The organism is Staphylococcus sp. HMSC072E01, assembly GCF_001814125.1.
In the GTDB taxonomy this organism is placed as follows: Bacteria; Bacillota; Bacilli; order Staphylococcales; family Staphylococcaceae; genus Staphylococcus; species Staphylococcus hominis.
The window spans coordinates 1-57671 of the sequence record NZ_KV814962.1 but is presented as its reverse complement, the minus strand read 5'-3'; the positions used below and the strand labels follow the sequence as shown (position 1 = coordinate 57671).

Here is a 57671-nt window from a genome sequence, read left to right as displayed (position 1 = left end):
GTACTTCTAAAGGTCCAAAGTCAGTAACATGCATTAGATGTAGTTTAGGAAACCCTACTCTTAAAAAGCCATACGCTACAAATAGTGAAAACACTAAAAGTGTAATCACATTATAGTAGTTTAATCGGTTCGTCATTACACCACGAATACTACAGCCAGCATAATGTTCAAATACACTATAAGCTTTACGATAGGAATTTGTAATAGACGCTGTTTTGATTAAGCGATGCGTTAACACTTTCCAATTTACTTTTGTTGCTAAAATAATTCCTAAAATAATAACAATGATACTAAAAATAAGCGGTAAATTAATGCCATGCCACTGGGATACATGTGGTGCCATCTTATCGACTTGGATACCTAAGTTTGTGACATTTCTTAATGCAGGTAAAACAATCGGATGCGTAAAGGTATTTGGGATAAAGAAGATAACAGGTAGCATCACAGCAAAGATCATTGCTGGTAAACTGAACAACCATGGCTCATGAATATGCTTTTTAGGAACTTCTTTTTCATTAAATTCTCCCCAATATGTTTCTTTTAGCATGTAAACTGCATAGACAAACGTGAATATACTTGCAATCACGCCTAATGCCACAATTATGATAGTTAAAGTTAAACTAAATTGCTCTAATTCAATAGATTTAACTAAAGAATCAAAAAACATTTCTTTACTTAAAAAACCATTTAAAAATGGTACTCCTGCCATTGATAATGCAGCAAGCGTCATACTCACATGCATTTTAGGAAAGAATTTTCTCATGCCATTTAATTTTCTAATATCTCTTGTGCCCGCTTCATGATCAATAATACCTACACCCATAAATAACGTACATTTAAATAATGCATGATTCATGACATGGAACAAGCCTGCAAATAAAATTAATGTGTAAATTTTAGCCATTGGTCCGCTTGGATGCTGTGCAATACCTCCACCTAAACCGACCATTGTCATAATCATCCCAAGTTGACTAACTGTAGAATAGGCAAGAATTCCTTTCAAATCGTATTGTCTTAAAGCTGTAAGAGATCCAAACATCATTGTGATTAATCCTACAAAAGTAACAATATAAATATAACTATTACTTAAGCCTAATACAGGTGTGAATCTAAAAAGTAAAAATATACCTGCTTTAACCATTGTTGCTGAATGTAGATAGGCACTTACAGGGGTTGGGGCAGCCATAGCTTTAGGTAACCAAATATGAAATGGAAATTGAGCTGATTTTGTAAAAGCTCCAATAAGCATCATAATGATCATTGGAATAAATAAAGGATGCTCGCTAATATGATGACCTTGCGATAAAATTTCAGTAATTGTATTCGTACCTGTCATTATGTACAACATAATAAAACCTGTTAATAATGCTAAGCCACCAAATACCGTAATCATAAACGACTGTATTGCACCTAGCTGACTATTTGCATTACTATACCAATACGAAATAAGTAAGAAAGATGAAACACTTGTGAGTTCCCAGAAGATATACATAAGGATGGTATTATTAGATATTACTATACCTAACATACTAAACATAAATAAAAGTAAGTATATGAAGAATCTAGGTAAGTTATCACCATTAGGTGTTAAATATTGAGTAGCGTAAAAGAAAACAGCTATCCCTATAATAGAAATAATTAAAGCAAACATTAATCCAAGTCCATCTAGTCTTAAATCTAAATTCAAATCAATGGCTGGCATCCAAGCTATTTTAAAAGAAATCACTTTCTGATGAAGTACATTAGGAATTTGAGATAAGAAGTAAACAGAAGCAATCACTGGAGCAAATAGGGAAATATATCCTGCATAGCGTCTTAGAGGTCTAATAAATAAAGTGATTAGAACCATACCCATGATTAGTAAAAGTGCCCCTAGTAAATAAATTAAACTCATCAAAGCCCTCCTTTTTATAAATTTAAAGCAATAATTGTATGATGATCTTCTTTAGGTGACAAACCAATAAATTTCAAAGTTTCATGCGTAGTCTGGTGTCCTAAATATTTTTGAATAATCGCAATAGAAATACCCGATTTATAAGCATGATATGCAAAAGTTTTACGTAGAGTAGTTAAACCAATATGTAAAAGGCCTAATTCTTTAGCTGCGTGGTGAATAATTCGATAAGCTTGCTGACGTGAAAGTTCTTTATGTGTACGAAGAGACTGAAATAAAAGATGATGATCTTTCAACTGATTTTCATAGATATATGTATCAAATTCATTTCTTAAATCAGAAGGTATCATAATTTTGATAAATGGAGCGCTTTGTTGAATCCAAGCTGTCTTTATTTCTTTATTTTCCTTATTCTTTATATCTTCAACTTTAAGATGTAATAAGTCAGTAAGTCGCATACCTGTATGTATCGCCAGTTTAAATAAAAGATAATCTCTGTCTGATTTCATTTGTAACACGTGATACATCTTCTTAATATCATTCTTTTTCTTAATAGGTTCTACATAATTCATTTATCCACCTCAAAAAAGTTTCTTATTTAATGATATATCATATTTTAGTAACATTGAAATATTTCGCTCAACTTTTTTTGATTTTAAGTTACTTTTTTTAAAAATATTTTCGATATATAAAGTGTAAGGAAGTGAAAGTAAGATGAACGAAATTACTCAGTTATCTGTTATTTGTACTCACGTTACACATGATACAAATGGAAAAGCTAAAGAAATTAAACGTCGATTTAATAACATTAATACACGTGCTTCTGAAGCAGACATCAAATCATTTGTAACAACAATTTCAAATTTGATTGAAGAATCTTTCGATAAAGTTGAAGTTGTAAAAACCCAAGGATTAGTTTAATGAATGATTTTATTAAAAAGGAGGTATGAACAATGTCAAAAACTTTAGAACTCATATTTAAGACAAATCTAAACAAAACAGCTAAGTTACAATTACCACAAATTTCAGCAACAATAACAGAGGCAAATGTACAATCAGCAATGGAAAATATCGTTAAATTAGATGTTTTAAGATTTACCAGTGGCGCTCCAAGCAAAGTCGCTTCAGCTCAGATTGTAGATAAAACAACAACAGTTTTATTTGAATTAAATTAATTGACATAGTAGACGTATGTCACAATATCAAATTTTACTTTACGTCTTCTAAACAGTAGATTGAGAATGGATAAAGCGTTCTAAAAGAGTTTTATCCGTTCTCTTTTTTTAGTATAGAATTTTTTTATAAATTTACGTATAATAATCGTATTTGATAGTAAAAATAATGGAGGAATTACGTTTGCTTTTTTTATTTATACTTGGAATTATTGCTGGTATGATGGTTCCTATTCAAACATCGATTAATTCTAGATTAGGTCGATTTACAGAGTCATCTTTTTATGCCTCTACGATTTCTTTTTTTGTAGGAACTCTATTTTTATTAATACTTAATATCATTTTTAATATCCAAATGTTCTCAAGCTCATTTTATGCTGGTCACTCTATTGATTATCATTGGTGGGTTGGTGGCTTGCTTGGTGTATGTTTCTTAACAGGTAACTTATTACTTCTTCCAAGATTAGGTGCAGCACTTACGGTTGTGATGACAGTTGCTGGTCAAATTATAATGGGTGTTATGATTGATACATTGGGGTTACTTGGGGCCAATCAAACATCTTTTACTTTTTTAAAAGGTGTGGGGATTATCGTTTTATTGTTCGGAATTCTTCTTATGAACCATCTACCTAAAAATAAACTTAAAGATAAAAGAAATATCTCACTTTATATTTGGTTGTTAATTGGCTTTATTTTCGGATTTGCGCCTCCGCTACAAACTACAATCAATAGCGGGCTTTCAAAGCAAATGGATTCTTCTTTATTCGCTGCACTAGTTTCTTTTACTATTGGAACTATTGCGTTATTTATTCTAACAATAATATTTAATAGAAGTCTAAAAATTAAACTATCACAACAGCATCTCGGTCGTATTAAACCACTCTATTTTATTGGTGGGATTTTAGGCGTCGTATTCGTTACATCTAATATTATATTAATGCCCTATTTAGGTGCTGCTCTTACAACTATTGTCGCAATGCTTGGCCAAATGATAATGGGCGTCATTATTGATCACTTTGGCATTGGTGTACCTAAAAATGAAATGACTTTCCGTAAATTTACAGGATTAATCGCTATAGCAATTGGTATTGTTTTATTACGTTTATTTTAATGGCTACTAAAATTAAACTTTTATCTAAATCTTCGTCTTCTTAATGCAATAATTGAGAAGACTTTTTTGATGTCATCATTTCGTTATGTTGTATTTAGCTCTAAACTTGTATAATAAATGCATATTAATGTTTAGAGGTGATTATATTTGAAAAAGTTTTTATCCCCCTTATCAATAATGTTAACCTTCCTCCTTCTCCTTATTATTTCGTTTGGATTTTATATTTATTCTAAAATTCCTAAAACGACTCATTTGAGCAAAATAGAAACGATGACTGTAAAACCTCATTACTCTCTTTCTTTTCAAGGCGTTCAGCAAGCTAAACAAAGTTATACACTTTATTATGAGCCCTCATTAGGCATTAGTTCAGATATTCTAGTAAAAAATAATGAGGTTATATCTAAAGATACACCCATATTTAAATATTATAATCCGCACATCGAAAAACATATTCTTGCAAAAAAGAAACTTTTATCTTCAATACAACACTCAAATAAAATATCCTCCGATAACTTCAACCAACAAGTTCAATTATCTAATGATATACTCAATTTACAACAACAACTTCAAACACGCATTTATGCTCCTATTAAAGGTCGAGTCACTGTACTTCAGCCTTTCCCTTCAAAATCTCATACTGAAATTATGCAAATTAATAGTGATGAACGAATCATTCGTGCTAAAATCAAGGAATCTCAACTTAAACAACTTAAAAATAATCAACTTGTTCAAGTTTCTATTAAAAACACTAGGCAATTTGAAGGGAAAATTTTATCTATTTCTTCTATTCCTTATAAAACTGAGACCTCTTCCTCTTTTTATTATGTAGATATTTCTACAGATCCTTCCTACCCTATTGGATACCATTTTGATCTTCACTTAGGAACAACAGAATATGAATTACCCGATAAAGTCATTTACAATAAAAATTATGTTCTAGTTATACATAATAAAAAAATTATAAAAAGAAACATTAAATATATTAAAAGTAAAAAAAGTGGGTATATTATGGTATCCAATGGATTAAATATTGGAGATAAAATTATTACGCATCCTTCTACATCTTTATTAGAAAGCACCGAATAATCTTTTGTTTTAGCATATTAAACTTTAATTTTATAATATGGAGCATCATAATAATTGTTCTTAATTAAATCTTTTATAAAATTTGCTTATTTTTATAAACAAAGTATTAATTAATCAAAACATTGTTTTATTAAGTACATTTTCGTTTACTTTCTAATTTTATTTAGTTATAATTAACTAAATAACATAGAATTAAATTAATTTATTTAATCTAAATTATTAATAGCTTTTTTAAACTAATAGATGACGTTATATATAGATAAATTTAACGGATGCATAAAAAATAGAGAGAATATTAGTTGGGGAGGTCTTAAAATGGCTATTTCAAAAATCAATGACTGCTTTGAATTATTAGCAATGATTACTTATGCAGATAAATTGAAAAGCATTATTAAAAAAGAATTTTCGATCAGCTTTGAAGAATTTGCTGTTTTAACTTATATTAGTCAAAGTAAAGAAGAAGAATATTATTTAAAAGATATTATTAATCACTTAAACTACAAGCAACCTCAAGTAGTAAAAGCAGTGAAAAATTTATCTCAAGAAGATTACTTCGATAAAAAACGTAATGAGCATGATGAAAGAACAGTATTGATTCTTGTAAATGCAACGCAACGTACAAAAATTGATGAGCTACTTAATAGAATTAACAAACGAATCGAAGAAGCTAATAAAGAAACAGAATTATAATAGTAAACTATAAAGAGACTAGAACTTAAAAAACCTAGAATAATAGCCCGTAGATAACATTTGTCTACGGGCCTCTTTTATAGCCATAATTCATATTATATGATGTTGTTTTCTGTAGAATAACTTCATTCTAATATTTATAAACACTGTTTAATCATTCTTTATATCTAGAACACCGCTCTTTAGATTGTTCTGTTTTCTTAGATGTTCGATTATAGATAATTTTGACTCTATGCTTACAATTTTATATCAATAGATTTGTAGTATTAGATACATCATTTTTTTCTACAAAATTTAAATATAATGTTAAAAATTTCTCTTCTTCTTCTATATGAGGTGCATGCCCTGATTCATTAAATAAAACATAATTTATATTTTTAAATTGATTTTCAAACTGTTGATTCTCTTTATTGATAATAATTGGGTCATAACGTCCATCTACTATCATAGTTGGAACATTGATCTCATGTGTGACTGTATTTGATTGATTCTCTGTATCTAATAAGGCTCTTGATGCTACTGCACTATCTTCATCATCTTGTTTACTATATAAACGTTGACGTTGAAACCACTTCATTGCAACATCATTTTTCTTATAAATATATGGAAATAATATAAGTAACGCTTCAGATTTATTAAACCCCGCTACTTTATCTTGGTGCTCAATCATTAACTTTGTAAAACCATGAACAATATCTTCAGATTTAGAAGATATAATTGTTAAAGATCGCACTTTATCTTTATATTTTTCGGTAAAAGCTTGTGCAATCATTCCACCCATATCATGTCCTAATAAATGTGCGCTTTTAATACCTAATTGCTGCATTAACATAGTTAAATCTTTAATGTGATCATTTAAGTTATAACTCATAGGATGTGTAGATTTTCCATGGCCTCTCACATCGTAAACAATGACTCTATAGTGTTTTTTCAACTCTTTTTTTAATGAGTAAAACCCAGCTAAATTACCATCTAAACCATGAATTAAAATAACGGGAATGCCTGTACCTGCATCTTGATAGGCTATCTTTATTTGATTAGACGTTTCAATTTTTTTCATATCGGCACCTCCCTTAGTATTTACTATACCCACTAAAACATATTTAACGCTATAAACATGTATACAATTAATTATTTTTTTATTTAAAAATTTTTATATAATTTAAATAAAAAACTCAACCCTATTCATCATGGTTGAGTTAAAATCAGATATTTTATTAAATACTTCTTCTAGATGATAATCGTATAGTATATGTAACAATTAATACGACGATAATAATCCAAATGATAAGTGAAACAGTTTGAGCGACATTTGAATTTACAATAACAGCATCAATCGTCTTTTGAGAGAATAATAAACCTACTGCTGTATATTCTAATCTTTTAAAAATAACCCCGCATAAACTCATTATAAGTCCCATAAAGAAAATAAATTGATGACTATACATAGTAATAGGAACAATACCTATAGTGAGATTAAATGCACGCATAATAATAAGAATTAAGGCAATAATTGCAATCATATAGCCTATGATTATCTCTGTGCGATTACTATATAAATATTTTTTCCGAGCAATTTGTATATGAATAAAAATAGTAATCGGGAAAATAACAATACAATAAAACAAAGATAATATGGTTGCAGCTTGGAATGGAACGTATTGCTTATCATATAAATATGAAATTAAAATAAAATTGATAATAAAAAATATAATAGGATTCAATTGTAAACCAAATAAATTCCGTTGAATAATTAAGATAATTTGAGCCGTTGCTTTTCCCCTAAAATCAAGATAATCTTGCTTTTTTGCTTCAGATTTTTTAAAGTCGTTACGTATATTTTCTTTAATGTCATCGATAAGTTTAGGGGGCATACCTTTATGAGTAAAATAATCATTCACATTTTCAAGTAATAATTTATCGTTTGATCGCATATGTTGCTCCTTTATCGAATGCAAGTTTTAAAATACATTCAATTCATTCATTTCAACATTTTATCATAGATTTCAATTGATTTCTTTTCGTAAAAAAGAAGTAGGACAACGAATTCCAGATGGAATTCGTTATCCTACTTCTATATATTTCATTATCTTTTAAATGAAATCAATGATACGTCATTTTAACTAACTACTTCATTACATTATTTGTTAATGTCAATACGATATAATTTTAATACTTTGTCTTTAGGTGAGCTTGAACCAAATTGATAGCTTGTTTTACCGTTTTGAATATAAGCAAAATTGCCGCTTACACTATTATATTGAACGCGTTTAATGGCTTTTTTACCTACACTTTGTGCTACTTTTTGATAAGTTGGACCATTGGCTTGATTATAAGTCATTGATACTCTAGTTACATAACCAGTATTTTTTTTACCGATTGCAGTAACAACTAATACACCTTTGTTTGTATGGAATTCATAGTATTTTTCTTGATTATTTGGATTATATGAATAAATAGGTGTGCCATAGTGATTAATAACATTTTTAATTGATTCACCTATAGTCACATTTTCTAATGTTTTTTGACCTTGAGTTAATTGTTGTACAGTCTGAATCGAATTACCACTAGCTGCTTCAGCATGATTATAGCCTACTCCTGTCATTACTAGTCCAGAAACTAATAGGGCTGTTGCTAACTTTTTCATAAGCATTCGCTCCTTTTTCTTTTATGCTTAATTACAGTATACCCTATTTATGATCAAAATAACAGAAATATTACAAAAACATTACAAAATATTTCATTTTTATAATACATTAATATTGGTAAACAATACTATTTAGTGTTGAGGCATATGTTTTTTTATAAAAGGTGTCACATCATGGATAAACTTCTCTTGTTCTTCTTCAAAAGGATACACGCTTGACTTCGAATACACTTCGAAATATACATTTCCTATTAAATCTGCTACTTCTTTAGATTCAAGAGATGTTATTCTTTCTCCATAAGCACTTGCAACTATAAATGTGGGTTTAGTGATGTACTCAAATACTTCTGCAATTCCTCTTTGTTTAAATACTTCATCTACTGCTTCTGTCTCTTCTTTAGTAGAAATTGAATTAGTATCTTCGACATTTTTTAAGAACTTATTCACTTTACGATGTTTATAATAGCGATGTTTATCTAAAAACTTCTCTTGTTTATCTTCATTCCAGTTACGGATTTTATGTGCGTATTTTCTAAACAATCGTTCTTCTGGTAACTCTCCTTCAATAGATGTCGGATTGATCATTGTTAACGAAGATACATACTCTGGATATTGCTTTGATAAATGCGCAATAATTGTAGCACCCATTTCATGGCCAATAAAAGCCGCTTGATCTATGTAGAGATAATCTAATAATAAAATAATATCATCTGCAAATTCATTGAATTTAATATGTCGTGGTTTATCTGAATATCCATGACCACGTAAATCCAATAATACGACTTGAAATGTTTTTGAAAGTGCATGAGCTAAATTTTGAAAAATTGAAGCATTTTCAAACGCAGTATGTACAAGCACTACTGGGTATCCTTGTCCCATAGTATTGTAATTTAATGTAAATCCACCTTTTCTTGTAAATAATTCCATTTAATTATCTCCTTTTTTTTGTTTATTTACGGATAAAATCGTTAAGAGCTCTTCTATTGTTGTAATGATATAATCTACTTCTTCTTCTAAAGGTTCTAATTCAGCATTTTCTTGTTTATACCAAACACTTACCATTCCCATAGCACGTGCAGGAGCAACATCATTTAAGGCATCATCTCCAACATACATAATTTCTTCTGGTAAGACGCCAAGTTGATCAATCATATCTTCAAAAATACGTGGGTGAGGTTTGCGGTAACCTACTGTTTCAGAAGTTGATAAATAATTAATCACATGTTCTATTCCTAATGAATAAATCCGAAATTGTTTGATCTTTGATTTCCCGTTTGCAATTACACCTAGTAAATAATCATGCTCTGACAACTTTTCCAGTGTGTATAATGTATCGTAGTATGGAAATACATATCGATAGAAATGCATTTCGAAATCATGAAATAAATCTTTCCATTTCAATCTATCGATGTGAAATTGTTTTATTATTTCTTTATATACATAAGGTTTATCGTTATCTTCATCATCATCTAATTCTATAAATTTATGTTTAAAGTCAGCAAGTTGTACATGTACAAAATAATCATGAAAACGTTCATATTGTTCTTCTATAAATTTATCTCGAGACTTAGTTCTATCCAATAATGTGCCTTCTAAATCGAACACAACTGCTTTGATTTGGCTTAAGTCCATTTTTATTTACCTCTTATCAATATAATTATTCTTATTTTAATAATTTTTGTTCACTTCACTAACGTGTTGTATTAGATTGAGTGACTAAAATATAAAATAATATGGGTATCCCAACAAGTGATAAAATAATACTTGCTGGAATTTGCACTGGATTGATAACCATCTTCCCTATAACATCAGCGAATAGCATCGTTAATGCACCTATCAATATGTTTAATGTCATTTGTATAGCAAGACTATATTGAAAATAATATCGTCTAATTAATTGAGGTACAATGATGCCAATAAAACCTATCACACCTATAAACGCTACTGCTATAGCTGTCATAATAGATGTTAACAAAAGTACAATAAATGTTATCCATTGCACATTTAACCCTAGAGACTTACTTTTAGCTTCTCCTAATTGCAAGAGCTTAATGGGTGTAACTAAACTATATATCACAATAATGATTGGCAAAGAAACCATTGTAATATAAACGAGCTCATTCATTTCGGCATTCGCAAATCCTCCGAAATAATAGGCTAACATACGATTCGTACGTTCAGGTTTAATGAGTGTAAGTATATATATTAATGCATTAAAAAAAGCGCCTACCATAAGTCCAGATATGATGAGTACTCTAATTGGAAAATTTCTAGACAATACGATTGTCATTATAACAACAAGTAAAAGTGTCGTGATACTAAAAATGATAGAAAAAATTGGAATAAATAGAAAAGATACGCCTAAAAATATAGCTAAACTTGATCCAAAAGTCGCTCCACTCGCTAAACCAAGTGTAAAGCTATCTGCTAAAGGATTATTTAATACCGTTTGAAATAATTGACCCGTCAACGTTAATATAGCTCCTACCATAAGCGCCTCAAATGTTCTAGGAACTCTAACTTTTAAAAAAATCATTTGATTAAATGCTTGATGTAATGACCCTAAATCCCAAAAAAGACTTATAGCCATTATGATACATAAGAAAAGTGTCCAAACTGAAAATGTTAAATATAGATGTCGTTTCATTTCCACTCACATTTCAATTATTATTTATTTCCTATATTACAATGAATATATCCTTACGACTAATTAAAATAAGATTACAAAATAATTCTTTCTCTGTTTTGCTCAATTTACAAGAATCTATGTTGTATAAAAAGCCTACAACATTGTCAATATCGTTGTAGGCTTTTGAAAAGTCTCTCATCTTAACGTTTTAACGTTTATAAATTGCATCACGTAATTCTTTCATACCCTCATCTATACGAGGTCCTGGTCGTGAAATTTCGTCACCATTGACTGTTTCCACACGTTCATTTTTTACTGCGTTGACTTCAGAGAAACCATCACGTTCTTTAATCACTTCATAATATTCTTCTTTTGAAATACCTTCAGTTGAAATTAAAATATCAGGATTTTTTCTAATAATACTTTCTTTATCTACTGCTTTCCATCCACTAACATTTGAAAATACATTTTTTGTATCTAGTTTTTCTATCATATCATTGAAAAAGGTTTCTTTTCCTGCTGTATATATTTCAGGTTTTGAAGACACTTCTATAAAAACACTCTGTTTTTTATGATGTGCTGGAATTGATTCAATTACTTTTTGAACATTAACTTTTGTTTCTTTGACTAACTGTTTCGCCTCTTTTTCACGATGAGTCACTTTACCTACTTGCTCAAATGAATCGTAGACTTGATTTAAAGACTGAGCGTCTTTAACATATACTACCTTCACACCATTATCAGCTAAACTATCAAGTGTTTTTTTAGCAGATGATTTTTGAGATTCATGAGCTAAAATCAAATCAGGTTTAGCTTTTAAAAGTGCTTCTTTATTTAAGTTCATTGCATCAAATTGTTGCTTGCCTTTTTTCACGTTTTTTGGATAATCATCAACTGTTGATACACCTATAATATTTTTTCCAAGACCAAGTCTATATAATATTTCAGTATTACTTGGAATCAAAGATATAATACGATGATATGTATGAGTATTATCATTGTGATCCGTTGTTTCTTGCTCAGTTGAGTGCGTAGAATGATGTCCTTTTTCACTCGATTGGTTTTGTCCACACGCTGCTAAAACTAATACTAATGTAAATAAAATAATCCACAGCTTCTTATTGTTCATTTATAAACCATACCTTCCTTTCACAATTTTGTTTATTTCATATATTTATCATACCAAATTATTTATATCATTAATTTAATTCTATAAATTTTTATTGTGTAATTTTATATTATTGGTTAAACTTAATGATTTAATTCAATTTCAAAATAAAAAAAGAAGGAAACAGATTTCAAAATACATTCTGTATCCTTCCTTTTTTCATATTATACAGCAGCTATTTTAGGATTTGGACCATACTTATTTGTCCCCTCATCACTATCTTTTATTGTAAATGCAAAAGTGATCACAAGAATAATAAGTAAGACTAAAGACATCGCTGCCAACATAATTCCTGATTCAAGCGCAATCATTCCGTTGAAAAAACCATCAATTGAAATACCGTATGTTCTATCTACAATACTTGAAATTTTTCTAATTAATGTAAATATTAAAATAATAAGAGGCAGAACCAATGTGTGCCCTGTATCATGTAAACGACGCACCGTCATCGTAAACGTTCCTATAAAAATAATGATATCAATGATTTCATACACAATATCAAAAAATGTATGCCCTCCATTTAACCCCAAAGTAATGATATTAAAAAGTAAACTAATGATCACTAAAATAATACAATTAGCTAAAATAGCAAACCAATAATGACGTCTTCTAGTTCGACTTTTTACATTAAAATAATTTTGCCAAAATAATTTGAATGCTTCTATCATGTTTAAGCTCCTTTTATTCATCAGATATATTATACATATATCATCACATATTATAGAACTTTAAAACATCTTTTATTAAATATCATTTCGAATCGCATCAGCAATATATTGATTTAAATTATCGTGTCGTTTGTTATTAATTGTTTTAGCAAATCGCTCATCATTCTCATAAATCGAGGCAATATATTCTAAAAATTGTTCATCTATGTTAGGTACTTGTGTTCGAAGAATATCTTTTAGTTCAAAAATTGCTTGTTTAACCTGTATATGATTTATTTTATAGTTTGCAATGAATAATTCATTCATTTTATCAAAGAATGAATGTAACCTCTCCATTGTTCTCTTATTATTTTGTTGTTTTTCTGTAGAATTCAATTGTTTTTGATTCTCTTTAAAAGCTTGATAATAAGGAGGATGACTATATTTCATTTCAGCTTCTTTCTCATATTGATGTTGTATATTATCATTATTCCATTTACTCATATTAATCTCCTCTTTTCTATGATTAACGAGATGATGATTAAGAAAATGAATCATTTTGTTTAATTGATCTCTTTGTGCAACAATACACTGATAATTATTTTCTAATATTATATTTTTCTCTTCTATACTGTTACTAAAATAAAGTTGAATATCTGCTAATGATAAATTCAGTTCTCTTAGAAATTGAATAGTCTGTAATTTAGAGATATCCTTAGAAGAATAATAGCGATAACCATTAGATGCAATATAAGTTGGCACAAGCAACTCAATTTCATGGTAATAATGAAGTGTGCGTTTAGTTACTTCGGTAATATGACTCACGTCATTGGGTGTAAAGTATACCTGATTTTCCATTCTGACATCCTGCCTTTTTCTTAATCTATTTGATTCACTTCTCTTTTCATCTCTCTATAAAAGAGACTAAGCTATGACGTCACGTTAAGGTCAATCCATATTTGTAAAATATGGATCTAAGAAATGATATCTTTGTTCAATGGAGCCATTAAAATAATTTTTCCCAAAATTATCTAGTAAAGCATGAAATTCATTTGCATCTTGATTTGTAAAGTTTGAAGGTAATTCAACATGTCTTTTTAATTTATCGTAATTCTCAGTATTGGCATAACCGAGTTTTCTATATAACCGACGTGTATAATGATCAGGAATAAATTCAACCCTCTCAAAAATGTAGACTAGCAATACATCTGCTGTTTCACTTCCAATACCATGTAGTTTAAGTAATTCATTTCTTAAATGTTCTCCATATACTTCATTAATTTTGCAATAATCAAACTGATATTGATTTAACCAGTTGAATAATGTAGAAATTGCTTTTGCTTTATTGTTATAGAAACCACTAGAGCGGATTAATATTTTTAGTTCTTCTATCGGCAGATCTAATATGTTTTGAGGTTCAAAATGGGTTGCTTCTTTCAGCCGTCTAAGAGAAAGTGCAGCATTATTCCAGTTTGTATTTTGAACTAATATAGCACCTAATATAATCTCTTCACGTGTATCTGCTGGCCACCATCCTTGAGGACCCATATGTTTTAATAATGCTTTGTAAAGTTGTTCTGTAGTCATCATTGACATCTTTTTACCTTTCTATAAAAAATAAACACCTTCACAAATAAATATTCGTAAAGGTGCTTTTAATTTAAAAGTATTTATATTACATTGATTCTGGTGCTGATACACCCACTAATGCTAATGCATTATGTAATGTAATTTTAACAGCTTCAATAAGAGCAACATGTGCTTTTGTTTTTTCAATATCATCAGATAATACCTTTTCAGCATTATAGAATTTATGGAATGCTGAAGCTAGGTCTTGAATATAATTAGTTAATCGATGTGGTGCACGACTTTCAGCAGCACTCTCAATTGTAGGCTCAAACTCTGCTACTTTCTTCAATAAATCAATCGCTTTTTCATTTGTAATGGTACTAAAATCAGCGTTTTTGTCTATTTCAATCCCTTTTTCTTTAGCTTGTTTTAAAATTGAACAAATACGTGCATGTGCATATTGTGCATAATAAATTGGATTATCTTGAGATTGCTCTTTTGCAAGTTCCAAATCAAAATCAAAGTGCGAATCAGGACTACGCATTGTTAAGAAATAGCGCGCCGCATCAATGCCTACTTCATCCATAATTTCACGTAACGTAATTGCATTACCTGTACGTTTACTCATTTTAACTTCTTCGCCATTTTGCATTAAACGAACCATTTGCATAATTTGAATTTCTAAACGATCGCTATCTACACCAAATGTTTCTAAACTTGCTTTTAAACGATTAATATAACCATGATGATCTGCACCCATTAAATCGATTAAAATATCATTGCCACGATTAATTTTATTGTAGTGATACGCTGTATCAGGTGTAAAGTACGTATAGTTACCATCTTTTTTGATTAGTACTCTATCTTTATCATCCTTAAAGTCTGACGTACGTAACCAAGTGGCACCATCTGCTTCATACGTATAGCCTAACTCATGCATTTTTTCTAATGTATTATCAATCGCACCATTTTCGTATAGTGATGTTTCACTAAACCAATTATCAAAATGAACATTGAAATCTGATAAATCTTTTTTCAATTTATCCATTTCATAATCAACACCCAATTGTCTAAATGTTTTTAAGCGTTCTTCATCAGAGTAATCTTTCATTTCCGGATGTTTTTTGGCTAAGTCTTTACCAATTTCGACAATGTCTTTACCATTATAGCCATCTGTTGGCATTTCATGGCTTGTATCCCCTAATGCCTCAAAGAAACGTGTTTCAATTGAACGTGCTAAATTTGTAATTTGATTACCAGCATCATTAATATAATATTCACGTGTTACATCGTAACCAGCTGCAATTAAAATATTTGCTAGTGAATCACCTACAGCAGCATTTCGAGCATGTCCAATATGTAAGTCACCAGTTGGATTTGCTGATACATATTCTAATAATATTTTTTTGTTTTTTGGTTCTTCCGCATAACCAAATTTATCCCCTTTTTGAATTGCTTCTGAGATGACAGCTGTTAAATATTGATTATCTAAATAAAAGTTGATAAATCCTGGACCAGCGATATCTACTTGTTTTACGTTTGCTTTACTTGTATCTAAATTGTCTACAATAGCTTGAGCAATATCGCGTGGATTACGTTTAGCAATTTTAGTTAAGACCATTGCAATATTAGTAGAATAGTCTCCATTTTTAGTATCTTTAGGGATTTCAACTTTAATTTCAGGAATATCTTCTGCTAGATTTGCTTTTTTAATACTTGCTTCAATTTCTTGTATTAAAGTTTTCTTTACTTTTTCAATAATATTCATTCGCCTATCTCCTTATACTTAAGTTCATATTGATATGAGCCCATTTTTTCGTCATTTTGATGTAATTCGTATTGTATTTTTAATTTTCCACCATTTTCATTTACAAAATGTAAAATACTCTTAGTTCTTACTATTAATGGAATGCGTCCTGCTGGTATAGTGTAAAGTGTTGTAGTGTCCTTACCTTCAACGAAGTGTAAGTTCATATTGATATCACCTTTACGTATCAACTTCACGCCATTGTCTTCAATTTTAATTGTTACACTAACAACTGCACTTTCAATTTGTTCTTGATATCGAATATAATCGGCATGTTTTTGTTGCCATGATCCTTGAGAAGAAAATTCAAATGTTTGTTTTTCTCCATTTTGTTTTAAGACTTGTTTCGTTTGAATGTGTATATTCTTATCCAACGTCTGACTCACCTTAATCTTTAAAATATTACACCACATTATAGCATAAATCCTATAGTGCTTGAAGTTAACAAAATTCTATCAACATTAGTTAAATAGTTATCATAACAACGTCAGTAAAACAAAAGTCATTTTGCGTTCATTGTTCCATTTAAGTCCTTTCCCCAACTTACGTTACCCGTTGACTTTCTCTTTGAAAGTCTTTGTGTTGGGGCCCTGCTACAATTAAAAAATCTTGATATCCTGTGTTTTTAATTTAATTATCTACTTCTATGTAATGAAAAAGAGTCTAAGACGCTTATGTTTTAAGTCTCAGACTCTATTTTTCCAAGCTATTATGTTTTGAATGTCACCATTGGTATCATGGTATTACTTTTTTCTTTCTAATATGTCTGCTTTTGATTCAAGTTCAACAATATCATAATGATACTTTTCTAAAAGTGTTCTATATTTATAGAAGAAAATGATGCCGAAACCGATTGATGATACAAATAATAAGATATTTTTCATTTGCTGTCCTCTTTACTCCATAAATTAGATATAATCTTTTAAATAATTATATCATTAAATAACATTTCTTAATAACTAAATTAGATTAACTGTACCTTATTTCCCAGAAATAAATACTTTTGCTTCACTATCTTCTCCGCACCTATGAAATAAAATCTTTATATATTTTTTATTAATATATTAGAATTTAATTACCATTCGACCTGTAATAGTTCCTTTTTCCATTTCTTCAAAAATATCATTTATTTCTTCTAATTTACGTGTTTGAACTTTAGGTATAACCTTACCTTCAGCAGCAAATTGAAATGCTTCTTTTAAGTCTTGTCGTGTTCCCACTAAAGAACCTACCACTTCGATACCATCGAGAACTAAACGAGGAATTTCTAAATCCATTTTTTCAACAGGTAAACCAACCGCTACAACACGCGCGCCAGCTTTAACAACATCTACTGCTTGATTAAATGGCGTTTTAGCTACAGCTGTAATTACTGTTGCATCAAGTCCTTTTTCATCAGTTAATTTATTAACTTCTTCAACAGCATCTTGATTTTTTGTGTTAACAACTGCATCTGCACCTAGTTCTTTCGCAAAATTTAATTTATCGTCACTAATATCAAAAGCAACCACTTTAGCGTTGAATACATTTTTCGCATATTGTAATGCTAAGTTACCTAAACCACCAATACCGAATATCCCAATCCATTGACCTGGTTGAATTTGACTTACTTTAACTGCTTTATATGTGGTTACGCCTGCACATGTAATTGAAGACGCTGCTGCTGGATCTAAAGTTTCAGGTACTTTAACTGCATAGTCTGCTGTAACAATTACTTGTTCCGCCATCGCACCATCAACTGTATAACCTGCATTTTTCACATTACGACATAAAGTTTCACGGCCTGTTGTGCAATATTCACAATGACCACAGCTTTCAAATAACCAAGCAATAGAAACGCGATCACCTACTTTTAAAGATGTCACATCATCTGCTATTTTGATTACACGTCCAATACCCTCATGTCCTAAAGTTCGACCTGTTACATCTCCGAAATCTGCATTTTTAACGTGTAAATCTGTGTGACATACACCACAATACTCTGTTTGAACTAAAGCTTCACCTGGTTCTAAGTTACGTAATTCTTTGTTTTCCACATTTACTTTATGATTATGCGTTACTACTGCTGCTTTCATGGCAAATCACTCCTTATTCAATATAATTACAACCTAATTTCATTATATGTAAACGATTACAAAAATGGAAATATTTTACTTTTTTTATGATTAATTATTTAATTACTTATATTTCTATTAATTTCCTTTAATTAAAAAACGAGCATTAAGTATGCTATACTTTTAATTGTAATAAACATATAATTTACTATTTATCATCATGACTTATTGGAGGGGAAAACTGTGAAAACACATGTTTTATATGGGAAATCCGAAGTTGAAGTCGAAGTGCCAGATGATAGTACAGTCATAGAACCACAAAATATCGAGGCCCTTGAAGATTATACTTCAGCAATTCAAAATGTCTTAAGACATCCTACTGGCTCAAAACCATTAAAAGAATTAGTAAATAAGGATGATATTGTTTCAATAGTCATAAGCGATATTACACGTCCAACACCTAACCATATACTGGTCCCCCTACTCATTGAAGAATTAAATCACGTTCCTCGTGAAAATTTCGTCATTATTAATGGCACAGGAACACATCGTGATCAAACACGTGATGAATTAATTCAAATGTTAGGAGAAGATATCGTTGATTCTGTTAAAATCGTTCAGAATCACTGCAATGAAAAAGAAAATCTTACTAAAGTTGGACACAGTAAATATGGTTGCGATGCTTACTTAAATAAAGACTATGTAGCATCTGATTTTAAAATTGTTACTGGCTTTATCGAACCTCACTTCTTTGCAGGTTTTTCTGGTGGACCTAAAGGAATCATGCCTGGCATCGCTGGTCTTGAAACCATTCAAACATTTCATAATGCAAAAATGATTGGTGATCCAAGATCGACTTGGGGAAACCTAGAAGATAATCCTGTTCAAGATATGGCACGTGAAGTTAATAAAATGTGTAAACCAAACTTTATGTTAAATGTCGCTTTAAATAAAGATAAACAAATCACTTCAGCTTTTGGTGGTGATGTATTTGAAGCTCATAAAGAAGGGTGTGCATATGTTAAAGAACATGCCATGTTTAAATGTGATGATCGCTTTGATGTTGTCATTGCTTCAAATTCTGGTTATCCACTCGATCAAAATTTATATCAAACCGTTAAAGGTATGAGTGCGGCAAGTAAAGTTGTTAAAAAAGATGGGAATATTATTATGGTTTCAGAATGTGCAGATGGTTTTCCAGACCATGGTAAATTTGCTGAAATTTTCAAAATGGCTGATACACCGCAAGGTATCTTAGATTTAATTCATGATCCAAACTTTTCAGAGGTTGACCAATGGCAAGTACAAAAACAGGCAAGCATTCAAACCTTCGCAAATGTGTATGTTTACTCAGAACTTACTGACCAACAATTAAAAGATTCAATGTTAAATCCTACTTCAAATATTGAAAAAACAATTGCTGATTTAGAAGAACAGTATGGTCGTAAATTGAGTATTGGTGTAATGCCACAAGGACCCTTGACAATTCCTTATGTAGAAGATGAAGACTAATTGAAAGGATTGATAAATATGACTGAATTATTAAATAAAGAAAATACTTTAGATACATTATTAAAAGAAATGGAAAGTGTTGTTATTGCATTTTCTGGTGGCGTAGATAGTAGTTTAGTATTAAAAAAAGCCATCAATGTATTAGGTAAAGAAAATGTTAAACCCGTCGTTGTAAAATCAGAACTTTTCAGAAATGAAGAATTTAATAAAGCTATTGAATTGGGGCATGAACTAGGTATTGACGTTGTAGAAACTGAAATGGCGGAATTACAAGATGAAAATATTGTTAGAAATACACCTGAAAGTTGGTACTATAGTAAACGATTAATGTATAGCAAATTAACAGACATTAAAGAGACACTTGGTTTCAACTATGTATTAGATGGTATGATTATGGATGATTTAGAAGATTTCCGTCCTGGTTTAAAAGCAAGAGATGAATTCAAGGTACGTAGTGTACTTCAAGAAGCTAAATTATATAAAACTGAAGTTCGTGAACTTAGTAAAAAATATGATTTACCTGTTTGGAATAAACCAGCATTGTGTAGCTTAGCTTCTCGAATCCCTTATGGCGAAGCATTAAGTTTCACTAAAGTAAACAAAGTAAACGAAGCTGAAAAACATATCTTAAACTTAGGGGTTAACAATGTTCGTGTACGTTATCACCAAAATATTGCACGTATTGAAGTTTCAGAAGAAGATTTAGCTACAGTAATTAAAAATAAAGATAATATTACGTTACGTTTAAAAGAATTAGGTTTTGATTATGTAACTGTAGACTTAGAAGGTTACCGCACAGGTAGTATGAACGAAGTCATTGATACAAAAAACACTAAATTAGTATAAGGACGTACACTTATGAGTAATGATCAACATTTTATTGAAAATCTGCTCGAAGGTGTAAAATCAAACCAAATATCAATTGATGAAGCTAAAGCCCAACTTAGTCATTACGACGAATTGGGCTTTGCTAAAATTGATTTACATAGAGCAAAGCGTCAAGGTTTTCCAGAAGTTATCTTTGGACAAGGTAAAACAAAAGAACAAATTGATACCATTATAACTAGTTTATCTCGTTATCACCATGTAATTCTTGTTACACGTATTAATGAAGAAAAAGCAAATTATGTATTAGAAAAACATCCGCATTTAGAATATCATCCTGAAGCTCGCATTGTTTGTACTCCGATTGCCTCGGTTCAAAAATCAAAATATTATATTTCTGTGCTTTGTGCCGGAACTTCAGACTTACCGGTTTCTGAAGAAGCAGCTATTACTGCGGAACTTATGGGCATTACTGTGAAACGTTACTATGATGTTGGCGTTTCGGGGATACATCGTTTGTTTGAACATATTCATGAAATTCGACAAGGTAAAGTAAGTATAGTCATTGCTGGAATGGAAGGTGCTCTTGCAAGCGTAGTAGGTGGACTCGTAGACCATCCCGTTTATGCTGTTCCTACCAGTGTAGGTTATGGCGCTAACTTTAATGGTGTCACTACTCTTTTATCTATGGTAAATAGCTGTGCACCAGGTACCAGTGTCTTAAATATCGATAATGGATTTGGTGCAGGGTACAATGCCGCAATGATTATGAATATGTTAGAAAAAAATGAGGATGAGAGAAATATATGAGTAACGCATTATACTTAGATTGTCATGCAGGTATTGCTGGAGACATGCTCCTAGCTGCGTTGGTAGACTTAGGTGCTTCACCAAACGAAATAGAACATGAACTTAAAAAATTACCTATTGATAATTTTAAGTTAAATTTTAAAAAAGAAATGAAACAAGGTATTCATGCAATGACTTTATCCATTGATTTTCATGAGTCACATCACCATCGAACAGCATCTGATATATTTAAAATGATTGATGAAAGTGATTTAGATGAAAGAGTAAAAATGAGAAGTAAGTCTATTTTTGAAACGATTGGTCATGCAGAGGCAAAAATTCATGGCATGTCTATTAAAGACGTTCATTTTCATGAAGTCGGTGCCATGGATTCTATCATTGACATCGTTGGAGGGTGTATCGCTTTAGAATTACTTAATATCGATCATTTGTACTGTTCACCCATTCCTACTGGAAATGGGAAAATTAAAATAGCGCATGGTATATATCCAGTACCGGCACCTGCCACAGCAGAAATTTTAAAAGGTATACCATTAGCAAGCTTTGACGTTCACAGCGAACTGACTACACCGACAGGCGCAGCAATTGCTAAAAGTTTAGTGACAGAATTCGGCCCTTTTCCAGCTGCTACGATGCAACATATCGGATACGGCGCAGGGACTAAAAATTTTGATTTTCCAAATGTAATTAGAGCGATTCAATTTACAGATAATGAGACAAGTTATGATCAAGTACAAGTGTTAGAATGTCAAATGGATGATATGACACCAGAAACGTTAGGTCATTTTATGGATACTGCATTACAAAACGATGTATTAGACATATACTATTCCCCTATTATTATGAAAAAAAATCGACCAGCTACTCAGTTAACTATTATTTGTAAAGTTGAAGATAAATTGCGTATTGAAGATATGATATTAAAACATACATCCTCACTTGGCGTACGTAGTTATAAAGTGAATCGTCGAATTTTAGATAGAACATTTCGTGATATTCAAACGCCATATGGAAATGTTTCAATTAAACTTTCTTTAAAAAATGGAAAAATTTTTAAAATAAAGCCTGAATATGAAGATTTAAGAGTTATTAGTAAACAAACTGAACAATCTTTTCAACAGATTTATCATAATGTAATGAAATCAGTTCATCAGTTTTATAATATTGGAGATACTTTAGAAAAATAAAAACTCGAGATACTCAGTCATTGAATATGCACTGCTGAGTGTCTCGAGTTTTTTCTAATCAAATGCCTTAAATAACGCCTCGTTTGAGTTATTCCACATCGTTTCATTATGGGATATTAAAAAATCTTTTAATACTTTTTTATTTTCTTCACCAATTTGATCAATAATAACTTGATGTTTCATAGACTTATCCATCATATTGACATGTTCTGGCATACTCTTATAACCTCGACGAATACTTTTATTTACAAGTAAATAACATGCAGTGACGCCCGCGTAATAAGGACCATTTTCACCACGTTCAGTAGTCACCCAACATAACCAATATTCCTTAGCCTCTGGACCTTCCACTGATTCTTTATCAGTAATCCACTTTACGCCTTTTTCTACTTCCGCACGTGCATGCATACCGCCAATATCAACAAATGCTTCTTTATTTGCAACATCGATAAATACAGGTGCAATATTATCTAAACTAATCGCTCCTATATTTGTACCTTTATGACCATCTAGAGGATCATTTTTTATAATATTAAATTTAAACCCTTTATTTTCTGCCACGATGATTCCTCCAATACTTCTTTACCTTTTCACACTCGCTATTAAATAATAGCGTATATTATCATCAAATATTTAATTTAATTCATTCAATAAATTAATAATTGAACCTTTCACTTCCGAATCTTTAATATTAAGAATCATTTCTTTAGGATAGTATAGTTTATAGTCTTCTCGATTAATCCCAGTAATACTTGAAATGACTAACGATTGGCTACTAATTTCTTTAATACTACCATTTCGTCGTAACAAATGGATAGGTTGTCGATTAGAACCAGGTCGATCATAATCATATGGTAAATCTGAAAATGCTTCACTAACAAAATAATATTCCGGGTCAATGCCACCTTCAATAAATAAATCCTGTAATTCAGTAATTGTAATAATCGAACCATCAAATGGAATATACTTAAAGAGATCACGATTAATAAATCGACGCGCTAAATCACTTAAGATCTCATCTTCTTCATGTATCCATTTCTTCAAATAAAATAATACAGTTACTTCATCTAATTCTACATACTGATCAATTGTAATTGTACCTTCAAAAAATGGAATAAATTCTTTTGGATACATTTTAAATTGATAGTCTTCCTTATAAAGCTGTTTGACTCGCTTAAGACAATTATTTAATAGTACTTCTCCACCACGACTTACGGGATGAAAATAGATTTGCCAATACATTTGGTAACGACTCATAATAAAATTTTCTACAGCATGCATACCACTTTCTTTAATAAGTACTTCATCTTTTGATGGTCTCATTAATCGAAGTATACGCTCCATATCAAATGTACCATAAGATACACCGGTGAAATAAGCATCACGTTGCAAATAGTCCATACGATCAGCATCAATTTGAGATGAAATCATGGAAATGACTAATTTATTTTTATGCGTTTTATTAATAACATCGGCTACTTCCTGAGGAAAGGTCTCAGACACTCTACTTAATACTTCGTTAACCTCAGTGTTTCCAGTAATAATTTCTTGGGTAAACGCTTCGTGATCCGTATTAAATATCTTCTCAAAACTATGTGAGAACGGCCCATGACCCAAATCATGTAATAAAGCTGCACATAAAGCAAGGGGGCGATCTTTATTATTCCATGCTTCACGCCCAACAAATGATTCATCAATCATACGTCTTACAATTTCATAGACTCCTAAAGAGTGTCCAAAACGACTGTGTTCTGCAGTATGAAAGGCAAGGTATAATGTACCTAATTGCTTAATACGACGCAAGCGCTGAAATTCTTTAGCTTTAATTAAATCCCATATCAGTTGATCTTTAACATGAACATACTTATGAATTGGATCTTTAAATACTTTTTCTTCAGCTAATTTTTTAGTTACATAAGATGATTGTGTCAAATTCATCCTCCTCTTTCATACTTGCTTTCATCAGTAGTAATATGAATTTAAGTTAATTAATTCTTATAATACTTTCTTCATTAACGCTAAATCTAATTGTTCACCATACATTTCTGGTTGATATGAACGAATTATTTCGAAACCATGATGTTGATAATAATGAATAGCTTCTTTGTTCTTATTATCCACTTCTAAAAAGACCGTATCATATTCATTTTCAAATTCTTGTAATCCTTTTTCAAGTAAACTTGTGCCATAACCTTTATGTTGTACACCTGGATGAACATAATGGGCAGCTAAGTACAATTCTTTACCATAGATAAAGTTAGCAAATCCTACAATTTCATTATTTTCTTCAACAACTAAAAAAAGTTGATCTTCTAATCGCTTTTTTAAATGGTGTTCATTATACGAAGCTGCTAATAATTCATTAACTGTTGATACTGCATAAATATTTAAATAGGTATTATACCAAGCTTTTGTAGCTACATCTCTTATTGCTATAACGTCATTAGTTGTCGCTTTTCTAACTGTATACATGCTTCATTCTCCTGACATTTCATTGTAATTTAATAACAAAATTATATCATAGTATATTAATAAACGCTTTCACTCAACCTTATTAAGACAGGACTGCATTCCATTCCTGTGCTCTTTCTAGAGCATATACATCTTTCATAACATCTCCAGGTCTTTCTGCTGTACCAATAATATAACCATTTAGTTTTGCTCCGAGAAAATCTAAACTATATTCTAATTGTTTAATGCAAGGTTTCGCTTTTACTTTCGGACAATCTCCCCCAACTAAGATTAATCTAAAATCAATGTTAGACATTTTAGTTTTAAAATCCTGATATTTAGGATCGATTAATGATTCTGACCAATGATCGATAAATGCCTTTAAAGATGCTGACACACTATACCAATACACAGGGGATGCAAAAATAACTGTATCACTTTCAAGCACTTGGTCAATAATCAATTGATAATCATCTATGTATGACTCAATTTGCTTTGATTCGTGCCTATAATCTCTTACAGGTTTAAAATGATATTGTGTTAAATCAATCCAATTATATTGTTTTCCTTCTAGAGCATATTGTGTTAATTGAGCAGTATTTCCTTGGGGACGACTTCCACCAAATAATACAGTAATCATATATCTTACCTCTTTTTTAGTTTATATTATTAATGTATTTTTTCTATTTACTTATTATGTACCCCATCTTTTTACTTTTATTTATAATAAAAACTCCTACACCTATATAAACGGTGTAGGAGTCATTATTACTTTTATTTAGCGTACTTTATTCAATTGGGAATAAAGTATCTATTTTCTTAATTTCTTCTTCAGTCAGTTCAATATTTGCTGCTTCAATGTTTTCTACAACTTGATCAGCACGTTTCGCACCAGGAATAACAACATCAAGTGATGGACGTGTTAAATAGAATGCTAATACAATATTAGCAATACTTGTATTATGAGTTTCAGCAATACTTGATAATTCTTTTACTCGACGTACGTTATCATTGAACACTTCTGGTTGGAAATCACGACGAGTTGCACGATGATCATCAAAAGTTTGATTTTCTTCATATTTACCAGCTAAAATACCAGAAGCTAATGGGAAATAGGGTACAAACGTAATATCATTTTCAGCTGCGTATTTCATTACTTCTTCATTTTCACGATGTAGTAAATTATATTCTAATTGAACAACATCCACATATCCGTCTTTATTCGCCTCTTTAAGTTGATCTAACGTAAAGTTTGAAACACCTATTGCTTTAATTTTTCCTTCTTTTTTAAGTTCTTGTAATGCTGCCACAGCTTCATCTTTTGGTGTATCCTCATCAGGAAAATGAATGTAATACAAGTCAATATAATCCACTTGCAAGCGTTCTAAGCTCTCTTCAACTTGTTGTTTTAAATAATCAGGTTGGTTATTTTGAACAACATCGCCATTATTTTTAATAACATGTGAACCTTTAGTTGCAATTTGAACTTTTTCACGAGGATATTCCTTTACAACTTCTCCTACAAGTTCTTCTGAGCGTTTAGGTCCATAAATAAACGCAGTATCAATTAAAGTAATACCATTATCAATAGCTTTTCTAACGACATCTTTCCCTTGCTCTTCATCTAAATTAGGATATAAATTATGTCCTCCGACTGCATTTGCGCCTAATGCAACTGGAAATACATGAACATCAGATTTTCCTAATTGTACAAATTCTGCCATGATATTCACAACTCCTTAAACTATAGTTTCTATTTATAGTTTACCCAATTAGTAATGATAAATGCATTCAATAGTGTTTAAAACATTAAATTTGACATAGTCTTTATTTTATATTTAAATGTAACTAATAAAGTTACATTTAGGAGGTGACTCATTTGAATTTAGAATTTAACATTGCCGTTCACGTACTTTGTTTTTTAGTAAAACACGACAACCAACAATTCAGTAGTCAAACTTTAGCAAAATTAACTTGCCTCAATCCAGTTCAATTACGTAGAGTGACTACTGTTTTAAATCAATATCAGTTTATTAAGACTTCTCGTGGTAAAAACGGTGGGTATAGTGCAAATCATTCAACTGCTAGCATTAAGCTATCAGTACTATATCGTATATTTGTGCTCGAAAAAGACAGCCAACAGCGTATTTTCACAGGTCATGAGCAGAGCGATTGTGAAATATCAAGAAACATAGCAAAGACCATGTCACACTATAATCAAAAGGAATATCGTGTTATTTTAAATTTTTATGATACCCTCACAATTAATGATGTAATGAATGATACACTTCAGGAGGATACAACATATGACACATTATAATTTAATCGTTATTGGTTTTGGTAAAGCCGGAAAAACACTTGCCAAATATGCATCATCACAAGGACAACAGGTTGCTTTAATTGAACAGTTTAAAGAAAGCTATGGCGGCACATGCATAAATCATGGCTGTATTCCGTCTAAAGTGCTTGTTAACGATGGTATTAAACATGTCGATTTTTCAACTGCCTTTTCAAGAAAAAAAGAAGTAGTCAAAGCATTAAATCAAAAAAACTATTTAAACTTAGAAAATGATGAAAACATTACCTTGTTAAACTTTAAAGCACAATTTAAATCTAATACAGAAGTCGAATTAATTGATGAAAAAGGTAAGTTAGTTCAAACACTGACCGCAGATAAAATTTTAATTAATACAGGTGCAAAATCTAATATTCCTAATATTAAAGGTATAGACTTAGCACAAAATGTATATGATTCAAAAGGACTATTAAATATTTCTTATCAACCTAAAGAATTAGTAATTATTGGTGGAGGATATATTGCATTAGAATTTGCCTCAATGTTTCAAAACTTCGGTACAAACGTAACTGTATTAGAATATAATAAACAATTTATGGCCAGAGAAGATCAAGAAATAGTCACACACATGATTAATGATTTTAAAGATAAAGGCGTACGTTTAATCACTAATGTTGAAACAAAAGCATTAAAAAATGAAGGTGATTTGACAACGGTTGAAACTTCACAAGGGAACTTTACTGGTGATGCAATCTTACTTGCTACAGGACGTGTACCAAATACAGATTTAGCTTTAGACAATACAGATATTGAGTTAGGCACTCACGGAGAAATAAAAGTAAACAACCATTTACAAACCTCTGTATCACATATTTATGCTGCTGGAGATGTAAAAGGTGGATTACAATTCACTTATATTTCTTTAGATGACTTTAGAATCTTGAAATCTGAATTATTCGGTGACCGTTCACGACACACTGAAAATCGTGGTACTATCCCTTATACAGTATTTATCGACCCACCACTTTCTCGTGTTGGTATGACCGCTTTAGAAGCACAACAATTAAATTATAATTACGTTGAAAACAATTTATTTATTAATACTTTACCAAAACACAAAATTAATAACGATGGTCGCGGTCTTTTCAAAGTTGTAATCAATAAAGATAATAATGAAATATTAGGTGCTACTTTATATGGTAAAGGTTCTGAAGAAATTATTAATTTAATTAAACTTGCTATCGACCAACATATTCCTTATCAAGTATTACGTGATAATATTTATACTCATCCAACAATAGCTGAATCATTTAATGACTTATTTAATATTTAATAAAAAAGCTCGTAAACCCATTTTTTAATGAGTTTGCGAGCTTCTTTATCATCGATATAGATTATTTACTTGCTTTACGCTTTGCTAATTTTTCTTTTAATTTTCTATCTTGTTCTTCTTTACGACGCTTACGTTCTTCATTACGTTTTCTCAAACGTTCTTCTTCTTCAGGATCACGTGGTTTTTTTAATTGTGTAGTGACTTTTTCCATAAGTTCATCTTCAGTCAATGCAGCAAGTGGGCGATTATTAACAAAAGCAAATGTCTTACGGCGACCTGGACCACAGTATGACTGACAGCCTATTTCAATTTCAGCATCAGGATCTAATTTTTCTAATTTTTTCTTTAATGATTTTAAGTTAACTGCCTGACATTCGTCACAAATCAAAAATTTATTCTTCACTTCGCTACCCACCTTTACATTATTTTCACTCATATTTACTTCCATTCATGTATTACAACTCTAATTATTTTACTCTTTTTAATTAAAAATTCAAGCACTAAAAAAGATTTGCTATAAATAAAAAGCAAGACATATATTTCTTAATAAAATGTCTCGCTTCATCATAATAGTAGTCTTATTGTCCGTGATATATTTTAAATTTCAAAGGTTTAATGCCTTCTTTTTCCCATACTTCATAAATAGAGGGCTTATCAACTTTATTATCGATAATTGTAATACCACAATCTCCTCCACCAGCGCCAGAAGTTTTTGCTGCACCGCCAAAACGTTCACCAATATCACATAATAATTTTAATTTTTTTGTTTCAATATCAACCGTAGCCTCTTTATCCATTTGCTGAATAATACTACGATTTTGACGAATCATTTTTTGTACACCTTTTATATTATTCGTTTTAAAAGCATAGATTAAATTTTCAACACACGTATTTGATTGTTCAAGAAACTTACCATAAAAAATAGGATCAGATTTCAAACGCTTGACTTCACTTACTAAGTGAGGCGACGAAGCAGGAGAACCGGTCCATCCTATGAGGACTTCCATATTTTCAGGCGCTTGTAAAGGTTCTATATGAAGACCAGGCCAGTTTTTTTCTAATACTTCTTCTACAGAGGTTTCTTTCATTTGTTGCTTTACCCATTCGTGATCAAACGTACTATAGGCAAGCCATCCACTATAAACACTAACAGCAATATCTCCGCATGAACTTAAACTTTGTAATCTCATATTTGAAATAACCGCGAGCTTATAAATATAAAGATTGGATAACTCCATTTCATAAAATTCATTTAGAACCTTAATCACAGATACTAAAACTGCAGCACTAGAACCTAAACCATACTTTTGTCCTGATGCATCTGCAAGATTACTATCAATAGTAAGATGAAAATGTTTTAATTTTATATTACAACTTTTCGCATACTGCTCAAACACTTCAATAGCAGTGACTACATATTTGAGTTGATTGGCTGCATGTACATCTGATATTTCTATTTTATCTTCATTACGATTAAATGTGACAGGTTCATAGTGTAATGTTTTAGAATGAATCGTACCTGTAATTTCATTTGAAGCTTCAATAGCAGCCGTGACAAAACGATCTACTGCAATTAACACTGATTTATATCCCGGCTCGGTTACAGCATATTCGCCCGCTATATAAAGTTTTCCTGGCGCTTTTGCCTGAATCATTATATCTCTTCCCTACTTAATTATTTCGACTCCTGTGTGTGTAATATCACTTGTTATAATTTGATCTTTATTAAATACTTCTAAAAATTGATTCACAATCGCCTGTTGATGTTTCTTTTCTATTAGAACTTTTACATTTGGTCCTGCATCCATAGTAAAATAACAAGGTAATCCTGCTTCTCTACATTCATGTACAATTCTCATAGCTTCGTAGCTTTCCGGCACAAGATATGTAAATGGTGGCTGTGCACCTAAATTTGTTGCGTGCATTCTCAAACCGTTTGCCTCAATCACTTCACCCATTCGTTTAAAATCTTTTTGGGCAATCGCTTGTTTTGTGACTTTTAAATCTTCCTCTACATGATCTAACCAGTATTGATAAAAACGTGAGGTATCACGAGTTAAAGACATACCTGAACGACTTGACACTTTCTTTGATTTATTGTTAATAACTACAAAAATCATAGCTAAGTCATTCTCGAAGCCATCTGACTCAATTTGATGGGCGTAAGACGTTTTATCATCATAACCTTTTTCCCATTCAGCAAAACCACCATAAATACTTCTTGATGCTGATCCAGAACCACGACGAGCAAGGCGAGATAAATCTTTATCTGATAGGTTTAAATCAAGCGCTTCATTGCAAGCACCAGCTAAAGCTGCATATGCACTAGCTGAAGAAGCTAAACCGGCAGCAGTAGGCACAAAATTATCACTTTCTATTAGTGCATACGTTGAAATACCAGCTTCTTTTCGAATCATATCCATATAACGTTGAATTTTAGCGCTTTCTTTAGCATTAACAGCTTCTTTATTTAAAATAAGTTGATCTTCTGTTAATGAATCATCAAACGTTACACGTGTTTCTGTATAGAAACGCTCTAATGTCACTGATAAACTATTATTCATAGGAATAATTAGATTTTCATCTGCTTTTCCCCAATATTTTATTAGAGCAATATTCGTATGGGCGCGTGCTTTACCACTTTTTTTCAAAGATTTATCCTCCTAACTTTTCAATCCAAGTATGTTGCGCTCCAGCTTTTTCGGCTGCTGCAACAATAGTTTTAGCAGTCACTTCTTCTTTAGTTAGAATTAACATGCTGCCTCCTCGTCCACCACCAGTTAATTTACCAGCTACTGCACCATGTTGTCTTCCAATTTCGAGTAATGTTTCGATTTTATCGTGACTGACTGTCAATGTTCTTAAATCGTTTTGACATTGATTAAATATATTAGCAAGCTGATCAAAGCTATGATGGTTAATTGCATCACTAGCTAAATAAACAAGAGAGCCAATATGTTCAATGACATTCATATATGACTCATCGTTATCACATAAACGATGTACATCTTCAACTGCTTGTTTTGTAGAGCCTTTAACTCCTGTATCAATAACAACCATATAGCCATCTAAATCAAGGGACTTTAAAATTTCAACTTCTCCTTTTTGATACCAAACGGGTTGATTCGTTACAATCGTTTTTGTATCAATACCACTTGGTTTACCATGAGCAATGCGTTCAGCCCAGTCTGCATTTTCTAGTAATTCTTTATCAGATAGCGGTAATTCTAAATAATCATAACTTGCTCTTATAAAAGCTACTGCTACTGCTGCACTCGAACCTAAACCTCGAGAAGGTGGTAAATTAGCTTGAATTTTAATCAACAATGGTTCTTCAACATGTTTGCTTTCTACGAAGTGTGTAATAAGTGATTTCAAATGATCAGGTGCATCGTATAAAGGACCATCATAAACATCACTCTGAATTGCTGAATAATTACCTTTTTCTAGGCTTTCAATAAGCACTTTTACTTTTCCTGAAGTAAATGGAATGGCGATTGCTGGCTGGCCAAAAGTTACAGCATGCTCACCAATCAATATAATTTTTCCGTTAGATTCTCCATAGCCACGTCGTACCATGATCTCTCACCTTTAATATTCTTTCTAAAATGATTTCAACATTCATTAATGTTATTTTAAAATTGAACGTATTTATACATTTGTACATGTCATGTCACACATATGTTTATACTCATTTACTTCAAATCTTGCATTTGTGTTAATACATCAATAAATAGTATAAAACTTTGTCAAAAATAGTTCAAAACTTTGAAATATTTATATCCTAAAAAATGTTATAATCAACATAATTATGGTTAAATTATCGTTCTTAAATGAATCCACCTCATCTATATTACTATAAAAAATAATAAGAATGTAGCAATTTTTATATTTTTGAAGGTAAATATATACTTTAGTTGTATGATTGCATGCTAAAAAGGGAGTAAGCTAAAATTCACTTAGAATTTTTCTTACTCCCTTTTATCTTATTTTAATCTAAGGAACGATTCATTTTCTCATTACGTTCAATCATTTTATCGAAATATCCTTCATAACGTTGCCACTCATCCTCTGTAATTGGATTCATATTTAGCTGGCCACCTAAGTCTTTAATCGCATAAAGTAATTGGAACATCACATCTTGAACTTTAATGTCCCGATGAAGTAATGTTTCCAAAGATGCCATACATTCTGGTTTAATATCCGGATATTTAAATTTCGTAACTTCACCTTTCAAGGAACGTTGATAAAATTCATGCATCATTTCAGCTCTTTCTTCACCAGAGCCTTCAACACATAAATAAATTTGAACTGCAATACCTCCACGTACCCGTCGTTGTGAAATACCAGCAAATTTTTTTCCATCAATACTTAAATCAAATCTTCCAGGACAATATGAATGCTCTATTTCTTTAGTATCTATATCTACATTTTCATTTTCGAACATTTTACAAATAAGTAAATACATCACTGTGAATGCTTCATCAATGGTTGTCTCAGTTTGTCCTTTAAAAATAAGCGAAATATTTAAAACACCTTGGTCTAATACAACCCCAAGACCACCAGAATTTCTAACGATTGCATTATAACCGATCTCGTCAGTTAAGTATTGAATACCGTCTTTTAAAAATGGTAAACGTGAATCATGTATACCTAAAATGACAGTGTGTTGATGAATCCATGTTCTTACAACGTTACAAGATATATCTTTTCCTACACTTTCTGAAAACGTGTCATCAAATGCAAATGACTGCATTGGCGCTAAACCTGAAGAATGGTCTATATAGCGCCAATGAATGTCATTAAAATACTTACTCGCTAAATCCATTATTGTAATGTTTGAGCAGCAGTGATAATTGATAAGTTATAAACGTCTTCAGTAGAGCAACCACGAGATAAATCATTTACAGGTGAATTAAGACCTTGTAAAACTGGACCAATCGCTTCAAATCCACCTAAACGTTGTGCAATTTTGTAGCCAATATTACCTGCTTCTAAACTTGGGAATACAAATACATTTGCGTCACCTTGAATTTTTGCTCCAGGTGCTTTTTTCTCTGCAACTGCAGGTACAATCGCAGCATCAAATTGAAATTCTCCATCAACCACTACATTATCTAAACCTTCAGATTCCACTTTTTCTTGTGCTAATTTTACTGCGTTAGCGACTTTTTCTACATCATCTGATTTAGCTGAACCTTTAGTTGAGAAACTTAACATAGCAACACGTGGGTCCATACCAAAACTTTTTGCTGATTTTGCACTTTCTACGGCAATTTCTGCTAAATCAGAAGATTCTAATGTTGGATTGATAGCACAATCACCAAATATATATTGTTTATCTTCTTTAATCATAAAGAAGATACCAGATGTTCTAGATACGCCAGGTTTTGTTTTAATAATTTGTAAGGCAGGACGGACAGTATCTCCAGTTGAATGCGCAGCACCACTTACTAATCCATCAGCATGATCAGCGTATACTAACATTGTTCCAAAATAGTTAACATTGTTTAATAATTCTTGAGCTTGTTCTTCAGTAGCTTTACCTTTACGACGTTCTACGAAAGATTTGACTAATTCAGGTTTCAAATCACTTTTAGAAGGATCGATAATTTGAATATTAGAGATATCTAATCCTTTATCCTGAGCTAAAGTATTTACTTTTTCTTCATTACCTAATACTAAAGGTGTAACATAGTCAGTTGCTTGTAACTTTGTAGCCGCTGTTAATACTCGTTCATCTTCACCTTCCGGTAATACAATTCTAACGTTTTTTCCTGAAAGTTTTTCTTGTAATACATCTAATAAACTAGACATAATGCCCTCCTCAAATTTTTTAAATAATAATATTTTCACCTTAATTATACTTTATTTCTTTTAATATTTCTATTTCATTAATTTGTAATCTTTTAAGTATGTGTGACAATTCTCTTTATGATAAAATTTAATCTGTATTGATAGAAAATATATTTAAAGGAGCGATAGATATGAGTGAAGCAGCTGAAACATTAGATGGTTGGTATAGCCTTCATTTATTTTACGCTGTCGATTGGGCAACTTTTAGATTGGTGCCAGAAGATGAGCGCGAAGCAATGATTAATGAATTTAAAGTATTTATCGAAAATAAAGCCACTGCCAGAGAAAAACAAGCTGGAGATTATGCTTTATATAATATTACAGGTCAAAAAGCAGATATTTTATTATGGTATTTACGTCCAGAAATGAAAGAATTGAATGAAATTGAAAATGAATTAAATAAATTAAGAATTGCTGATTTCTTCATTCAAACTTATTCATATGTATCTGTGATTGAGTTAGGTAACTATTTAGCTGGTAAATCAGACGAAGATCCTTATGAAAATCCACATATTAAAGCAAGATTATATCCAGAATTGCCTAGAACAGAATATATTTGTTTCTATCCAATGAATAAACGTCGTAATGAAACATATAACTGGTATATGTTACCAATGGAAGATCGTAAAAAACTAATGTATAACCATGGTATGATTGGACGCAAATTCGCTGGTAAAATTAAACAATTTATTACTGGTTCAGTAGGTTTTGATGATTTTGAATGGGGCGTCACATTATTCTCAGATGATGTTCTACAATTCAAGAAAATTATTTATGAAATGCGTTTTGATGAAACGACTGCTCGCTATGGCGACTTTGGTAGTTTCTATATCGGCCATATTTTAACTACTGATCATTTCGATCAATTTTTTGCAATTTAATATATAAATGGAGCAAAGACTAGCATAGTAGACGCCAGTCTTTGCTCCATTTTTCAATAAATTAATATATTTATATAAGACAATTAGTTTCCGAGATAAAGTACACTTTTTACAAAGTGTACTTCAAGTAGTATGGTTTGGGAGAACTTCATTACTACTCTGAACATTAACAAATCACAAAAGTGCTGTCGCTACCCAGCACAATTTTGACTTGTTAACTATTATTATTTAACCGAATTGTAATGTTCTGAAACATTATTGTTATAAATTAATTGTTTTTTAACATTAAATTTTATTTTCATTAAAATATATTTACCTACTATTGAGGTATAATGTTAATCATATTATGATTGTTAAGTTTTATAATGTAAGGTAGTTATTTTCATGTACTTCTACTATAATAATGATTACATCTTAACGAATGGTGATGAAATGGAAAATACAAATAAACAAGAACATATAGATGAAACTTTAATCAAAGACGTCGTCATGATGGCTGGACGTATATTACTTGAATCTGGCGCGGAAGGAACACGTGTAGAAGATACGATGACACGTATTGCCCGAAAACTAGGATATCCTGAAAGCAATAGCTTCGTTACAAATACAGTCATTCAATTTACTTTACATAACGAATCTTACCCCCGAATATTTAGAATTAATTCCCGTGATACTAATCTCATTAAAATTTCACAAGCAAATGAAATATCACGATTAATCACAAAAGGGGATATCTCTTTAGAAGATGCAAAAGAGCGATTAGAAAAAATATATATTGCAAAACGAGATAGTAGCTTAACATTTAAAGGGATTGCTGCTGCCATTATTGCAATTAGTTTCCTATATTTGCAAGGTGGCCAATTTATCGATGTGATTACTGCTCTACTTGCAGGTAGTATTGGGTATCTGGTTGTTGAAATTTTGGATCGCCGATTACACGCCCAATTTATTCCAGAATTCGTCGGATCCTTAGTTATTGGTATTATCGCAGTATTCGGTCATTGGTTAGCGCCAAGTGGTGATTTAGCTACTATTATTATTGCTGCAGTCATGCCTATTGTACCTGGAGTACTGATTACGAATGCTATACAAGATTTATTTGGTGGTCATATGATGATGTTTACTACTAAGTCTTTAGAAGCACTTGTCACCGCATTTGGTATTGGTGCCGGCGTAGGTTCGATATTAATATTAGTTTAGGAGTACGCATAAATGTTTTGGTTATTTAATTTTATATTTAGTTATACAGCTTCTCTCTTTTTCTGTGTCATCTTTGACGCTCCTAGAAAGCTGTATCTATCGTGTGGTTTTGTTGGAGCTTGTGGATGGATGGTATATATTTTATTCTACCAAGGTTTGAATATACATACGATTTATTCAAGTTTTTTCGGTAGCTTTACATTGGGTTTAATCAGTCATTACATGGCTCGTAAAAAACGTGAACCTGCAATCATTTTCATGGTTACTGGTATTATTCCATTAGTTCCTGGTGGACTTGCTTTTGATGCAACTAAAAATCTAGTCTTATTACAATTTGGTAAAGCAATCAACACAATGCTCGAAGTCACACTTATCGCTGGTGCGATTGCATTAGGATTATTATTCGCAGACCAAATTTCAAAAATCATCGTTTCTGGTTTCGCTCGACGACGTAAACGTATATAACAATAAAACGCGAGAGATTGTTGGTAATTAACCCTCATCTCTCGCGTTTACGTATATTATTTTTTATCTTTTATCATTTCTTTAACTTCTCGTTCTGATTGATTTAAAATCAGACGACTTAATTCATCATTATTCATATTTTTTAATTTAGGGTATCGAACTACAAAGAAAATAAGACCAATCACTAACCAACTACCCAATGCAATATATGAAGGCATTGAAAGTGAAGCCGGTGATCCTGGAACTAATAATAAAAGTAAAAAGATAAATGAAACAATAGAACCTAAAATAGCAAAGGTCTTATAAATAGGACCATACGTGTTACTTTGTTTATTGTAACTAAATAGCTTAGCAGCAGATAAACAAGTAATAAAATAAGCAATAGATACACCTGTTGAAGACATATCAACAATCCATGTCAATGCGGTACGTCCTAACCATGGCGCAATTAAAGTAATAGCTACTAAAAAGATAATGGCTACATAGGGTGTTTTATATTTTGGATGTAATTTACTAAACGCTTTAGGCATGATACCAGCACGTCCCATTGAGAATAGTAATCGACTTGAACTCATTAAGAATCCATTTAATCCAGTAAAAATCCCCATAATAATAGCAATCGCTAATATTCCTAAGCCAATATAACCAAAAGCAGTTTGTGTTTCAGCGCCTGTTAACCATAAATTTCCATTAAAGTTCGCATTATTCGTACCCAACCATCCTGTGTATAAAATCATAATGACATAAGTTAAAGCTGCCGCTAATAAACTGTATACAATCAATTTAAACGTTTTGTTTGGCGAGAAATTAAACTCTTCTGCTGTTTGTGGAATATTATCAAATCCCACATAAGCCCATGGTGCAATAGATACAATCATAATAATGGAATTAAACCATCCAAGTTCTTTACTTGCTAAAGGTTGTAAGTTGCTTAACGAAAAGTTATTTCCGAAAAATGAACCTACAAACATAAGTACAACAATAATGACCATTGCTACACAAAAATAATATTGGAGTGTACCAGAAACACTTGCACCACGAATTGCAATAAACATAAATACTAGTAATAATACCGTAGCAATAACTATTTCTGTTATGTAAACATCCCATCCAGCAATCGTATATAATCTTCCACTATTCAAAATGTTTGGCAGTAAAAACTTAATTAATAAACTAAATGCTGTCGCATTTAACGCTACTACACAAACATAACCGAATGTTAAGAACCACGATGAAAAGAAACTCACATATCTTCCAAAGCTTAAATAACTAAACGCGAATGCACCGCCTGACACAGGAAAACGTTCGACTAATGCACCATAACTTACAGCAATTAATATCATCAATAAAGCACCAATAACAATACCAATTGCCGAAGCAATCGGACCTGATTGTTTAATCCAATCACCGGGCAGTATGAATGCTCCCCATCCGATACACGAGCCATAAGCAATCGCCCAAACAAATTTTTCAGAGAGGTTTTGCTTTAAATCTCCTCTATCTATCTCTCGATTTTTATCATTCATAAAATAAACTCACCTCGAGTACTTAACATACCCTAAAAGGTGAGTTTACTAACCAAAATATAATTATCCTGCAAATTTAAATGTTGCAATAATTAACATTAACCATCCCACAATAAAGAGTATGCCCCCTATTGGTGTAATCGCTCCTAAAATACGAATTTGAGTCAATGCAAGAATATATAATGAGCCACTAAATAGCACAATACCAAAGAACAGAAGCCATCCTGCCCAATTCACATTAATAGAAGTTGTACCACTAATGATGCCAATCAGAATTAATCCTAGACCATGATACATTTGATAATTCACTGCTTTTTCCCATACTGACATATATTTATCAGAGAGTTTTCCTTCAAGTCCATGTGCACCAAAAGCACCCGTACCAACAGACATCATCGTACACAATGCACCTAAAATTATAAATACTTTCATCATAATGTTTTAGTTCTCCTAACTTATTTTTAATTAAAAATCAAATATTGATTCACCATTTCCAATTTCATCATCCGTCACCATCATATTAGACGATTTAGTTTGATGCTTCATTGTTTGTGGAACTTTACCACCCATCGCTTCAATTTCTGCAGCAGTAATCGCTGAATGATTTGAAGGCTTATTTGAAAATGAAGATTCAGAAGTTACACTATTAGTAAAATCATGTGTTGATTTTTTAGAAGGTCGTTTCGAAACATCGGAATAAAGAGATGTTAAGGTATGAATCGCATACATATGCTTTTCAAACTGCTGTTCATCTTGAGCTTCATCTGCCTGCACTAATTCGTGTTCTATAAGTTGAATTAATTGTTCTTTGTTCAATTAAGATTCCCCACTTTCGCACCATTGTATGGGTGTTTTACCTTTTGATTCTAAATAATCATTTGTACGAGAGTAAGGTTTAGACCCAAAGAAACCTCGATAAGCAGATAATGGACTTGGATGAACAGATTTAATAATATGATGCTTTGCTGTATCAATTAATTTTATCTTTTGCTGCGCAGGTTTTCCCCATAAGATAAAGACAACATCTTCGCGATAATCTGAAATAGCTTTAATGACTTCATCTGTAAAGATTTCCCATCCAATGTCCTTATGGGAATGCGCTTCACCTTTACGTACAGTTAGTACAGTATTTAATAACAGAACACCTTCACGCGCCCAGTCTTGTAGATGTGGAGAAGTTCTATGACAACCAATATCATCTTCTAATTCTTGATACATATTTCTTAAAGAGGGTGGAAATTTAGCGTTAGGTTGAACTGAAAATGCTAACCCATGTGCTTGGTTAGGTCCATGATATGGATCTTGACCCAAAATAACAACTTTAATATCTTCAAATGGTGTTAAATCAAAAGCTTGATAAATATTTTCTCTATCTGGATAGACGATTTGTGTCGTATATTCTTTTTCTAAAAAATCATGCATTGCTTTAAAATCATGTTTTGTTGTAATGTCATGAAAAATGTCTGACCATTCCATCGTTTTCACCTCATTTCTATTTTAACATAGGACCCCTCTGAAACGTGATATAAATCGCCTTACTATCTTCATGCTAGAACAATAGTTGAGTTACATGATATGATAAATAAAGATGTAAATAATTGACAGGAGTGATAATACATGGCATTAAAAAAAGTATTAACAATTGCCGGTTCTGATACAAGCGCTGGCGCAGGTATGCAAGCCGACCTTAAAACATTTCAAGAACTAAACACTTACGGTATGGTAGCTTTAACAGCTGTTGTAACAATGGACAAAGAAACTTGGTCTCACGATGTGACACCACTTCCAATGGATGTATTCGAAAAACAATTAGAAACAGTCATTTCAATTGGTCCAGATGCTGTTAAAACAGGCATGCTTGGAACTGAAGAAATCATTAAACGTGCTGGCGAAGCATTTGAACAATCAGGTGCAAAATATTTCGTAGTAGACCCAGTTATGGTATGTAAAGGGGAAGACGAAGTACTTAACCCAGGAAATACAGATGCAATGATTAAATATTTATTACCTAAAGCAACAGTCGTAACACCTAATTTATTTGAAGCTGGTCAATTATCTGGATTAGGTAAATTAACGTCAATTGAAGATATGAAAAAAGCTGCAAAAATCATTTATGATCAAGGTGCTCAACATATTATTATTAAAGGTGGTAAAGCATTAGATCAAGATAAATCTTATGACTTATATTATGATGGTCAAACATATTATCAATTAACAACTGATATGTTCCAACAAAGTTATAACCACGGTGCAGGTTGTACATTCGCAGCAGCTACAACAGCTTACTTGGCAAATGGTAAATCACCTAAAGAAGCTGTTATTAGCGCTAAAGCATTTGTAGCATCAGCAATTAAAAATGGTTGGAAAATGAACGACTTTGTAGGCCCAGTTGATCACGGCGCATACAACCGCGTAGAACACATCGACGTCGACGTCAAAGAAGTTTAAAGAAGTACTGCATTTTTGAAAAAATGCTAGTACTTCTTATGCAAAAGACATTAGTCTTTTGTAATCCTTAATTAGATTTCATTGTCCTTCCCCGACACCCCAACTCGCGTTGATCGTTGACTTTCTTTTTGAAAGTCTCTTTGTTGGGGCCCCAGCATTAGAGTTGAAAGAAGCTAATCAGCGTACTTTCAATTCAATCAGCTACTGTCTGTACTGCATTTTTAAAGAAATATAAGCACTTCTAAAGCTTTTAATCTTGTGTATGATAGTTTGGTCACACTAGGATTAAAAGCTTTTCTTATATCTTCATTATCTTCTAGGTATTTAGTCGTAGTATGCTCTACACAGTTCGTTGCAGTAAAAGTTAGTACCATAGACTCATGTTTCTTATCATAAAATCCATTACTATATTAAGTGTAGAGAGACAAAGGAGGAATTAACAACATGATTATCTACAAGCAAAATATAGAAAACGGTATCCCAATATACGAAATCATTACAAAGACCTTCAAGACGATGACGGTAAAATTCGATGAAACGTTTAGTAAAAATGACATCTATCCATTGCTCTCTCTACTAGAAAGTGACGTTGATAACATGAAATTAAGTTATTCATCACATTTCAAAAATTAAAAAGTGTTTTTCGTAATTGAATACGAAAACCGACGAATATTTCAAAATCTTTTTTTAAAGTTAAGACGCCCCTAATACTCAAAACTTTAAAAAGTCATTAATGATTCAAAAGCTCACCCTAATAAAATAGCGTTAATGTTAGCCAAAAATGTCCCCTTTTGGAAACTTAGAGAGAAACTTTAAGTTATACTAACATTAACGCTATATCTTTATAATATTGTTTCTTTTTTAACACCTATGGTGGGTTATCAACGGTTAAATAAATAATTATAAATCAATATGATTACTTTTTTTAGTAATAACTATTTTTTCTTCACCATTTAAACCAAAGACGTTTATTTCATTATGACTCACTTTTTTTAAGATAACTTCTTCGTCTATATCTATAATCTTTCTATACTTAACGTTAAATTGTGTCCACTCTATTTGAAAATACGCTAATACACAATCCACCACCAGTTGACCAGGGACAATGGTTGAATGAAGCTCATTTTTATCATTAACAAGGCGAAGATAATGACTCACTTTATCATGACTAAACCTCATCATTTACCTCCTTTTTTATAAACGTTTGCCTAATAAATATACATTGTCTATTATCTTTATATATTTTTAAATCGTAGATATATTGGATATATGTTTTAAACTTTTTCGTACTTTTATGTGTTAAGTACGCCTCATATTTTAGCCTACATTTTAATGATTCAAATTCTTCACATGTTGTTCGCACAAGAAGAATATTTTCTTGTTGAAACTTTTGGAACAACTTAAATTTTGGCCAAACGTTTGCACACATGAGTGGAGGCACTACGCCTTTATACGTTCTTTCAACTACTTCGCAATACTCTCTTACTTCTTGCTCATTAAAATCTATTTCTATTTTCTCATAAGCCCTATCGTTCGAAGAGTATAGCATTTCCCATTCCTCCTCCAATCCCCATCGTAGCAACTCCCCGCTTCCAATGTGTCATATTTAATAATCTAGTGATTAACGCTACGCCACTTGCGCTATAAGGATGACCAGACGCAATGGCTCCACCCCACTGATTGACTTGATTAATATTTAATTTTAACTCTTGAATTGAAGCTAAAACTTGTGAGCTAAATGCCTCATTAAGTTCTATTGCATCAATGTCACTTATTTTTAAATTTTGTTTTTTTAGTAATTTTGTTACAGCAGGTACTGGTCCAATACCTAGTCGTTTCGGATTGACACCTATTGTCACTGCATCTGTAAACATCATTCCCTCTGATATTCCGTATTGTAATGCCGTTTCTTGATTCATAACGAGTGCAAGCGCAGCGCCGTCATTTTTCATACAACTATTTCCAACCGTTACTGTTCCGTTAGCTAGTAAAGGACGTAATCGATTTAATCGTTGTTCAGTAAGTGTTGGCTTAATACTTTCATCTTTATCAAATAAATGACCTTTGATGTTTAAAGGTACAATTTCATTACTTATACTTCCATTCTTATAATATTGATGTGTGAGATGATGACTACGTATCGCAAAGGCATCTTGTTGTTTACGCGTAATATGATAATATTGCGCAACATTTTCAGCTGCCTCTATCATACTTGGATCTTGACCTTTTGGTGCAAAAGAGGCACGCTCATAAAATTCTGGTAATTGGGTATCATACACTGATTGAGGCCGTTTAATCTTCCAAGGAGCACGACTCGTGCTTTCTACTCCTCCAGCTATATAAATATGACCTGCACCAGCTTGAACCATTCGACATGCATATATAATACTTTCTAACCCTGACCCACATTGACGGTCCATTGTAACACCTGGAATACTCTCAGCTAGACCTGCTTCTAATAAGGCTTTACGAGCAATATTTCCACCATTACCTACGATATTTCCAATCACTACATCATCGATATCAGGTATTATTTTAGGAAAAGTTGAATTCATTTCTTCAAATAAGGGCATGAGTAATGTTTCGGGTTCTAAATGTTTCAATTTCCCACCGTATTTGCCAAAAGGTGTACGTTTCGCCCATATAATGACCGGTTGGTTCATCATTTAAAGTCTCCTTTTACATAGGCAGTACGCATTTTATTTCGAGCAACTTTGCCACTTTGGGTATATTGCATACTGTCTACTTTTATCAATTTGGAAGGTACATCATATCGTGATAGAACTTTCATAATATGTTGTCTCACAGTTTGGTACTCAAGTTCTATCGATCCTGTATATAGTAAAACCGCTATTTCCCCAAAACGTGGATGCGGTTCTCCTATAACCATCGCTTCTTCTACTCCATCAATATTTTTTATCATTTGTTCAATAACTTGAGGATAAACATTTTTACCTCCAATAATTAATCGTTCATTTTGACGACTCACTAAATATAATTGATTATCTTTAATATAAGCGTAATCGCCTGTTTTAATCCATGTTTCAGGTAATACGACAGATTGATTTACATATCCAGAGAATATCATATTACTTTTTACATTTAATAACCCTATATGATTCTTGTCTTTTTCCTCTAAACCAATCGTTACATTTTGAAATATGTATCCCACTGAATCAACAGAAGCTTTACGGTTAATGTTATAACTAATAAAACTTGCTTCTGACGTTCCAAAAAATTCAATAATATTAGCATGCTGAAATGTTTCGGCTATACGCTTAAACAACGAAGAAGAGAGTTTCGCCCCACTACTTAAAATAGTCGTTAAATGTAGGTGATCGTGATTTATTTTTGTTATTGCATGTAGCATTGTTGGAACAAGAAATAATGCACTATTTGTTGTTTGTTGTTTCATTTTGCTAACGAGCTTAGTCGCATTAAAACGGGTTTGTCCAATAAATGTTCTCCCTGTATATAACGCATAAATACAAGTGTATAAAGACAATGAATGTGCAAGTGGTCCCGGTGCTACAAGTATGTTTTCTTTATGACGAAGTAGCTTTTCATTTTCTTTGTATGACGCAAGCCAAGATGGTTCATTTCGATAATATGCTTTAGGTAACCCTGTTGTCCCAGATGTAAAACCAATATGTAATAGTTGATGGACTTGTGACTGCTCATTTAAATATGTTGGATATGTTTCAGAAGACGTTGTCTTTATCAGTCTATGCTGTTCATCAACAAGATAGTCAATATGATACGTTTCAATCAGTTGATGAATTGTTACTTCAGACCATTGATCATCTAAAAAACATGGAATACTTCCTTGTTCTAATATTGCAAAATAATTCAACATATTATGTAAAGGACTTTTACTTAACAATCCTACTCGGGACCCTTTCGGTAAATGCATGAAGACTGATTTTAATTGCTGTATTGCTGTATAAAGTTCTTGATATGTCAATACATCTTCTTCGAACGATAGTGCAATCATATCTGGTTGTTCTACTGAATAGTGATTTAATTTATTTAGTATTTCTAACATATGACCCTCTCTAAATGTTAACTGGATTAATTATTATATTAACATTATATAAAAAATAACACATAAAAAAATCACTCTAACTATTAGTTCTTTTAACTAACAATTAGAGTGTTTTTTCATCAAAGCGGTATATCGTAATAATAATGTTGGTCATAACCTTTTTTAATAGTTTCAATTGAACCGTATTGTTTAAGCATTTGACTACAATGTTTAAATTCATCTTCAGTTAAAAAACGTGGTTGCCAAAATGTTTCTTTATTATTGCTATAAATTGGATAAAGTTTCAAGGATAAGTCATTTTCAGGAGTGATAGTAAGACGTGCAATAAAACTGTATGGAGGTACAAAACGTTGATCATATTCTCCATTACTATTGAATATTCCATTGCCGATACTATACACCACAGTAGTTCGATTAATTTTCTCAATACTTTGCATCATATGTGCACCGTGACCAATAATTAAATCTGCTCCCGCTTCTTCTAATAACTGTGCATATTCACGTTGTTTTATCTGAACTTTACTAAAGTCGACACCCCAGTGAGCAATGACAATCACTTTAGCACCTTCTTCTTTCACTTTAGAAATTTGCTTATACAAAGAAGGATTAATACAAGCAACACCGGGTTTATTTCCTATTGCATAAAAATCGTATTCTCTATACATAGGACGTCGATACCAATATGCATTAAATATTGTATATTTTTGACCATTATAGTTAAGTACAAAAGGCTTTTCTGCTTCTTCTTGTGTATTTCCAGCACCTATTGTATATAGGTTCTCTGCTTCAAACTGTTTAATTGTTCGGTTTAATCCTCCTACGTTACAGTCCATTAAATGATTATTAGCAAGCGTGGCTAAATGAATATATTCTTTTTTTAAAGCACGAGTTGTTTCTTCCTCAGAAGCATGTAAAACATAAGGTTTACGTTGTCTTAAATAAGCATTATCATCATCAGAAATAGCTGCCTCGAAATTACATATATTAAAATCTCCTGTTTTTAAGAAATCACGAATACCATCAAAACTGTAATGTCGACCTTTAGATGTTAATGCATCATCGATATCTTTTGCTTGGCGTTTTTTAGTGTAATATTCACCAAAATAAGTATCCCCGATAATGTTCATTTCAAATGGTGATTTACGTTTCTTACGAATCGAATCACGTTTAGTATGTTTAGGCTTACCCTGTGTCACTTGCATAATTGAATTATAAATTAATTCATCTCTATGAAACGCATCTTTAGCACCTAACACAACTGTAATATATTCTTCACCATTTATTTTAGACAATACTGTCCCGATAGAGTGATCTTGACCGTAGAAGAAACCATGCGTAATCATTCCATAATTAAACAAATTAGAAACTGTTTGGTAATATTTATTTTTAAACGTATATGATGTACGCGACAATATATCTTTTATAAAAGGATGTTTATTAAATAATTTTTGACTGACTACAAATAAGTCATCTAATGAAACTTGTTGTACCTTATCATTCATAGGACGTCCCTAATATTTAACGCGATGGTTTTACTTCTATCTAAACTCTGAATCTCTTCTTTAATATATTTCATAGCATGTTGATTAGAACCTATCACTTTATTGGCTAACATCAAGATAGCATTTGGAGAAGCTGTGACTAATGCCGCTGATAAGATAGTATCTAGTGATAGTTTATCTCCGTGTTTCAAAAGTATAGAGTGAGGTTGCTTGCTTTCTTTTATTGACTGCTTGTCTGGTTCATATATAGTGTTCATTTGTAGACAATTTGCAAATAGTAAATCTAAGATTCGATTCATCAATAACACATTACCTACGCCTTAATTTTGAATGACTTTTTGATTACCTAAATATGCTATTTTTTCACCAGTAGACACCTTGTAAGTAGCGACATCATATCCAGTGCTTGGAACTTTTGGGAGATTTACTAATTGTGGCGATTTTTGTGCTTGCATAATCAATTGATCTTTTATTTTATAAAATTTACCGTTCCTATTTGAACCTTGAATTAAGATGACATCCTCATCTTCAATAATATTTGCTACCTCTCGAGCTAAGTCATCATAATGTTTATAATAGCCACCAATCATATATTTTGGCAATTGTTTAAGAGTATATTAATATCTTTTCCATATCCAAAAACTAAATCCACATGATGATGAATGAGTGTCTTTGCTATATTTTCATGTTGTCGCTGAATATCATCCCTTTCTAAATCCATAAGTTGACCAAGCACGGCTATTGTTTTGCCTTTATAAAATCTTGATTTATTTTCTAATGCTCTAATTCCTTCTATCATTGATTTAGCTGTTACATTCCATGAATTATCTATAACTATAAAATTAATATGGTTTAAAGTGGTATAAGTTTCTAAATTTTGAGCACCTTTATTTGGCTTATAATTTACTAAAGTATCTAAAACAGTATTTAAAGGTATTTCGAAAATTTTTAAAATAGTTAAAACACCGAATATATTTTGAAGCACGGCTTTACTAAATATTGAAGTTTGAAAATTGACTATTTTACCTAAAACATTTAATTATACTTTTATTGCATTTTTGGTTTCACTTATCGTTTCAATGTGAACATCACCATGTATATTAAAACCATAAGTTATAATATTATGGTTTTAATTTGAAATAGTATCATATACTCTTTCAAAGTTATCCATATCACGATTTAAAATTACATAACTATGATAATTCATTCCATGAGTAAGTTGAGATTTTAATAGCGCAGTTTCTTCAACCGTTCGCTGATGATCAGACCCTACAGACGTAATGCTCACTATATCGGGTGGTACATCATCAGTTACTACTGTTTCTGGTAAATGCCATACTTTATCTTCAGATACCTCTAAAACTAAATAATCAGGATTAGTAATTGCATTAGCAATGGTTAACATCATTTCCATTCGCGAATTATAATTTTCTTTAGTAGCCTCAACTGAATGATTGATACTTAATAATTCATTCAATAAACTTTTTGTGGTAAATTCACCTGTAGTTCCAGTTATTGCTATTGTTGTTCCATTAAAATGTTTATAGGAAAAAGCAGCCAATTTACGAATGATATCGTATGAATTATTTACTATAAATTGAGGAATTCGTTCATCTAAATATTCAATAGGATGTATTGCTATAACCCCATAAATATCGTCTTGATAGTTGTATAAGTTAGTATGTGTGTCTTTCCAATTAGAATATTTAGGCGTTAAAACATCTTTATGCCACATTTCCTCATTAATTGCTATAAAAAGTGTCTTATAGCTTTTTTTACTATATTCTTTTGGCTGTCTTTCGGTTAATATCTATATGATCTGTAAACCAATCTTTTTGGGGTTTTCGATACCAATATCCTTCTAGTAATGCTTCTATAAGTGAAATGTCATAAACCATGAATTCCCTCCTATTTGTAATACTTCAATTAAATAGGTATTTCGAAATAGAAATGTTCGTCTTTATCTTTAATAAGATTAGATGAAAGGCCTAATGTTTTTAATAAAGTGAAACAATGTTCTAACTCTTCTTCGCTCACACATCTTGGTTGCCATCTTGTTTCTGAGTTATCGTGATAAATCGGATATAACTTTAGACACATTGTGTGATTGGGTTGAATATTTATTTGAGGAATAAAACTATAAGGGAAATCATTCATACTTCTTTCATCTGCCTCATTACCAAAAATACCTACACCAATATCATAAAGTACAGTAGTTGCGTTCATTTGCTCAATGCCTTGCATATGATAGTTGCCGTGACCAATGATGATGTCAGCACCTGCTACACTTAATCGCTGAGCCTGGAGACGTTGATACATTGTAATATCTTGAGTAGAATCTTGCTGTTTTTTTCCCCAATGCGCTATAACAATTACTTTAGTTTTAGGATCCTCACGTTTAGCTACACTTATTTGTTCATAAATAAATGGATTCAAACAAGCAATACCTTTTTCTTCTCCGATAGCGTATCGATTAAATGCATAGTAATTTTCTGACTGATAATAATAAGTATTAAAAATCATATAGCGTTGATGGTTAACATAAATGACAAATGGTTTCTCTGCGTTTTGTTGATTATACCCAGCACCAATATTATAAATATCATGTTCTTCTAGTAATTCTAAAGTTCGGTTTAATCCTTCTTCATCACTGTCCATAAGATGAGGACTGGCTAAAGAAATTAAATCAATATTTTCTTGCTTTAATATTTCTAAAGTACCTACTTCATTTGAGCGTCTTATATTATGAACTCTTTGTTCCAAATAGGTATTTTCAATATCAAACATAGGTGTATCGAGCATACAAATATTAAAGTCTCCTTTATCTAATAATGGTCTTATTTTTTCAAACCGAGATGAAGAAGATTGTAATGCTGTTTCAGGCATAGGAACATTTGAAAGTTCTTCAAAATACGTATCTCCTAAAATATTTATCTTATAGGCTTCTTGTTTAACTTTACGTATATTTTCAATTCTTAGCTTTTTATTTTCATTATTAAGTGCATTTGATAAGGTACGATAAATAATTGCATCTCTATGAAATGCATTTCTCGCACCTAAAACCACCGTAATATATGTCTCACCTTTAAATTTCGAACGAACAATACCAATAGAATCATTTACACCATAGAATAACCCATGAGTAATCAGTCCATAGTCATATAAATTACTACGCATTTTATATGTACTATTTTTAAAGGTGTAACTTGAAATAGATAATATATCTCTAACAACTGGATAATTAGTAAATAGTAATTTACCAATTAAGAATAAATTACCTAACGTTAATTTTTGCTTTTTACCTTCTATAGGAAGACCTGTAATATTTTCTGCAATATTACTGTTTAATCCTAAAGCTTTTACCATAACTTTCATCATATTCAAACTATTTTCACTAGAACCTAGTACACGATTCGCTAACATCATTGAAGCATTAGGAGCGTTACTCACTAAAGCAGCAGATAAAATATCTTCTAATTGAATCTCATCATCATTTTCAAGTGGAATTGCATGCTTTTTATTATTCATATTTAAAGATTGTGTATCTGGTTTAAACGTCTGACTACGATGTAATTTTTTTGAAAATAATAGGTTTAAAATGCGATGAATAACTAGTAAGTTCCCTACACCTTGGTTTTGTGTCACATACTGATTACCATATTGTGCTACTTTTTCACCCGTTCTCATATTAAAGACTGCAGATCCATACCCTTCACTAGGAGGCAAGATATCTTTAATTGTCTTAAATCCAATAGGTTTAGTAGCTGCCACTTCAATAATTTTATCTTGAAGTGCCTTCCATTCTTCAGATTCATTACTGCCTTTAATTAATAGACTATCTTCATTTTCCAAAATCACTGCGACTGTATGTACAAGTTGATCTACTGAATGATAATATCCAATGACTTGAGTTGTAGGTAAATGCCTTAAACAATAAACAGTATCTTTACCATAACCTATGACTAAATCAATATTAGATTGTCGTATTTCTTCTGCCAGAGCTCGATATTGCCCTTCTTTGTTTTCTTCAGTAATACCAAATAAATGGCCTATAATCGCAATGGTTTTACCTTTAAAATACACTTTTTGATTATTTAATTCTTTTAATGCCTCCCTCATTCCATCCATTGTAGGCTCATTATTACTATTAACAATCTCATAGATATCACCTTTATACGTATGATGTTGAGTAGCTTGGTGACGATCTTCAACTGGTATAAATTCTTTCAAATCATGAATAATCGTATAGAGAGGGATATGAAGGACTTTTAATGTAGTTAAAACACTAAGTACTTGTTTTATTTTTTCAATACCATGTATTTTTATTTGAAAATCTATATTTTCACCAAGTATATTTGCTTTAACTTGCTCAAATTCACCAAACTTTTTATTACGTAATACAAAAACATCTGAGTTGGGAATAAAACCATAAGAAATAAAATTAAGTTTTAGATCCTCAATACTTTTATGCAATGATTCGAATCCTTCGCTATCACTGTTCATAATCACTGTACTATCTACAAACATTGGCTTAATTAGTTGCGTATAATGTTCTATTACAGAATTAAGATTTTTCGTTTCTGTTTGTTCAATTGAAGAAATAATTGAAATATCTGGAATATACTTCTCAAATTGTTTTAAATTTGAAGTTAAAACCTGATAATAGGCATTAGAAATAATATATTCTGTTTCTTCAGAACTACTAGCTAAAGCAGTTAAAAGGTTAATATAAGGATGATCATACTGTTTAATTAGTGATATATGTTCTCCTTTAGTAAGTAATTCATTAAGCAACGTATTAATTGTGACAAGATCATTTTTGTTAGTACCTGTAGTTGCAATAAGTGTTGCATCTGCTGTGTCATATGCACTATGTGCTAGTTTATCTAATGCTTCATAAGGATCATCTACAATGAATTGTGGAATAGATACATCTAATTGTGGAATAGGCGTCTTTACAACTACACCAGAAATATATTGAGAGGCATGCGATACAATCGAATGTGTATCGTGCCATTCACTATTATCTTTAACATGAGATTTCCATGTATCGTTATCAATAGCTACAAATAATGATTGATGATGACTTCGATAATCTTCACGTGCTTGAGCATAACTTGCTACAACATTATCTACTGCCCAATCTTCTTTAGGGGATACATACCAATCTCCTTCCAGTATTTCTTCAATACGCTTCTTATCAAATACCATTGTAAAACTCCCAGCTTATATATTTAGAATCTCTTTATATTAACGTATTCTATAATTGTTATTTTAATATTTTCTTATATGTATTATGCATTATAATTAATAAAATTTTACATTTTCCACAAGTCCATAACATACTATTTATTATATATCTTTTTTTATTGTATATATATATTTATAGTTAATTTTATTAAAATGATACACAAAAATAGGGATTTCTAAATTAGAAATCCCTACTCTCTTAACCATACTAATTTATTCTAAATTAGCATGATTGTCTTGCATTGTTTCTTCATTAATATTAAAGGCATCCATTAATCCAATCACGACACTATCTAAAAAGATGAGTGAAGATTGTTCAAATAGACTACCTAATGGCTGTTCAGAGCCTTCTGCTTCATGTTTCGTTCCTGCAGGTAAAGTAATCACTGTATCAGCGACATCGCCAATTTTAGATTCTTTTTTAGTTGTTATTAAAGCAATTTTAGCACCAACTGAATGTGCCTTTTCAGCTAATAATCTTAGGTGTTCTGTTGATCCAGAACCGGAAATAATAATTAATAAATCATGCTCTTTAATAGATGGCGTTGTTGCTTCACCTATTGCAGATGCATCTTTTCCTAGTTGATTCAAACGCATTGCAAAGCTATTAGCAACATATCCAGAGCGACCTTTACCAGCTGTAAAGATACGAGATGCGCCAACCACTTCATTTGCAAAACGTCCATAATCATTATCCTCTAGATGTGATAACGTGTTATCTATTTCTTCAAGAATTAAATGATAATTGTTAAAAGTTGGCATTTTATTTACCTTCAATCGCTTCACGACATTGTTTAGCTGCTTCTACAGGATCATCTGCATTAGCAATACCGCCACCAACAATAACTAAATCAGGTTCTTCTGCTACAATTTCTTTAATTGTTTCAGGTTTAATACCACCAGCTACGGCTACTTTAGAATTTTTAATGACTGATTTAACTGTACGTAAGCTTTCTAATGGAGATTGTCCTTCAGCTTGTAAATCATAACCAGTATGAACAGCGATATAATCAGCGCCCATTTCATCTAATTCTTTCGCACGTTTTTCTAAATCTTGTACAGCAATCATATCAACTAACAATTGTTTACCATGTTTGTGTGCTTCTTCAACCGCACCTTTAATTGAAGCATCTTCTGCAACACCTAAGATAGTCACAACATCTGCACCAAATTTAATAGCTTGGCTTACTTCATAGTCTGCTGCATCCATAATTTTTAAATCAGCTAACACTTTCGCATTATTAATATTTTCATTTAAATGTTGAACAGCTGGTAATCCTTCATTAATAACGATAGGTGTACCAATTTCTACGATATCCACATATTCTTCAACTTTTTTAGCTAATTTTGCTGCTTCTTCTTTATTTAATAAATCGATTGCTAATTGTAATTCCATTACAAACATCCTTTCGTATCATAATCATAGTACTATAGATACCCATGATAAATATTTTTAAACATTTAAATCACTTCGAATTATTTTCCTTCATTTACAAATAAATTGAGCATAGGGATACAATTCAGTCGTTCTTTTTAGTACAATAGATAGATACACACATTGTATGGTTGCAAGGAGTGAACATGTTGGAACCCATTAAAGCTGAAGAAGTACAACGATTATTAACTACATTTGAAAACAAACCTGTCTATTTGCATGTTGAAACGACGAATGGTGCATATGCTAACCATTTTGATCAACGTGTGTTTAATGCAGGTACGTTTTTACGAAATATACAAGTCACATATGAACATGCGCAACTAAAGGGCGGAGATAAAGATCCATTTCGTGTTGGGTTGAAACTTCGTGATGGAGGTTGGGTATATGTACAAGGCCTGACTCACTATGAAATCAATGATAATAATGAATTTTTAATAGCTGGATTTAATTACGAAGGACAGTTGGCTGCAACGATTGAAATCAGTGAACAGCCGTTCACAGTATAGAGGAGGAAGATTCATGAAAGATGAAAGACATGTACTAATGATATTTCCACATCCCGATGATGAAACCTTCTCATCTGCTGGGACGATCGCAAGTTATATTGAAAACGGAGTGCCTGTCACTTATGCCTGTCTCACATTAGGACAAATGGGACGTAATTTAGGCAATCCCCCTTTTGCGACAAGAGAGTCACTACCTTATATTCGCGAAAAAGAATTAGAAGATGCTATGAAAGTGATTGGTATTACTGATTTACGTAAAATGGGTTTAAGAGATAAAACAGTAGAATTTGAGCCACATGAGCAAATGGATGATATGGTAAAAACATTGATTGAGGAGACAAATCCATCAGTGATTATTTCATTTTATCCAAAATTTGCTGTACATCCAGACCATGAAGCAACAGCTGAAGCTGTCGTAAGAACAGTAGGACGTATGCCTAAAGAAGAGCGTCCAAGACTTCAACTCGTAGCATTCAGTAATGATGCACCGGATATTTTAGGAGAACCTGATATATTAAATGACATTAGTCAATATAAAGAGATTAAATTACAAGCGTTTGAAGCTCATAAATCTCAAACAGGTCCTTTCTTAAAACAATTAGCTAGCCCTGAAGTTGGCGGAGAAACACAAAGTTTTCTAGAAGTCGAACCTTATTGGACATATCGTTTCGACAATTAAAATCATTAGAGGAGGTACAATAAACGAATGACTGAATTTGATTTATCTACTCGAGAAGGTCGCTGGAAACATTTTGGTTCAGTAGACCCTATCAAAGGTACAAAACCTACCACTAAAAATGAAATGACTGACTTACAAAGTACACATAAAAACTTCTTATTTGAAATTGAAGAAGTGGGTATTAAAAATTTAGTATATCCTGTTAAAATCGATCAATTTCAAACAGCAGGTACATTTAGTTTCTCAACAAGCTTAAATAAAGATGAAAAAGGGATTAACATGAGTCGTATCTTAGAAAGTGTTGAGAAACATTATAATAATGGTTTAGAACTTGATTTCGATACACTATATCAAGTATTACGTACATTACAAGACAATATGAAACAGAATGCTGCGGGAGTAGACGTTTCAGGCAAATGGTTCTTTGATCGTTATAGTCCTGTAACTCATATCAAAGCAGTGGGTCATGCTGATGTTACTTACGGTTTAGCAATTCATAAAGATCAAGTAACGCGTAAAGAAATTACCCTCACAGCTACTGTAACAACACTTTGTCCTTGCTCTAAAGAAATTAGCGAATACTCTGCTCATAATCAACGTGGTGTTGTAACAGTGAAAGTGTATTTAGATAAAAATTCTGAAATGACAGATGATTACAAAGAAAAGATTTTAGATGCAATGGAAGCAAATGCAAGCTCTATTCTTTATCCAATTTTAAAACGTCCTGATGAAAAACGCGTAACAGAACGTGCATATGAAAATCCACGTTTCGTTGAAGATTTAATTCGTTTAATTGCTGCAGATTTAGTAGATTTTGACTGGATTGATGGCTTTGACATTGAATGTCGAAACGAAGAATCCATTCACCAACACGATGCTTTCGCAAGACTAAAATATAGAAAATAAATAATACCCCCTATATTGAGTGAACACATACACTGAATATAGGGGGTATATTTTATTTTTTAAAAGCTTTTTGAAATTGCACATAACCTGAAACATAATGTTCAATATCATCAATTCTGACTCGATATCCATGATGTTTGATAAAGAAACTACCCAAAATACGACTTGGATTTTTAAAATACATTGCTACTTCTGGATAGAAAAATCCAACACGTTGATACTCTGCCCTTGTATAAATCACATCAATCAGTTGTTGCTCATCTATTAAATGTTGAACGATATGTTCGAAACCTGTTTCCTTAGCTTTCTGTATTAATTTATAAGTTGCCATTAACATTTCTAAAAATGTTGGAAATGTCGTTTCACGTTGTTCAATATAATCTAAATGTGTATTGACATTTTTTATACCAAACTCAACATATTTTTCTTTAGGATCAATCTGTACTAGTTCATTAGTGCAATACCCAAGCCAATGATCATGATACTGCCAATAACGATTTTCTATAAAGTAATTCATTAATTTCTTTACTGTATATAGCCATATTTCATTATGGTCTTGTTGATATAATCTTAATAATGCTAAACATGCTTCACCATCATAATAAACAATTCTAAATTTTTCTTTTACTGTCAAATCAGGATAATTTAAAACATGTGTGGTTTCATACGTGTCTTTATTAATCATTGAAATGATACCTTTTGCTACTTTTTGCGCAGCTTTAAGATAACGTTCATTACGATTTACTTTTAGATATTCACATACTGCAAAAATAAAGGCTGCGTTTTGTCCTAATTTAATTTCATTTATATCTTTAGTATCATCGAATACATAACCTTTATTATCATATTCATAAATATAATTATTTATAACATAGTCAATTGCTTTTTCAATAGAATTTAAATCTCTTCCTAAATAGGTTAGCCCCTCTATTAATGCATAGGTTGATGACGAGTGTCTTAACATATTATAAAAGCTAATTTCTTTATCGAAATGTGGGAAATAACCATAATTATAACGACCATTGTCATGTAACATTCCTTGTAAGTAATCTACACTACTTACTATTAAGTCATCTACTTCTTGATATAAATCGTCTACTTTTCTTAACCCTTTTTTATATCCAGACTCATATAGTTCATAAATTTCATCATTATCTAATATATATCCTTTGGTCCAAAATTTAATAACTTCTTTATTTTTAAAAAATTGATGAGAATAACCATTTTTGTGTGTGGTATATTTTCTTAAATAATTATTAATATTATCTTCTGACAAAAACATTTTTTTAGTCTTCTTATCAGGTCTTACAAATGCATTCGCATTAATTTCTTCAGGTAAAAAAGTCATATTCCAATAAGAATCGAAAGCAATACCAAAATCAATATAATTACGACGTGTTTCAATTAATTGTTTTTTGACAGTATCAAAAGGCACTGTTTCTGTATGAGTTACAACATCTAATTTAACCCATTCGGGTAATTGACCAGACTTTTTCTTGAAATTTTGACAATGTTTTAAAATGTCTCTTTCTAAATAACATAAATTTTTTAAGAGCTTCACTTTAGCTTTAATATTAGGTTTTCCTATGCTTAAAAAAATATATTTCTCAACTTGTCCTGTATTTTTTACTTCTTGTACTAATTCTTTAACTTTAGTTTCTAAACTCATGTTAGCCTCCACTCAAATAAACTAATTTTACATATATTATAACAATAATTATTATCTTTATATAAAAAAGCCAGGCCGTTTTAATGACCTAGCTTTCTTTTTATTAGTATCTATCTAACTTTTAAAGACAATTATTTATTTTCTTTTTTATTTCTACGACGTTTGCTAGCAAAGAATAATGATCCTGCTGCAGCGAATAATGAACCTAATAATGTACCATTTGTTTGTTCTTTGTTACCAGTATCAGGCAATTGTTCTTTATCATGTTGTTTGTTTTCTGAATCTGCATCGCTGTCTGCGTCTGCATCTGCATCGCTATCAGAGTCTGCATCACTGTCTGCATCTGCATCGCTATCTGCGTCTGCATCACTGTCTGTATCTGCATCGCTGTCTGCGTCTGCATCACTGTCTG

63 protein-coding genes (1 of these 63 running past the window's edge) are annotated in these 57671 nt (G+C 31.5%); 19 read left to right on the top strand and 44 right to left on the bottom strand.

Annotation, left to right across the window (positions count from 1 at the left end; all coding sequences use genetic code 11):
• Positions 1–1894: the 5' portion of a DUF4040 family protein gene (locus HMPREF2953_RS02150; protein ID WP_070671563.1), read on the bottom strand. Its footprint begins 509 nt before the window's first position; the window shows 1894 of its 2403 coding nt (coding positions 1–1894); it begins with the start codon at positions 1892–1894; the stop codon falls past the left edge of the window.
• A 14-nt stretch (positions 1895–1908) separates the two neighbouring features.
• On the bottom strand, positions 1909–2466 hold the full coding sequence (locus HMPREF2953_RS02145) for a tyrosine-type recombinase/integrase (protein ID WP_049334992.1): 558 nt from the start codon (positions 2464–2466) through the stop codon (positions 1909–1911).
• A gap of 142 nt (positions 2467–2608) precedes the next feature.
• Between HMPREF2953_RS02145 and HMPREF2953_RS02140 the strand changes: the two genes are divergently transcribed.
• The 5 genes from HMPREF2953_RS02140 to sarA all read left to right on the top strand — a co-directional run bounded on the left by HMPREF2953_RS02140 (position 2609) and on the right by sarA (position 5953).
• Positions 2609–2815 carry a sigS mRNA-stabilizing protein SroA gene (locus HMPREF2953_RS02140; RefSeq protein WP_002448893.1) on the top strand — a complete coding sequence of 69 codons (207 nt, stop codon included), beginning with the start codon at positions 2609–2611 and terminating at the stop codon, positions 2813–2815.
• A 32-nt stretch (positions 2816–2847) separates the two neighbouring features.
• Positions 2848–3069, top strand: coding sequence for a DUF2922 domain-containing protein (locus HMPREF2953_RS02135; protein ID WP_002448911.1), 222 nt, complete (start codon positions 2848–2850; stop codon positions 3067–3069).
• Between the two features lie 181 nt (positions 3070–3250).
• Positions 3251–4177: a DMT family transporter gene (locus HMPREF2953_RS02130; RefSeq protein ID WP_070671560.1), complete on the top strand. Its 927-nt coding sequence runs from the start codon at positions 3251–3253 to the stop codon at positions 4175–4177.
• A gap of 270 nt (positions 4178–4447) precedes the next feature.
• On the top strand, positions 4448–5263 hold the full coding sequence (locus tag HMPREF2953_RS02125; protein WP_256263306.1) for an efflux RND transporter periplasmic adaptor subunit: 816 nt from the start codon (positions 4448–4450) through the stop codon (positions 5261–5263).
• 315 nt (positions 5264–5578) lie between these two features.
• The gene (gene sarA, locus HMPREF2953_RS02120) at positions 5579–5953 is read left to right on the top strand and encodes a global transcriptional regulator SarA (RefSeq protein WP_070671555.1); all 375 of its coding nucleotides are present in this window, start codon (positions 5579–5581) and stop codon (positions 5951–5953) included.
• Positions 5954–6197: 244 nt separating this feature from the next.
• Here the strand turns inward: sarA and HMPREF2953_RS02115 are convergent, their stop codons facing one another.
• The 14 genes from HMPREF2953_RS02115 to adhP all read right to left on the bottom strand — a co-directional run bounded on the left by HMPREF2953_RS02115 (position 6198) and on the right by adhP (position 18495).
• Entirely contained in the window at positions 6198–7013 is an 816-nt protein-coding gene (locus tag HMPREF2953_RS02115; protein ID WP_070671554.1) for an alpha/beta fold hydrolase, read from the bottom strand.
• Between the two features lie 157 nt (positions 7014–7170).
• Positions 7171–7887, bottom strand: a complete 717-nt coding sequence (locus HMPREF2953_RS02110) for a hypothetical protein (protein ID WP_049434578.1) — start codon at positions 7885–7887, stop codon at positions 7171–7173.
• Between the two features lie 206 nt (positions 7888–8093).
• Positions 8094–8600 carry an SA0570 family protein gene (locus tag HMPREF2953_RS02105; protein WP_002448912.1) on the bottom strand — a complete coding sequence of 169 codons (507 nt, stop codon included), beginning with the start codon at positions 8598–8600 and terminating at the stop codon, positions 8094–8096.
• Positions 8601–8732: 132 nt separating this feature from the next.
• A complete protein-coding gene (locus tag HMPREF2953_RS02100; protein WP_070671552.1) occupies positions 8733–9527 on the bottom strand; it encodes an alpha/beta fold hydrolase in 795 nt (264 codons plus the stop codon).
• Positions 9528–10232 (bottom strand): HAD family hydrolase, encoded by a 705-nt coding sequence (locus HMPREF2953_RS02095; RefSeq protein WP_049334986.1) that lies wholly within the window; start codon positions 10230–10232, stop codon positions 9528–9530.
• Between the two features lie 58 nt (positions 10233–10290).
• Positions 10291–11247: a FecCD family ABC transporter permease gene (locus tag HMPREF2953_RS02090; protein WP_070671550.1), complete on the bottom strand. Its 957-nt coding sequence runs from the start codon at positions 11245–11247 to the stop codon at positions 10291–10293.
• 190 nt (positions 11248–11437) lie between these two features.
• The gene (locus HMPREF2953_RS02085; protein WP_070671547.1) at positions 11438–12358 is read right to left on the bottom strand and encodes an ABC transporter substrate-binding protein; all 921 of its coding nucleotides are present in this window, start codon (positions 12356–12358) and stop codon (positions 11438–11440) included.
• A 203-nt stretch (positions 12359–12561) separates the two neighbouring features.
• Positions 12562–13065, bottom strand: coding sequence for a DUF805 domain-containing protein (locus HMPREF2953_RS02080; RefSeq protein WP_070671545.1), 504 nt, complete (start codon positions 13063–13065; stop codon positions 12562–12564).
• A 75-nt stretch (positions 13066–13140) separates the two neighbouring features.
• A complete protein-coding gene (locus HMPREF2953_RS02075; RefSeq protein WP_070671543.1) occupies positions 13141–13902 on the bottom strand; it encodes a MerR family transcriptional regulator in 762 nt (253 codons plus the stop codon).
• Positions 13903–13992: 90 nt separating this feature from the next.
• Positions 13993–14640 (bottom strand): endonuclease III domain-containing protein, encoded by a 648-nt coding sequence (locus HMPREF2953_RS02070; RefSeq protein WP_002448894.1) that lies wholly within the window; start codon positions 14638–14640, stop codon positions 13993–13995.
• Positions 14641–14719: 79 nt separating this feature from the next.
• Complete coding sequence (gene argS, locus HMPREF2953_RS02065) at positions 14720–16381, bottom strand: arginine--tRNA ligase (RefSeq protein ID WP_070671541.1); 1662 nt, start codon at positions 16379–16381, stop codon at positions 14720–14722.
• On the bottom strand, positions 16378–16794 hold the full coding sequence (locus tag HMPREF2953_RS02060) for a YwiB family protein (protein ID WP_070671539.1): 417 nt from the start codon (positions 16792–16794) through the stop codon (positions 16378–16380). The genes argS and HMPREF2953_RS02060 overlap by 4 nt, the downstream gene beginning before the upstream one ends.
• Positions 16795–17163: 369 nt before the next feature.
• Complete coding sequence (locus HMPREF2953_RS11415; RefSeq protein ID WP_002448878.1) at positions 17164–17304, bottom strand: hypothetical protein; 141 nt, start codon at positions 17302–17304, stop codon at positions 17164–17166.
• Between the two features lie 180 nt (positions 17305–17484).
• Positions 17485–18495 (bottom strand): alcohol dehydrogenase AdhP, encoded by a 1011-nt coding sequence (gene adhP, locus HMPREF2953_RS02055; RefSeq protein WP_070671537.1) that lies wholly within the window; start codon positions 18493–18495, stop codon positions 17485–17487.
• A gap of 222 nt (positions 18496–18717) precedes the next feature.
• Between adhP and larA the strand changes: the two genes are divergently transcribed.
• The 4 genes from larA to larC are packed head-to-tail and all read left to right on the top strand — an operon-like array spanning position 18718 to position 22808.
• Positions 18718–19986, top strand: a complete 1269-nt coding sequence (gene larA, locus HMPREF2953_RS02050) for a nickel-dependent lactate racemase (protein ID WP_070671535.1) — start codon at positions 18718–18720, stop codon at positions 19984–19986.
• Between the two features lie 18 nt (positions 19987–20004).
• Positions 20005–20832, top strand: a complete 828-nt coding sequence (larE, locus tag HMPREF2953_RS02045) for an ATP-dependent sacrificial sulfur transferase LarE (protein ID WP_002488593.1) — start codon at positions 20005–20007, stop codon at positions 20830–20832.
• 12 nt (positions 20833–20844) lie between these two features.
• The gene (larB, locus tag HMPREF2953_RS02040) at positions 20845–21621 is read left to right on the top strand and encodes a nickel pincer cofactor biosynthesis protein LarB (RefSeq protein WP_070671532.1); all 777 of its coding nucleotides are present in this window, start codon (positions 20845–20847) and stop codon (positions 21619–21621) included.
• Positions 21618–22808, top strand: coding sequence for a nickel pincer cofactor biosynthesis protein LarC (gene larC / locus HMPREF2953_RS02035; protein ID WP_070671530.1), 1191 nt, complete (start codon positions 21618–21620; stop codon positions 22806–22808). Before larB ends, larC begins: the two co-directional genes overlap by 4 nt.
• A gap of 54 nt (positions 22809–22862) precedes the next feature.
• Here the strand turns inward: larC and HMPREF2953_RS02030 are convergent, their stop codons facing one another.
• The 5 genes from HMPREF2953_RS02030 to HMPREF2953_RS02010 all read right to left on the bottom strand — a co-directional run bounded on the left by HMPREF2953_RS02030 (position 22863) and on the right by HMPREF2953_RS02010 (position 26983).
• Positions 22863–23369, bottom strand: coding sequence for a YwhD family protein (locus HMPREF2953_RS02030; protein ID WP_070671529.1), 507 nt, complete (start codon positions 23367–23369; stop codon positions 22863–22865).
• 72 nt (positions 23370–23441) lie between these two features.
• Positions 23442–24746, bottom strand: a complete 1305-nt coding sequence (locus HMPREF2953_RS02025) for an HD domain-containing protein (RefSeq protein WP_176746025.1) — start codon at positions 24744–24746, stop codon at positions 23442–23444.
• 57 nt (positions 24747–24803) lie between these two features.
• Positions 24804–25280 (bottom strand): GNAT family N-acetyltransferase, encoded by a 477-nt coding sequence (locus HMPREF2953_RS02020; RefSeq protein WP_070671525.1) that lies wholly within the window; start codon positions 25278–25280, stop codon positions 24804–24806.
• An 82-nt stretch (positions 25281–25362) separates the two neighbouring features.
• Entirely contained in the window at positions 25363–25899 is a 537-nt protein-coding gene (locus HMPREF2953_RS02015) for a flavodoxin family protein (protein WP_002448926.1), read from the bottom strand.
• Positions 25900–26047: 148 nt separating this feature from the next.
• Positions 26048–26983: an aldo/keto reductase gene (locus tag HMPREF2953_RS02010; RefSeq protein WP_070671523.1), complete on the bottom strand. Its 936-nt coding sequence runs from the start codon at positions 26981–26983 to the stop codon at positions 26048–26050.
• 155 nt (positions 26984–27138) lie between these two features.
• Here HMPREF2953_RS02010 and hypR point away from each other — a divergent pair, with 155 nt between their 5' ends.
• Both hypR and merA read left to right on the top strand, forming a co-directional pair.
• Positions 27139–27579, top strand: coding sequence for a redox-sensitive transcriptional regulator HypR (gene hypR / locus HMPREF2953_RS02005; protein WP_070671521.1), 441 nt, complete (start codon positions 27139–27141; stop codon positions 27577–27579).
• Positions 27566–28888 (top strand): hypothiocyanous acid reductase MerA, encoded by a 1323-nt coding sequence (gene merA / locus HMPREF2953_RS02000; RefSeq protein ID WP_070671519.1) that lies wholly within the window; start codon positions 27566–27568, stop codon positions 28886–28888. The genes hypR and merA overlap by 14 nt, the downstream gene beginning before the upstream one ends.
• Positions 28889–28949: 61 nt before the next feature.
• Here merA and HMPREF2953_RS01995 read toward each other — a convergent pair whose 3' ends face one another.
• The 6 genes from HMPREF2953_RS01995 to pta form a co-directional block, all read right to left on the bottom strand.
• On the bottom strand, positions 28950–29291 hold the full coding sequence (locus HMPREF2953_RS01995; protein WP_070671985.1) for a YuzB family protein: 342 nt from the start codon (positions 29289–29291) through the stop codon (positions 28950–28952).
• Between the two features lie 175 nt (positions 29292–29466).
• Positions 29467–30543 (bottom strand): phosphomevalonate kinase, encoded by a 1077-nt coding sequence (locus HMPREF2953_RS01990; protein WP_049334973.1) that lies wholly within the window; start codon positions 30541–30543, stop codon positions 29467–29469.
• A 12-nt stretch (positions 30544–30555) separates the two neighbouring features.
• Positions 30556–31539, bottom strand: a complete 984-nt coding sequence (gene mvaD, locus HMPREF2953_RS01985) for a diphosphomevalonate decarboxylase (protein WP_070671516.1) — start codon at positions 31537–31539, stop codon at positions 30556–30558.
• A gap of 4 nt (positions 31540–31543) precedes the next feature.
• Positions 31544–32467, bottom strand: a complete 924-nt coding sequence (gene mvk / locus HMPREF2953_RS01980) for a mevalonate kinase (RefSeq protein WP_070671513.1) — start codon at positions 32465–32467, stop codon at positions 31544–31546.
• A gap of 412 nt (positions 32468–32879) precedes the next feature.
• Positions 32880–33716, bottom strand: a complete 837-nt coding sequence (locus HMPREF2953_RS01975; protein WP_070671511.1) for a lipoate--protein ligase family protein — start codon at positions 33714–33716, stop codon at positions 32880–32882.
• On the bottom strand, positions 33716–34705 hold the full coding sequence (gene pta, locus HMPREF2953_RS01970) for a phosphate acetyltransferase (protein WP_070671509.1): 990 nt from the start codon (positions 34703–34705) through the stop codon (positions 33716–33718). Before pta ends, HMPREF2953_RS01975 begins: the two co-directional genes overlap by 1 nt.
• Before the next feature lie 170 nt (positions 34706–34875).
• On the opposite strand from pta, the gene hemQ reads away from it, so the two are divergent.
• The 3 genes from hemQ to HMPREF2953_RS01955 all read left to right on the top strand — a co-directional run bounded on the left by hemQ (position 34876) and on the right by HMPREF2953_RS01955 (position 37290).
• Complete coding sequence (hemQ, locus tag HMPREF2953_RS01965; protein WP_070671507.1) at positions 34876–35625, top strand: hydrogen peroxide-dependent heme synthase; 750 nt, start codon at positions 34876–34878, stop codon at positions 35623–35625.
• A 432-nt stretch (positions 35626–36057) separates the two neighbouring features.
• On the top strand, positions 36058–36825 hold the full coding sequence (locus HMPREF2953_RS01960; protein ID WP_029376813.1) for a threonine/serine exporter family protein: 768 nt from the start codon (positions 36058–36060) through the stop codon (positions 36823–36825).
• A gap of 12 nt (positions 36826–36837) precedes the next feature.
• Positions 36838–37290 carry a threonine/serine exporter family protein gene (locus tag HMPREF2953_RS01955; protein WP_002448879.1) on the top strand — a complete coding sequence of 151 codons (453 nt, stop codon included), beginning with the start codon at positions 36838–36840 and terminating at the stop codon, positions 37288–37290.
• A gap of 56 nt (positions 37291–37346) precedes the next feature.
• On the opposite strand, the gene HMPREF2953_RS01950 is transcribed toward HMPREF2953_RS01955, so the two are convergent.
• The 4 genes from HMPREF2953_RS01950 to HMPREF2953_RS01935 all read right to left on the bottom strand — a co-directional run bounded on the left by HMPREF2953_RS01950 (position 37347) and on the right by HMPREF2953_RS01935 (position 40292).
• Complete coding sequence (locus HMPREF2953_RS01950) at positions 37347–38816, bottom strand: APC family permease (RefSeq protein WP_070671504.1); 1470 nt, start codon at positions 38814–38816, stop codon at positions 37347–37349.
• Between the two features lie 63 nt (positions 38817–38879).
• Positions 38880–39248, bottom strand: a complete 369-nt coding sequence (locus tag HMPREF2953_RS01945) for a DUF423 domain-containing protein (protein ID WP_002455700.1) — start codon at positions 39246–39248, stop codon at positions 38880–38882.
• A 33-nt stretch (positions 39249–39281) separates the two neighbouring features.
• Positions 39282–39632, bottom strand: a complete 351-nt coding sequence (locus HMPREF2953_RS01940) for a DUF5327 family protein (RefSeq protein WP_070671502.1) — start codon at positions 39630–39632, stop codon at positions 39282–39284.
• Positions 39633–40292, bottom strand: coding sequence for a uracil-DNA glycosylase (locus HMPREF2953_RS01935; protein WP_002488583.1), 660 nt, complete (start codon positions 40290–40292; stop codon positions 39633–39635).
• 141 nt (positions 40293–40433) lie between these two features.
• Between HMPREF2953_RS01935 and thiD the strand changes: the two genes are divergently transcribed.
• Together thiD and vraX are read left to right on the top strand one after the other, a co-directional pair.
• Positions 40434–41264 carry a bifunctional hydroxymethylpyrimidine kinase/phosphomethylpyrimidine kinase gene (gene thiD, locus HMPREF2953_RS01930; RefSeq protein ID WP_002455702.1) on the top strand — a complete coding sequence of 277 codons (831 nt, stop codon included), beginning with the start codon at positions 40434–40436 and terminating at the stop codon, positions 41262–41264.
• Positions 41265–41708: 444 nt separating this feature from the next.
• Positions 41709–41897 carry a C1q-binding complement inhibitor VraX gene (vraX, locus tag HMPREF2953_RS01925; protein ID WP_070671500.1) on the top strand — a complete coding sequence of 63 codons (189 nt, stop codon included), beginning with the start codon at positions 41709–41711 and terminating at the stop codon, positions 41895–41897.
• A gap of 267 nt (positions 41898–42164) precedes the next feature.
• On the opposite strand, the gene HMPREF2953_RS01920 is transcribed toward vraX, so the two are convergent.
• The 11 genes from HMPREF2953_RS01920 to hxlA form a co-directional block, all read right to left on the bottom strand.
• Positions 42165–42443: a hypothetical protein gene (locus tag HMPREF2953_RS01920; protein ID WP_070671498.1), complete on the bottom strand. Its 279-nt coding sequence runs from the start codon at positions 42441–42443 to the stop codon at positions 42165–42167.
• Between the two features lie 347 nt (positions 42444–42790).
• Entirely contained in the window at positions 42791–43927 is a 1137-nt protein-coding gene (locus tag HMPREF2953_RS01910; RefSeq protein ID WP_070671984.1) for a thiolase family protein, read from the bottom strand.
• Positions 43927–45309 (bottom strand): AMP-binding protein, encoded by a 1383-nt coding sequence (locus HMPREF2953_RS01905; RefSeq protein WP_070671495.1) that lies wholly within the window; start codon positions 45307–45309, stop codon positions 43927–43929. Before HMPREF2953_RS01905 ends, HMPREF2953_RS01910 begins: the two co-directional genes overlap by 1 nt.
• 119 nt (positions 45310–45428) lie before the next feature.
• Positions 45429–46811 carry a CapA family protein gene (locus tag HMPREF2953_RS11610; RefSeq protein WP_256263305.1) on the bottom strand — a complete coding sequence of 461 codons (1383 nt, stop codon included), beginning with the start codon at positions 46809–46811 and terminating at the stop codon, positions 45429–45431.
• Positions 46808–47113 carry a hypothetical protein gene (locus HMPREF2953_RS11605; RefSeq protein ID WP_256263304.1) on the bottom strand — a complete coding sequence of 102 codons (306 nt, stop codon included), beginning with the start codon at positions 47111–47113 and terminating at the stop codon, positions 46808–46810. Before HMPREF2953_RS11605 ends, HMPREF2953_RS11610 begins: the two co-directional genes overlap by 4 nt.
• An 18-nt stretch (positions 47114–47131) precedes the next feature.
• Positions 47132–47401: a hypothetical protein gene (locus tag HMPREF2953_RS11600; protein ID WP_256263303.1), complete on the bottom strand. Its 270-nt coding sequence runs from the start codon at positions 47399–47401 to the stop codon at positions 47132–47134.
• Positions 47398–47796 carry a UDP-N-acetylmuramoyl-tripeptide--D-alanyl-D-alanine ligase gene (locus HMPREF2953_RS11595; RefSeq protein ID WP_256263302.1) on the bottom strand — a complete coding sequence of 133 codons (399 nt, stop codon included), beginning with the start codon at positions 47794–47796 and terminating at the stop codon, positions 47398–47400. Before HMPREF2953_RS11595 ends, HMPREF2953_RS11600 begins: the two co-directional genes overlap by 4 nt.
• Positions 47797–47940: 144 nt before the next feature.
• Positions 47941–48546, bottom strand: a complete 606-nt coding sequence (locus HMPREF2953_RS11590) for a Mur ligase family protein (RefSeq protein ID WP_256263300.1) — start codon at positions 48544–48546, stop codon at positions 47941–47943.
• A gap of 191 nt (positions 48547–48737) precedes the next feature.
• Positions 48738–52022, bottom strand: a complete 3285-nt coding sequence (locus HMPREF2953_RS01895; RefSeq protein WP_070671493.1) for a CapA family protein — start codon at positions 52020–52022, stop codon at positions 48738–48740.
• 252 nt (positions 52023–52274) lie between these two features.
• Entirely contained in the window at positions 52275–52823 is a 549-nt protein-coding gene (gene hxlB / locus HMPREF2953_RS01890; RefSeq protein ID WP_070671491.1) for a 6-phospho-3-hexuloisomerase, read from the bottom strand.
• A 1-nt stretch (position 52824) separates the two neighbouring features.
• Entirely contained in the window at positions 52825–53457 is a 633-nt protein-coding gene (hxlA, locus tag HMPREF2953_RS01885) for a 3-hexulose-6-phosphate synthase (protein ID WP_002455709.1), read from the bottom strand.
• Positions 53458–53642: 185 nt separating this feature from the next.
• Between hxlA and HMPREF2953_RS01880 the strand changes: the two genes are divergently transcribed.
• From HMPREF2953_RS01880 to folE2, 3 genes are read left to right on the top strand one after another with little or no spacing between them, the layout of a single operon-like run.
• A complete protein-coding gene (locus tag HMPREF2953_RS01880; RefSeq protein WP_002488035.1) occupies positions 53643–54005 on the top strand; it encodes a YojF family protein in 363 nt (120 codons plus the stop codon).
• A 13-nt stretch (positions 54006–54018) separates the two neighbouring features.
• Entirely contained in the window at positions 54019–54684 is a 666-nt protein-coding gene (gene bshB2, locus HMPREF2953_RS01875) for a bacillithiol biosynthesis deacetylase BshB2 (RefSeq protein WP_070671489.1), read from the top strand.
• Positions 54685–54711: 27 nt separating this feature from the next.
• Positions 54712–55590 carry a GTP cyclohydrolase FolE2 gene (gene folE2, locus HMPREF2953_RS01870; RefSeq protein ID WP_002455711.1) on the top strand — a complete coding sequence of 293 codons (879 nt, stop codon included), beginning with the start codon at positions 54712–54714 and terminating at the stop codon, positions 55588–55590.
• Between the two features lie 52 nt (positions 55591–55642).
• Here the strand turns inward: folE2 and HMPREF2953_RS01865 are convergent, their stop codons facing one another.
• On the bottom strand, positions 55643–57259 hold the full coding sequence (locus HMPREF2953_RS01865) for a poly(glycerol-phosphate) alpha-glucosyltransferase (RefSeq protein WP_070671487.1): 1617 nt from the start codon (positions 57257–57259) through the stop codon (positions 55643–55645).
• Positions 57260–57390: 131 nt separating this feature from the next.
• On the bottom strand, positions 57391–57671 hold a 281-nt coding region (locus HMPREF2953_RS01860), incomplete at its 5' end, for an LPXTG cell wall anchor domain-containing protein (RefSeq protein WP_141754067.1).

Coding starts and splice junctions, on each gene's coding strand:
- thiD (WP_002455702.1), top strand. CDS start 40,434: ATGGCATTAAAAAAAGTATTAACAATTGCCGGTTCTGATACAAGCGCT.
- HMPREF2953_RS11610 (WP_256263305.1), bottom strand. CDS start 46,811: ATGAATGATAAGGTACAACAAGTTTCATTAGATGACTTATTTGTAGTC.
- argS (WP_070671541.1), bottom strand. CDS start 16,381: ATGAATATTATTGAAAAAGTAAAGAAAACTTTAATACAAGAAATTGAA.
- HMPREF2953_RS02015 (WP_002448926.1), bottom strand. CDS start 25,899: ATGATTACTGTATTATTTGGTGGAAGTCGTCCCCAAGGAAATACTGCT.
- larC (WP_070671530.1), top strand. CDS start 21,618: ATGAGTAACGCATTATACTTAGATTGTCATGCAGGTATTGCTGGAGAC.
- HMPREF2953_RS02080 (WP_070671545.1), bottom strand. CDS start 13,065: ATGATAGAAGCATTCAAATTATTTTGGCAAAATTATTTTAATGTAAAA.
- HMPREF2953_RS01945 (WP_002455700.1), bottom strand. CDS start 39,248: ATGAAAGTATTTATAATTTTAGGTGCATTGTGTACGATGATGTCTGTT.
- HMPREF2953_RS01910 (WP_070671984.1), bottom strand. CDS start 43,927: ATGAACCAACCGGTCATTATATGGGCGAAACGTACACCTTTTGGCAAA.
- HMPREF2953_RS02115 (WP_070671554.1), bottom strand. CDS start 7,013: ATGAAAAAAATTGAAACGTCTAATCAAATAAAGATAGCCTATCAAGAT.
- hemQ (WP_070671507.1), top strand. CDS start 34,876: ATGAGTGAAGCAGCTGAAACATTAGATGGTTGGTATAGCCTTCATTTA.
- HMPREF2953_RS01905 (WP_070671495.1), bottom strand. CDS start 45,309: ATGTTAGAAATACTAAATAAATTAAATCACTATTCAGTAGAACAACCA.
- bshB2 (WP_070671489.1), top strand. CDS start 54,019: ATGAAAGATGAAAGACATGTACTAATGATATTTCCACATCCCGATGAT.
- HMPREF2953_RS02025 (WP_176746025.1), bottom strand. CDS start 24,746: ATGAATTTGACACAATCATCTTATGTAACTAAAAAATTAGCTGAAGAA.
- pta (WP_070671509.1), bottom strand. CDS start 34,705: ATGTCTAGTTTATTAGATGTATTACAAGAAAAACTTTCAGGAAAAAAC.
- merA (WP_070671519.1), top strand. CDS start 27,566: ATGACACATTATAATTTAATCGTTATTGGTTTTGGTAAAGCCGGAAAA.
- HMPREF2953_RS01990 (WP_049334973.1), bottom strand. CDS start 30,543: ATGATTCAGGCAAAAGCGCCAGGAAAACTTTATATAGCGGGCGAATAT.
- adhP (WP_070671537.1), bottom strand. CDS start 18,495: ATGAAAGCAGCAGTAGTAACGCATAATCATAAAGTAAATGTGGAAAAC.
- vraX (WP_070671500.1), top strand. CDS start 41,709: ATGATTATCTACAAGCAAAATATAGAAAACGGTATCCCAATATACGAA.
- HMPREF2953_RS02140 (WP_002448893.1), top strand. CDS start 2,609: ATGAACGAAATTACTCAGTTATCTGTTATTTGTACTCACGTTACACAT.
- HMPREF2953_RS02085 (WP_070671547.1), bottom strand. CDS start 12,358: ATGAACAATAAGAAGCTGTGGATTATTTTATTTACATTAGTATTAGTT.
- HMPREF2953_RS02135 (WP_002448911.1), top strand. CDS start 2,848: ATGTCAAAAACTTTAGAACTCATATTTAAGACAAATCTAAACAAAACA.
- HMPREF2953_RS02145 (WP_049334992.1), bottom strand. CDS start 2,466: ATGAATTATGTAGAACCTATTAAGAAAAAGAATGATATTAAGAAGATG.
- HMPREF2953_RS11600 (WP_256263303.1), bottom strand. CDS start 47,401: ATGATTGGTGGCTATTATAAACATTATGATGACTTAGCTCGAGAGGTA.
- HMPREF2953_RS01955 (WP_002448879.1), top strand. CDS start 36,838: ATGTTTTGGTTATTTAATTTTATATTTAGTTATACAGCTTCTCTCTTT.
- HMPREF2953_RS01895 (WP_070671493.1), bottom strand. CDS start 52,022: ATGGTATTTGATAAGAAGCGTATTGAAGAAATACTGGAAGGAGATTGG.
- HMPREF2953_RS01935 (WP_002488583.1), bottom strand. CDS start 40,292: ATGGAATGGTCAGACATTTTTCATGACATTACAACAAAACATGATTTT.
- larB (WP_070671532.1), top strand. CDS start 20,845: ATGAGTAATGATCAACATTTTATTGAAAATCTGCTCGAAGGTGTAAAA.
- HMPREF2953_RS11590 (WP_256263300.1), bottom strand. CDS start 48,546: ATGTGGCATAAAGATGTTTTAACGCCTAAATATTCTAATTGGAAAGAC.
- HMPREF2953_RS01975 (WP_070671511.1), bottom strand. CDS start 33,716: ATGGATTTAGCGAGTAAGTATTTTAATGACATTCATTGGCGCTATATA.
- HMPREF2953_RS02075 (WP_070671543.1), bottom strand. CDS start 13,902: ATGGAAAATCAGGTATACTTTACACCCAATGACGTGAGTCATATTACC.
- HMPREF2953_RS01960 (WP_029376813.1), top strand. CDS start 36,058: ATGGAAAATACAAATAAACAAGAACATATAGATGAAACTTTAATCAAA.
- HMPREF2953_RS01950 (WP_070671504.1), bottom strand. CDS start 38,816: ATGAATGATAAAAATCGAGAGATAGATAGAGGAGATTTAAAGCAAAAC.
- HMPREF2953_RS02110 (WP_049434578.1), bottom strand. CDS start 7,887: ATGCGATCAAACGATAAATTATTACTTGAAAATGTGAATGATTATTTT.
- folE2 (WP_002455711.1), top strand. CDS start 54,712: ATGACTGAATTTGATTTATCTACTCGAGAAGGTCGCTGGAAACATTTT.
- HMPREF2953_RS02090 (WP_070671550.1), bottom strand. CDS start 11,247: ATGAAACGACATCTATATTTAACATTTTCAGTTTGGACACTTTTCTTA.
- larE (WP_002488593.1), top strand. CDS start 20,005: ATGACTGAATTATTAAATAAAGAAAATACTTTAGATACATTATTAAAA.
- HMPREF2953_RS02100 (WP_070671552.1), bottom strand. CDS start 9,527: ATGGAATTATTTACAAGAAAAGGTGGATTTACATTAAATTACAATACT.
- mvk (WP_070671513.1), bottom strand. CDS start 32,467: ATGGTACGACGTGGCTATGGAGAATCTAACGGAAAAATTATATTGATT.
- HMPREF2953_RS02070 (WP_002448894.1), bottom strand. CDS start 14,640: ATGTCAATGATGACTACAGAACAACTTTACAAAGCATTATTAAAACAT.
- HMPREF2953_RS02010 (WP_070671523.1), bottom strand. CDS start 26,983: ATGGCAGAATTTGTACAATTAGGAAAATCTGATGTTCATGTATTTCCA.
- HMPREF2953_RS02105 (WP_002448912.1), bottom strand. CDS start 8,600: ATGAAAAAGTTAGCAACAGCCCTATTAGTTTCTGGACTAGTAATGACA.
- HMPREF2953_RS02095 (WP_049334986.1), bottom strand. CDS start 10,232: ATGGACTTAAGCCAAATCAAAGCAGTTGTGTTCGATTTAGAAGGCACA.
- HMPREF2953_RS01880 (WP_002488035.1), top strand. CDS start 53,643: ATGTTGGAACCCATTAAAGCTGAAGAAGTACAACGATTATTAACTACA.
- hxlA (WP_002455709.1), bottom strand. CDS start 53,457: ATGGAATTACAATTAGCAATCGATTTATTAAATAAAGAAGAAGCAGCA.
- HMPREF2953_RS01865 (WP_070671487.1), bottom strand. CDS start 57,259: ATGAGTTTAGAAACTAAAGTTAAAGAATTAGTACAAGAAGTAAAAAAT.
- HMPREF2953_RS02020 (WP_070671525.1), bottom strand. CDS start 25,280: ATGTATACAGTTAGAAAAGCGACAACTAATGACGTTATAGCAATAAGA.
- hxlB (WP_070671491.1), bottom strand. CDS start 52,823: ATGCCAACTTTTAACAATTATCATTTAATTCTTGAAGAAATAGATAAC.
- sarA (WP_070671555.1), top strand. CDS start 5,579: ATGGCTATTTCAAAAATCAATGACTGCTTTGAATTATTAGCAATGATT.
- HMPREF2953_RS02125 (WP_256263306.1), top strand. CDS start 4,448: ATGACTGTAAAACCTCATTACTCTCTTTCTTTTCAAGGCGTTCAGCAA.
- HMPREF2953_RS11415 (WP_002448878.1), bottom strand. CDS start 17,304: ATGAAAAATATCTTATTATTTGTATCATCAATCGGTTTCGGCATCATT.
- HMPREF2953_RS01920 (WP_070671498.1), bottom strand. CDS start 42,443: ATGAGGTTTAGTCATGATAAAGTGAGTCATTATCTTCGCCTTGTTAAT.